The following is a 57,318-nucleotide window of genomic DNA, read 5'->3' as shown; positions in this document are numbered from 1 at the left end:
TCAGATTTCTTATGTATCTGATGATGCCTTTGACTTAAATTTGGACAAAATCTTTGATGAATACGATGATGTTTTCAAAGCTTTGGTGGAAAAATGACAGTCTATCTTACAGAAAGGCAAATCGAGAAAATCAATGCTTTAGCAATTCAACGTTATTCACCTAATGAAAAAATTCAGACGGTTAGTCCTTCTGCCTTAAATATGATTGTCAATTTACCAGAACAATTTGTTTTTGGCAAACCTCTTTATCCAACAATTTTTGATAAGGCAACGATACTATTTGTCCAATTGATCAAGAAGCATGTTTTTGCCAATGCTAAAAAACGAACTGCTTTCTTCGTTTTGGTGAAATTTCTGCAGTTGAATGGTTATCGTTTTTCTGTAACAGTTGAAGAAGCGGTCGATATGTGTGTAACTATCGCAGTAGAATCCTTAACAGATGAAAGGTTAGCTAGCTACACCAAATGGATATATGAACATTCATTTAGAACTAATGGCAAAACTTAAGCTTGGATGTTTAAATCCTATAAGAAAGAAATAGATAAACAGACAGTATTAGAATTCTGTAATGCAGAAAACTATTCTTTTGAATACGTCAAACATTCAACTTTACTAAATCATAACCACCCGTCAAACGGGTGGTTTGTACCAGGGCTATAAGCCCAAATTACCAGCCAGCGCCTAAAGACGCTGGCTTTCACGTTGTTCAAGACTCATTGCTCTTGACTCGTCACTTGCCTCTTAAAGAGGCCTTGGTACTACTTGCCACTATCCCTAAAAGGATCCTCATATTCTTTTACACTCAATTTATCTAGTGCTATATCATGCTTTTCCTGTTCTTGAATATATTTCTTAATTGTGGCTTCATTGAGTCCTACTGTACTCACATAATAACCTTCCGCCCAGAAATGCCGATTCCCAAACTTGTACTTGAGGTTGGCGTGTTTGTCAAACATCATAAGTGCACTTTTACCTTTTAAATAACCCATGAAACTCGAAACACTTATCCTTGGCGGAATACTTACTAACATATGTACATGATCTGGCATTAAGTGACCCTCGATAATTTCAACCCCTTTATAACTACACAAGCGATGAAATATTTCGCCTAAACTACTTCGATATTGATTATAAATGACTTTTCGTCTATACTTAGGGGTGAACACAATGTGATATTTACACATCCACTTTGTGTGTGATAAACTATGTGCCTTTTGTGCCATATTTTTCTTCTTTCGCTTTACAATTGGCTTGAACACCTTTATTGTATCGCGTTTGGAGTTTTTTTGGTATAACCTTCGAGGCGCACCCGCATAGCGGGTGGTTTTTTTGTCTCGCACCTAACGGAGCGAGACGGACTGAAAGTCACATAACAAGAAAAAGTAGCCCACTCTGGCTACTTTTTAAAATTCTTTATAAACATAAGGATTCTCAGGTTTGTCGACCTTGATGAAAGACTGGACTTCAATGGTTGGGAGAACCTGGTTGAGTTCCTTGTGATAGTGATTCCTAATCTTGCCTTTGACTCTCACCCAGGTGTTATTCTCATAATGATTGGTATTTCCTGTGGTTAAGAGGCCAAAAACCCCTGAATCAGCGATACAGTGCATGATACCAAAGCGAAAGACAAATTGACTATCGCTGTGACTGGGATCGTTGTAGACAAAGCCAATAAACTCGATTTCCTTGCCTTCAAATTCATTTGGATAATCATAGATAGCTTCCATGACCTCCAGGTAATTTTCATCATTTATAACTATACTAGATTGATCTAAGTATTTATCAGCACTCTTCCGAATAATATTTTCATGAGCTGTTTGTGAATAAAAGCGACTGGTATCCGGTTTGAGATACTGACTGCTAGTACCTTCACTTGCCTGGATTGCCTTGTCAGTTCCTTCAGACAAAGGGAAATAATATCCTTTTGCCGATACTGTTTGTGAATCCAGAGTAACTGTTGGAAAAGTGAATCCAACTAACAAAGGCAAACTTAAGAGGACAAAACTGGCAAGCTTGGCTGAAAAGCTGTGTAAGTGGCTATGTTCTTTCAAACGCTTGAAGCAAATATAGGCTTGAACGATGGCTAGTAGCAAAGATAAAACCATAGTGATATAGGCCAGATAAGAATAGTGGAGATTTAGATACTGATTGAGCTTACCTGATAGATGTAGATAAAGGGTTAAGAAAAAATAACTCATCAAAATAAGAAATCGTATCATAGAATCACCCCGACTAGATAAGAATAGACAAGAACAACAAGAGTTACAATTGTCATGAATTGCCAAATAAAGCGAGTTTTGAGATAGTTCTTCATCATGAGGAGGTTCTTGACATCAAGCATAGGGCCGATAACCAAAAAGGCAAGCACTGGAGCAAAGCCAAAACTAGAGAGAAGCGAAGAGCCGATAAAAGCATCGGCTTCACTACAAAGCGATAGTAAGAAAGATAAGACCATCAAGAGAATGATAGCAAGCAGTGGTGTTGCACTAATTGATGTCAGAATACGAGTTGGTACATAGACTTGAACTAGGCTTGCAAAAAGACAGCCAAAGACCAAGTAACGCCCCATATCAAAGAACTCATCAATAGCTTGGATAAAAACTTGAAGAAGTTTCTGACCTTTCGTTAAATGAGAAAAATCATGTTCATGACAAGCTAGTCTATTTTCTTTTTGTATAGGTTTTTCCCAGAAAAATCCAAGGAAAATACCCAATATCGTAGCAATGAGTATTGCCCCTAAAGCTCTTAGAAGAACCATTTGAATGGAATTACCAAAGGCTGAATAGGTCGAAAAGAGTACGATAGGATTGATGATAGGAGCAGTTACTAGAAAGGGAACAGCTGTATAGCTTGGAACCTTCTTCTCCAAGAAACGATTGATGATAGGGACGATTCCACACTCACAAGAGGGAAAGAGAAAACCAATGAAGGTACCAAAAAAGATTCTCCCCAAACGATTTTTAGGGAGAAATGTATATACCTTCTCAGGAGTGACATAGACTTCAATAGCACCAGAGATGATGCTACCAATTAAGACAAAGGGTAAAGCTTCAATGATAATTGATAGAAAAATGGCACCAGTTTGTAAAACACTTGAAGGCAGGTTTTGAAAGAGATCCATCTATTTTTTCTTTTCTGCTTTTGCTTTCTTTTCTTTGTCATCAGGAAATGTTACTTGTTTTAAATCAGGAAGTTTGGCAAACTCTTCGAACATTTTATCTAAGTCATCAGTTTTTGTAAATTTAACAGCCATAAGGCATACCTCGATTCTTTGTGTTACCTCTATTATACTATTATTTCTGGGAAATAGTTATATTTTATAAACAACTTCCTTTTTATCTTTATAAAGTTGAAATAAAGCAACAAATTAATGAAAACAAGCTTTCCTGCTTATGGTATAATAGTTTCATGGATAAAAAATATGAAAAAATTTCCCAAGATTTGGGTGTAACCTTAAAGCAAATTGATACTGTCTTATCTTTGACAGCTGAAGGAGCAACTATTCCCTTTATCGCTCGTTATCGGAAAGACATGACTGGAAGCTTGGATGAAGTAGCTATTAAAGCTATTATCGACCTTGATAAAAGCCTGACTGCTCTTAATGATCGTAAGGAAACAGTTTTGGCAAAAATCAAAGAGCAAGGCAAGTTAACCAAGGAATTGGAAGAAGCTATCATATCAGCTGAAAAATTAGCGGATGTTGAAGAACTTTATCTTCCCTATAAGGAAAAACGTCGCACCAAGGCAACGATTGCGCGTGAGGCGGGACTCTTTCCACTTGCTCGCTTAATCTTACAAAATGTATCTGACCTAGAAAAAGAAGCAGAAACATTTGTCTGTGAAGGTTTTGAGACTCCACAAGATGCTTTAGCGGGTGCAGTAGACATCTTGGTTGAAGCTCTATCTGAAGATGTCAACTTGCGTTCAATGACCTATCAAGAAGTCCTTAGACATTCTAAGATTACTTCACAAGTCAAGGACGAAAGTTTGGATGAAAAGCAAGTCTTTCAGATTTATTATGATTTCTCAGAAATAGTTGCCAATATGCAGGGCTACCGTACGCTTGCCCTTAATCGTGGTGAGAAGCTAGGTGTTTTGAAGATTGGATTTGAGCATGCAGTTGATCGTATCCAAGCCTTCTTTGCTGCTCGTTTCAAGGTTAAGAATGCTTATATAGAAGAAGTGATTCAACAATCTGTTAAGAAAAAAGTATTACCAGCTATTGAGCGCCGTATTCGTACTGAATTAACAGAAAAAGCAGAAGAAGGAGCTATCCAACTTTTCTCAGAAAACCTTCGTAATCTCCTTCTGGTCGCTCCTCTAAAAGGGCGCGTGGTTCTTGGATTTGACCCTGCCTTTCGTACAGGTGCTAAGCTTGCGGTTGTAGATGCGACTGGAAAGATGTTGACAACGCAAGTTATTTATCCAGTCAAACCAGCTTCAGCTCGTCAGATTGAGGAAGCCAAGCGTGATTTGGCAGCTTTGATTGGCCAATACGGTGTTGAAATTATTGCTATCGGAAATGGAACTGCTAGCCGTGAGAGTGAAGCTTTTGTTGCAGAAGTTCTCAAAGATTTTCCAGAAGTCAGCTATGTCATTGTCAGCGAAAGTGGTGCTTCTGTATACTCTGCCAGCGAACTTGCACGTCAAGAGTTTCCTGACTTAACCGTTGAAAAACGTTCAGCTATCTCAATCGCTCGTCGCTTGCAAGACCCCCTTGCTGAATTGGTTAAAATCGATCCCAAATCGATCGGTGTCGGTCAATATCAGCACGATGTTAGTCAAAAGAAACTGTCTGAAAGTCTAGACTTCGTTGTTGATACAGTAGTTAACCAAGTCGGTGTCAATGTCAATACAGCTAGTCCAGCCTTACTTTCGCACGTAGCTGGGCTTAACAAAACAATCTCTGAAAATATCGTGAAGTATCGTGAGGAAGAAGGTGAAATCACTTCACGCGCTCAAATCAAGAAGGTTCCTCGTCTAGGTGCTAAGGCCTTTGAGCAAGCTGCTGGCTTCCTCCGTATCCCTGAAAGTTCTAATATCCTTGACAATACAGGAGTTCACCCTGAAAACTATACTGCGGTCAAGGAACTCTTCAAACGCTTGGATATAAAAGACCTAAATGAAGAAGCGCAAGCAAAACTCAAATCTGTTTCAATCAAAGAAATGGCTCAAGAGCTAGAACTCGGTCAAGAAACACTTAAAGATATTATCGCTGACCTTCTCAAACCAGGTCGTGATTTCCGTGATTCTTTTGATGCTCCAGTCCTTCGCCAGGATGTCTTGGATATCAAAGACTTGAAAGTTGGCCAGAAGCTTGAGGGCGTTGTTCGTAACGTCGTTGACTTCGGTGCCTTTGTTGACATTGGTATTCACGAGGATGGCCTGATTCATATATCTCACATGAGCAAGAAATTCATCAAGCATCCGAGTCAAGTCGTTTCAGTTGGTGATTTGGTAACCGTTTGGGTGAAGAAAATCGATGCTGACCGCGAAAAAGTGAATCTGTCGCTTCTTGCACCAAATGAATCTAACTGATTACGTTAAACAGGTCTCTTTAGAGGATTTTGGAAAACCATTCAAACACCAAGCTCAGTGGAATACTCGTCTACGGTCGACAGGTGGACGATTTTTCCCAAAAGATGGTCATTTGGATTTTAATCCCAAGGTTTATCAAGAACTTGGTTTAGAGGTTTTTCGTAAAATTGTTCGTCATGAGCTCTGCCATTACCATCTTTACTTTGAAGGCAAGGGCTATCAGCATAAGGATTTGGCCTTTAAGCAACTTCTAAAAGAGGTAGACGGGCTCCGCTTTGTTCCTCCCTTGTCAAGTTCCAATAAAAAGCCAAACTTAGTCTATACTTGTCAGTCTTGTCACCAAAACTATCAAAGAAGGCGAAAAATCGATACCAAGCGCTATCGTTGTGCTCTTTGTCGTGGAAAGCTCCTCTTGTTAAATCGGCCTAAGGACTGATGTAGCAAATCTAGTTTAGTGCTATACTAAGATTAAGAAATCCGAAAGAGGAATAAATTATGAATACAAAATTTTATAAAATGAGAAGAAATCGTATGGTATCAGGTGTACTTGCAGGTCTATCTGATAAGTGGAATCTTGATGTAACCCTAGTTCGTTTCCTTTTTGCAATCTTTACAATCGCAAACTTTGGACTCGGGATTATTATCTACATTATCCTAGCTTCGATCCTACCAACAAAAGAAGATATCGAAGCTGAAATGTATGGAACAGGCCCACGCAAGATTAAAGAAGCCCAGCCTATCAATGATGACGAAGGTTGGTTTTGGTAAATCAAATTAACTGTCTATATTTTGATAGCAAAAAAAGATACCGAGCGGTATCTTTTTTAAATACTAAACAACTGGCCAAATAGGTAGGTAACCCCCATGGTCAGAAGGCCGATACAGAGGTTACGGATCATTGCTGTTTTTGTTGGGGCTTTCCCGAGTTTTGCACTGGTGTAACCTGTAATCAATAGAGAAATCGCAACGATAAAAACAGTAGCAGGGATTCGATAGTCGCTTGGGAAGATAGTTATTGAAAGCATTGGTGGCAGGCTACCAAGTACGAAGGCGATGAAGCTAGATGCAGCAGCATGCCAGGGATTGGTGAATTCCTCATACTCGATTCCGTACTTTTCCTCAACTAAGGCTTTGAGAGGGTTTTTGAGAAATGCCTTGTTGGTTAAGAGCTGGGCTGATGTTTCACACTCACCATTTTGAAGATAGGCTGCGTAGAGTGATTTTTTAGCAGCTTCCATATCTTTATCCAAAAGTAGTTGTTCGCGGGCTACAGCGGCTTCCTCCGTGTCTTTTTGAGTAGATACGGATACATACTCGCCACCAGCCATAGAAAAGGCACCAGCAAGAATTGCGGCTAATCCTGAGAGGAAGATAATCCAGATATTGTTAGTCGCACTGGCAACCCCAATAACAACTCCAGCGATAGAGATGATTCCATCATTAGCTCCCAGCACACCAGCGCGCAAGATATTTAAACGGCCAGCAAAGTTTGCATCAATTTCGTGTGTAATTTCTGACATAGTTTTCTCCTTTCTAAACATTATAAAGTATAGGAGAAGTGAATACAAACTTTTTAAACTATCTGAAAAAAGTTCTACAATTCTAATTTAAGACAAAGTAAATAGAAGCAGCCATAGCTATTTCTTATTCCAATATATAACAAAGTTGTATTTGTAACCTAGTGAAATAGGTGATACAATAAACCTAATGAAATCTTTGGAGGTCTGATTATGACTCGTGAATTTAAATTTGAAACTCTTCAATTGCATGCAGGACAAGTGGTAGATGCTACTACCAAGTCTCGTGCTGTACCAATTTACCAAACAACATCCTTTGTATTTGAAGATACACAAGAAGGTGCAGAACTGTTTGCACTTCAGAAGGCTGGTAATATCTATACTCGTATCACTAACCCAACAACTTCAGCCTTTGAAGAACGTATTGCTGCTCTTGAAGGTGGTGTAGGAGCCCTCGCCACAGCTTCTGGAATGGCGGCTCTTACTTATACTATTCTTGGACTTGCTCATGCAGGTGATCATGTTGTTGCAGCTTCAACTATCTACGGTGGTACTTTTAACCTCTTGAAAGAAACCCTTCCTCGCTATGGAATCACCACAACTTTTGTTGATATCGATAATCTAGAAGAGGTAGAAGCAGCGATTAAAGACAATACCAAACTTGTCTTGATTGAAACCTTGGGAAATCCAGTCATCAACATTCCTGATATTGAAAAAATAGCTGAAATTGCTCATAAACATCAGATTCCTTTGGTTGCAGACAATACCTTTGCAACACCTTATCTTATCAATGTCTTTTCTCATGGTGTTGACATTGCGGTTCACTCAGCAACTAAGTTTATCGGTGGACACGGTACAACTATTGGTGGTGTTATCGTTGATAGTGGGAAGTTTGACTGGGTAGCTTCAGGGAAATTCCCACAATTTGTCAATGAAGACCCAAGCTACCATAATTTAAGCTATACTCGAGATGTAGGTGCTGCAGCCTTCATCGTTGCTGCTCGCGTGCAATTGCTTCGCGATATGGGAGCTACCCTTTCACCATTTAACTCATTTTTGCTCTTGCAAGGTCTTGAAACACTTTCTCTACGTGTTGAACGCCACGTTCAAAATGCTGAAAAAATCGTTGATTTCCTTGTGAACCATCCAAAGGTTGAAAAAGTTAACTATCCAAAATTAGCTGATAGCCCTTACCATGCCTTGGCGGAGAAATATTTACCAAAAGGTGTTGGTTCAATCTTTACCTTCCATGTTAAAGGTGGAGAAGCAGAAGCACGTAAGGTGATTGACAACTTGGAAATCTTTTCAAACTTAGCCAATGTAGCAGATGCTAAATCATTAGTAGTTCATCCCGCAACTACAACACATGCTCAGTTGTCTGACTCAGACCTAGAAGGAGCAGGAGTAACTAAAAATCAAATTCGTCTTTCAATCGGTCTTGAAAATGTCGATGATTTGATTGAAGATTTGCGACTAGCTCTTGAAAAAATCTAAAAATAACTAGTTTTTATCGAATTATAAATCCTTCTCACGAATAATTAAGTGAGGAGGATTTTTATGTATAGTATTTCATTTCAAGAAGATTCACTCTTGCCAAGAGAACGGCTGGTGACTGAAGGAGTAGAGAGTTTGAGTAATCAGGAATTACTAGCTATTTTACTCAGAACAGGAACTCGTCAATCTACTGTTTTTGAAATTGCACAAAAAGTATTGAATCAATTAAGTTGCTTAACTGATTTGAAAAAAATGACCCTGCAAGAACTACAGACTTTATCAGGTATCGGTAGAGTAAAAGCTATTGAATTGCAAGCTATGATAGAGCTAGGAAGTCGTATTCATAAACAAGAAACCATTGAGGCAGAGAGCATTCTTAGTAGTCAAAGACTGGCTAAAAAGATGCAAGCTGAACTGGGAGATAAAAAACAAGAGCACCTGGTGGCGCTCTATCTTAATACTCAAAATCAAATCATTCATCAGCAAACCATTTTTATCGGTTCTGCTACTAGAAGTATTGCGGAACCACGGGAAATTCTCCACTATGCTTTGAAGCATATGGCAACATCTGTGATTCTGGTTCATAATCATCCATCTGGTGCTGTCATGCCGAGTAGAAATGATGATCATGTTACGAAACTTGTTAAAGAAGCCTGCGAATTAATGGGTTTGGTCTTATTGGACCATCTTATCGTCTCACATTCCGATTATTTTAGTTACCGTGAGAAGACGGATCTGATTTAAAAAACCTGTATATGATACAGGTTTTACAATTCATTGACGACATAGTCGAAAAGTGTTTTATCTTTGGGGCGATTTTCAAAAAGAAATTCCGGATGCCATTGAACACCGAGGTAAGGGAAACCATCAGTTGTTGTTACAGCCTCGATAATACCATCTTTAGGATCGTGTGCTACAACTTTTAGATTTGGAGCAAGGTCTTTAATACTCTGATGATGGAAAGAGTTGATATGAGAGATTTCTCCATAGATTTCTCGAAGAATAGTATCAGGCTCAGTTACTAAACGTTGAGTTGTATACTCAGCTGAAGTATCCTGCCAATGATCTTCAATATCTTGATAAAGAGTTCCTCCCATAGCCACATTAAAGAGCTGGGTGCCTCGACAAACAGAAAAAATGGGTTTATTCAGTTTGATAGCTTCTTTTATAAGAGCTAGCTCAAAAATATCTCTCTGAAGGTGGTAGTCATCGCTATCGATCATTTTAGGTTCACCGTAGAACTTTGGATCGACATTTTGTCCACCAGTTAGAATAAGTTTATCAATCAAGCCAATGTAGTAACTGGCCATTTCTTGATCACCAATTGGTAGGATAATGGGAATTCCCCCAGCTTCCTTGACTCCTTCAACAAAGCCCTTTGCAGCATAGCTCATCATTAGCTCATCATCAGGATGAGCTTTTTCGTTTCCTGTAATCCCAATAACTGGTTTTTTCATAAATGCTTACGCTTTCTAATCCTCTTTTCTCATGAAATAGAGGAGAGTTTGCAATTCACTAGTTAAATCCACATATTGAGCCACCACATCTTTTGGTAGTTGGAGATGAACGGGTGAAAAGCTTAAAATTCCTTTAATACCTGCTTCGACAAGGAGATTAGCTACTTCTTGTGATTTGACACTCGGAACAGTTAAGATTGCAGTTTTTACATCTGCATTTTTTATTTTATCCTTGATTTGGGAGATTCCATAAATTGGAATTCCATCGGGAGTTTTCGTCCCAACTTCAGGATGATCATCCAAATCAAAAGCCATAATAATTTTCATTTTGTTTCGTTCGTGGAAACGGTAGTGAAGGAGAGCGTGCCCCATATTACCAATACCCACCAACATAACATTTGTAATAGAATTATCATTTAGAAGATCAGCAAAAAACGTCATTAGTTTTTTGACATCGTAGCCAAATCCACGGCGACCGAGTTCACCAAAGTAGGAAAAATCTCGTCTAACCGTAGCAGAATCAATACCAATGGCCTCGGCAATTTGTTTTGAGTTGGCTCTTTCAATCTTTTCTGCATGAAATCTTTTAAAGATACGATAATAAAGAGAAAGTCTCTTTGCTGTTGCTTTTGGAATAGCAGACTGTTTTTCTTTCACAAAATCACAACCTTTCTAAATACTATTTTATAGAAAGATTGTGAAAAAATCAACAAAAACAAGAAAAAACTAAGAAAATCTTAGTTTATCTTTGTAAAATCATAGTGAGATAGAAAACGATAGAGATCTCCCAGAAGACCTTGATAGATTTCTTCTCCCTTATAGGTAAGAGAAGTAATGACGGTCGTATCTGGAAGAGTCACACATCCTGAAAGTGACAGCATGAGTGCTTCGTAATCTTCGTATTCTAAAAGGCGATCGACTTGATAGGCATCCTTATAGGTTAATCGAAACATAGTGACCCTCTATCTTTCACTTTTAGTGAAAACACCACGTTCAACAAGACTGTCCATCAAGAAGTAGAATTTCTCTTGGTGGATATGAGTTTCTTCTGACTTAAAGATATCAACCAAACGTAAACCAAATTTATCAGTGATGTTGATTTTTGCACCAGTTAAGTCTTTGTTGATGATAATCTTAAGTTGGAAACCTTCCCCACTATTAGGAACTTTTTCAAGAAGACGTGTTAGTTCATAGTTACCAACCTTTGTTTCAAAAAAAGTGTTATCTTTTAGAGTAAACTTTTTGACAGTTGGGCTAAGTGTGTAATCGTAACGGCAATTTTTGAGACTAATAGTTTTTTCGAATGCCATTGAGTTATCCTCCAATGATTTCTTTTAGAGTTTGTGCGAGGGTGATCATTTCTTGCTCTGTATTTTGAGGTGAAATGCTGACGCGAACGGATTCGTGTAAGCGAGGAGAGTCTTCTCCGTAGAAAGCCTGAAGAACATGACTAACCTGTACGACACCTGCAGTACAAGCAGAACCAGTTGAAATAGAAATCCCTTCAAGATCTAGACGAAGAAGTAGTAGATCATTACGTTGGCCTGGAAATCCAATATTAAGGACATATGGTAGCTGGTCTTTTCCTTGATTGAGGTAATAGTCTGTCTCAGCCATTTCATTTAAGAAGATGTCTTTTAAACATTGAACCTTTTCAAAGTTTTGTGCTTGGTTTTCAAGATCATCCTTTAGGGCTGCTACCATTCCTACAATGGCAGGAAGATTTTCTGTTCCTGCTCTTTTTTTCTGCTCTTGATCACCACCATGAAGATAGGAATCAAAATCTGTAGAGGCAGCATAGAGAAAACCAACTCCTTTTGGACCATAAAATTTGTGTGCAGAAGCACTGAGAAAATCAATTCCCAATTCTTCGGGAAGTATCTCTAATTTACCGACTGCCTGAACTGCATCGACATGATAGACGGCTGGATGATTTTTTAGAACTTCACCAATTTCAGCAATAGGTAATAGTGTACCGGTTTCATTGTTGGCAAACATAGTAGAAACAAGAATGGTATCTTCACGAAGTGCATTTTTGACTTGGTCTGCAGTGATTTCTTGATGTTCAGGCTGTAAAATAGTCACTTCAAAACCGAAATTTTCAACCAAGTATTTGATGGGTTCTAGAACAGCATGGTGCTCAATCGCAGTAGTGATAATGTGCTTTCCACGATTTTGATGGCGAAGGCAGTAGCCGATAATAGCAGTATTATTGCTTTCAGTACCACCAGTGGTAAAGAATATATGTTGTGGCTTTGTTCCTAGTAAACTTGCTAGTTCTTGACGAGCTTCTCGTAATAGTTTACCTGCTTGGCGCCCATGTCCATGAATACTAGAAGGGTTGCCATAAGTTTCTTGCATGACTTGAGTCATTGCTGAGATAGCTACTGAAGACATTGGAGTCGTTGCAGCATTATCCAAATAAATCAAAAACTCACCTAATTTCTATTTAAATAGTGGACTAACTGGTTTTCTTTCATGAATACGAACCATGGCATCACCAATTAATTCGCTTGCAGTAATGTATTTTACATTTTTTGGTTTTTTACTTTCTGTTACGACAGAATCTGTAACCAAGATTTCTTTGATATTAGCTGCATCAAGCAATTCTGCAGCGCTGTCAACGAAAAGTCCATGACTTGAAACTGCATAGATTTCAGTTGCACCATCGCGTTCTAGGATTTTAGCAGCTTCAGAGAAAGTACGACCTGTATTTAGAATATCATCAATCAAGATTGCTTTCTTGCCTTCAACCTCACCGATAATATATCCTTGGCTACGTTCAGAATCATCTTGAGCATAGTCGATGATAGCAATCGGTGCATCAAGGTACTCAGCAAGGCTACGAGCACGTTTTACACCTGAATTTTTAGGGCTAACAACAACCACATCTGAACCTGTCAAACCTTTATCACAATAATGTTTTGCAAAAAGAGGAATTGTGTAGAGGTTGTCAACAGGAATATCAAAGAAACCTTGAACCTGAACAGCGTGAAGATCAAGTGTCAATACACGACTAACTCCGGCTTTAACCAACATATTTGCAACAAGTTTAGCTGTAAGGGGTTCGCGAGAAGAAGCGATACGGTCTTGACGAGCATAACCAAAATAAGGCATGACAACATTGATTGTATTTGCACTAGCACGAACACAAGCATCAACCATAATCAAGAGTTCCATCAAGTGATTATTTACTGGATAACTAGTTGATTGGATGATATAAACATCGTATCCACGAACACTTTCCTCAATATTAACCTGGATTTCACCATCTGAAAATTGACGTGAAGATACTTTTCCAAGTGGAACACCTGCAGCATCTGCGATTCTTTGAGCAATTTCCTGGTTGGAAGATAGTGCGAAAAGTTTCATGTTTTTTGTATCTGACATCGATAAACCGTCCTCTTTAAACTAAGTGAATCGCTGTAGTGAAACACTTTTAGTGATAAATACTCTCTACAACAGATTCTAATTATTTTCATCCCTTTTATTTTATCAAAAAAAGAAGATTATTTCAGTATTTTTTCATATTTTCTATAAAACGAACCAATTTTGAAGGAGCTTTTTTGTAATGGATTTCATTGGCTTGTAAAAATTCTTGGAAATCAAGACTACCTTGGTTGCCATCTTCCACTTCTAATTCAAGCTCATAGTCAACAATATCAAAGTATTGGCTTTGATCAAGTGCCATGAGTCCGATCGGAGTTTGCTTTTCGTAGCGAACAGTAGTTAGGCAACCTAAAACTACCCAGCCATTGGTTGAAAGTCCACGGCTAGTCAATTCGTCAAGAATCATTCCTTGTGGAAGTTTACATTCTTTAAGACAATGGTTTGCTTCCTCAAGGCTGAGACCTTGATTATACTCCATATTTCCGACTTTTTGTGGGATTTTTATGGTCAATTCAGCGCTATTTTCAAAAGTACGAATGCGCATAGCAATTTTATGTTGGCGAAGGTAAAAATCAGGCGTGTCTAGGTAGTAATTTTTTTGTGTAATAGGTGTGACTCCTGAAAAGTGCTCCTGCAATCTTTGATATTCATCCTTGTTTAGAAGTGTTTTCATTTCAATTTCTAAATGTTTCATTTTTTTTACTTTTTCCTTATCTTTGAAAGCGATTGTATGGTATAATAAGCATTGTATTTATTGTATAAGATTTTTCCTAGAAAATCAAAAACTAGATAAATCGAAGTGTATAGAGAATTGGATGAAAAAGATATATGATTACAGAATGGGAAGAATTTTTAGATCCTTACATTCAGGCTGTCGGAGAGCTGAAGATAAAACTCCGAGGTATTCGAAAACAATACCGCAAACAAAATAAACATTCTCCAATTGAGTTTGTAACTGGTCGAGTCAAACCGATCGAAAGTATAAAAGAAAAAATGGCTCGTCGAGGGATTGGATACGATACGTTGGAACAGGACTTGCAAGATATTGCAGGTTTACGCGTCATGGTTCAATTTGTAGATGACGTGAGCGAGGTTGTTGCCATCCTTCGTAAGAGGCAAGACATGAGAGTGGTACAAGAACGTGACTACATCACTCATCGAAAGGCTTCAGGCTATCGTTCTTACCATTTGATTATTGAGTATACTGTGGACACGATCAAGGGGGCAAGAACGATTCTGGTGGAGATTCAGATTCGTACCTTGGCTATGAATTTTTGGGCTACCATCGAGCATTCTCTCAACTATAAATATCAAGGGGATTTTCCAGAAGAAATTAAGAAACGTCTGGAAATCACAGCAAGGATATCCCACCAATTGGATGAAGAAATGAGTAAAATTCGTGATGATATCCAGGAAGCACAGGCGCTCTTTGATCCATTGCATAGAAAGTTAAATGACGGGGTAGGTAATAGTGACGATACCGATGAAGAATACAGGTAAACGAATTGATCTAATCGCTAATCGCAAACCTCAAAGTCAAAGAGTCTTATATGAATTAAGAGATCGACTTAAAAAGAATAACTTTATATTAAATGATAAACATCCCGATATCGTGATTTCCATAGGTGGGGATGGGATGCTTTTGTCTGCTTTTCACAAGTATGAAGACCAGCTGGATAAGGTTCGCTTCGTTGGTGTTCACACAGGTCATTTAGGCTTCTATACGGATTACCGTGATTTTGAACTAGATCAACTGCTTACTAATCTACAGTTGGATACTGGGGCTCGTGTGTCTTACCCGCTGTTAAATGTAAAGATATTTTTGGAAAATGGAGAAGTGAAAATTTTCCGAGCTTTGAATGAGGCTAGCATTCGGAGAGCTGATAGGACTATGGTTGCCGATATTATCATTAACCAAGTGCCATTTGAACGTTTTAGAGGAGATGGCCTGACGGTATCGACGCCAACCGGGAGTACAGCCTATAACAAATCTCTTGGTGGAGCTGTTTTACATCCTACTATTGAGGCCCTACAATTGACAGAAATTGCGAGTCTTAACAATCGTGTCTACAGAACCTTAGGTTCTTCTATCATTGTGCCTAAGAAGGATAAGATAGAATTGATACCAACTCGTAATGACTATCATACGATTTCTGTTGACAATAGCATTTATTCTTACCGTAATATTGAAAGAATAGAATACCAAATAGACCACCACAAGATTCACTTTGTCGCAACACCAAGCCATACTAGTTTTTGGAATCGTGTCAAGGATGCCTTTATTGGTGAGGTGGATGAATGAGGTTTGAATTTATTGCTGACGAACATGTCAAGGTAAAGACCTTTTTAAAAAAACACGAAGTCTCGAAAGGTTTACTTGCCAAAATCAAGTTTCGAGGTGGAGATATTCGCGTAAACGGTCATCCACAAAATGCAACCTATCTCTTAGATATTGGGGATGTGGTTGTCATCGACATTCCTCCTGAGGAAGGTTTCGAGACACTGGAAGCCATTGATTATCCACTGGATATTCTGTTTGAAGATGATCATTTCTTGATTTTAAACAAACCCTTTGGTGTGGCCTCGATTCCTAGTGTCAATCATTCCAATACCATCGCTAACTTTATCAAGGGCTATTATGTGAATCAGAACTACGAAAATCAACAGGTTCACATTGTAACCAGACTAGATCGCGATACTTCGGGTCTCATGCTTTTTGCTAAACACGGGTATGCCCACGCTAGACTAGACAAGCAGTTGCAAAAGAAAGCCATTGAAAAGCGCTATTTTGCTCTGGTTAAAGGAGATGGGTTTCTGGAGCCTCAAGGTGAAATCATTGCACCGATTGCTCGAGATGAAGATTCCATAATCACTAGACGAGTGGCAAAAGGTGGTAAGTATGCCCATACTTCCTATCGTATAGTGGAGTCTTATGGCAATATTCATCTTGTTGATATTCAACTACATACAGGAAGGACCCACCAGATTCGTGTCCATTTCTCTCATATAGGTTTCCCTTTGCTTGGCGATGACCTATATGGTGGTAGTCTTAAACGTGGCATAGAGCGTCAAGCTCTACATTGCCATTACTTATCGTTTTATCATCCTTTTCTTGAAGAGCAGTTGGAGATGGAAAGTCCACTGCCGGATGATTTTAAGAATCTTATAACTCAGTTATCAAATAATAATTTATCTAAAAAGGAGTAAAAACTCATGGAAGTTTTTGAAAATTTAAAAGCCAACCTAGTTGGTAAAAATGCACGCATTGTCTTGCCAGAAGGTGAAGAACCACGTATTCTTCAAGCTACAAAACGCATCGTAAAAGAAACAGAAGTTATTCCTGTCCTACTTGGAAATCCTGATAAAATTAAAATCTATCTTGAAATCGAAGGAATCATGGATGGTTATGAAGTAATCGATCCTGCACATTACCCTCAATTTGAAGACATGGTAGCATCACTTGTAGAACGTCGTAAAGGAAAAATGACTGAAGAAGAAGCTCGCGAAATATTGGTTAAAGACGTGAACTATTTTGGTGTTATGTTAGTATACATGGGCTTGGTAGATGGAATGGTTTCAGGAGCTATTCACTCTACTGCGGCAACTGTTCGCCCAGCCCTTCAAATCATTAAAACACGTCCAAATGTTAGTCGTACTTCAGGTGCCTTCCTTATGGTTCGTGGCACTGAGCGTTACCTATTTGGTGACTGTGCCATCAATATCAATCCTGATGCTGAAGCATTGGCAGAGATTGCGATTAACTCTGCTATCACAGCTAAGATGTTTGGTATCGAACCAAAAATTGCGATGCTAAGCTACTCAACTAAAGGTTCTGGTTTTGGTGAAAGCGTAGATAAAGTTGTTGAAGCAACTAAGATTGCTCATGATCTTCGTCCTGACCTTGAAATTGATGGGGAATTGCAATTCGATGCTGCCTTCGTTCCAGAAACAGCTGCTCTTAAAGCACCAGGAAGTAAGGTTGCTGGACAAGCAAACGTCTTTATCTTCCCAGGTATTGAAGCAGGGAATATTGGTTACAAGATGGCAGAACGTCTCGGTGGCTTTGCAGCGGTTGGTCCAGTATTGCAAGGTTTGAACAAACCAGTTAATGACCTTTCTCGTGGATGTAATTCAGACGACGTCTTCAAACTTACTCTTATCACAGCAGCCCAAGCTGTACACCAATAAAATAAAAGATAGCTCCTTTTCTGTTAAAGGAGCTTTTCGTTGAATTTCAAATCTAAAGATGATAAAATGTATTTACAAATCATCTTTACAAAGAGGTATTAATCATGGCAAGTACTCAACCTGTTAATTTTAGAGCAGATTCGACTTTTTACCAACAAACGAAAGAAATCTTAGCTGATGAAAAGTTAACCCTATCAGATATTTTTAATGCTGCACTTCGTAAAATTGCGACAGGTGCAGTTGATCCTAAAGAGTTCGTATTTAGTGATTTACAAGAGACTCAATATCAGGTTGCTTTTGAAGACTTGAAAAAGGAAATCTTGATGGGTCATCAAGAAATTGAGCAAGGTAAACTAACGTCTTTGGCAGATGTAAGAAAGGAATTTGGACTTGACTAATCATAAGCGTTACCATCTTTCTCTTACGGATCAAGCTAAGAAAGACTTGAGAGAAATACATGATTATATTGTACTGAATTTTTACAGCCAGCAATCTGCCGATAGTAAACTAGACCTTATTCTAACGGCACTAGAAACTTTAGAAACCTTTCCAGAAGCATGTCCTTTGGTGTCGAGTCGAGGGTATGGTGAATTAACAGATGACGGAAAATGTTATCGATATATGCCAATTGAAAATTATTTAGCTTTTTATTATATCGACAAATATGAGGTTTATGTCTCCAGAATTTTAAATTCCAAGCAGAATTGGGCTAAGTTATTCAATAAGTAGAGGTAAAATTTTTTATTTTTTTTTGAATCATTTAGTCCCACTCTTTGTCCCCAAAAGAAAGGAAGTTTTTAAAATTGAAATACAAATTTCTATTATTCGACCTAGATCACACCTTACTCGATTTTGATGCTGCTGAGGATATAGCTCTGACGCAACTTTTAGAAGAAGAAGGAGTTGAGGATATCCAAACTTACAAAGATTATTATGTGCCTATGAACAAAGCCCTTTGGAAGGATTTGGAACAGAAAAAAATTACAAAGGCTGCGTTAATTAACACTCGTTTTGCAAAATTGTTTGCTCATTTTGGTATTGAAAAAGATGGGGCCTCCTTAGCAGAGCGCTACCAGTTTTTCCTATCGAAACAGGGGCAGACTTTCCCAGGTGTGGAAGATTTATTAAAAAATTTGATAAAACAAGGCTATGAGCTCTATGCTGCAACAAATGGAATTACCCTTATTCAGACAGGTCGTTTGGAACAATCTGGTATCGCACCATTTTTCAAGGAGATTTTCATTTCAGAACAGCTCCATACTCAAAAACCAGATGCTGCATTTTATGAGAAAATTGGAGCTCGAATCCCTAACTTTGATAAAAAATATGCCCTTATGATTGGTGACTCCTTATCAGCTGATATTCAGGGTGGCAATAATGCTGAGATTGATACTATCTGGTACAACCCTCATCATCTGGAAAATAAAACCCAAGCCCAGCCAACTTATGAAGTTCATTCTTACAAAGATTTGCTGGATTGCTTATATAAACTGTAAAAAGTGGTTTAGGTAGCCACTTTTTGCTATAATAGAGGCAGTATTAACGAAGGAGTCGGCTATGGAACACTCATCTTGGCATGCTTTGATTAAAGAGCAATTACCTGAGGGTTATTTTGGTAAAATCAATCACTTTATGGAGCAGGTTTATGCTCAAGGAACTGTATATCCTCCTAAAGAAAAGGTTTTTCAGGCTCTTATAACAACTCCTCTGGAAGAGGTTAAGGTGGTTATCCTTGGTCAAGATCCTTATCATGGACCAGGTCAGGCACAGGGCTTAAGTTTTTCGGTTCCAGATTCTATTTCAGCACCTCCTTCTTTGCAAAATATCTTGAAAGAACTTGCAGATGATATTGGAGTTAAGAATTCACATGATTTGACTACTTGGGCCGAGCAAGGGGTCTTGCTTCTCAATGCTTGCTTGACGGTTCCTGCTGGTCAAGCAAATGGTCATGCTGGGCAGATATGGGAACCTTTCACGGATGCAGTGATTAAGGTTGTCAATAATTTAGATAGACCAGTAGTTTTTGTTCTCTGGGGTGCTTATGCACGTAAGAAGAAGGTATTGGTAACTAATCCTCAACATCTGATTATTGAATCAGCTCACCCGAGTCCCCTTTCCGTTTACAGAGGATTTTGGGGGTCAAAACCATTTTCAAAAGCAAATACATTCTTAAAAGTAAGTGGACAAGAGCCAATTGATTGGCTTAGATAAGGAGAGAATATGCCTCAGTTAGCGACAATTTGCTACATTGATAACGGAAAAGAACTGCTCATGCTTCATCGCAATAAAAAGCCTAATGATGTCCATGAAGGGAAATGGATCGGTGTAGGTGGAAAGTTAGAACGGGGGGAAACTCCACAAGAATGTGCTGCTCGTGAAATTCTTGAAGAAACTGGTCTAAAAGCAAAACCAGTATTAAAAGGAGTTATCACCTTTCCAGAGTTTACACCAGACCTTGACTGGTACACCTATGTATTTAAAGTAACTGAGTTTGAAGGTGAGTTGATTGACTGTAATGAAGGAACCTTAGAATGGGTTCCTTACGATGAGGTTTTAAGTAAGCCGACCTGGGAAGGGGACCATACCTTTGTAGAGTGGCTTTTAGAAGATAAACCATTCTTTTCAGCTAAATTTGTCTATGATGGTGATAAATTATTGGATACCCAAGTGGATTTCTACGAATAAAGGAGTAAAGCGATGATAGTAATCAAAAACGGCCGTGTAATGGATCCTAAGTCTGGTTTGGATCAAGTCAGTGATATTTTAGTTGAAAATGGAAAAATCGTTAAAATCGCTCCTCGAATCGATGTTGAGGGAGTTCAAGTAATAGATGCTACTGGTCTTGTAGTTGCGCCTGGATTGGTGGATATCCATGTTCATTTCCGTGAACCTGGTCAAACTCATAAAGAAGACATTCATACAGGTGCGCTAGCGGCTGCTGCAGGTGGCTTTACGACAGTTGTCATGATGGCTAATACCAATCCAACCATTTCAGATGTTGAGACTTTGAAAGAAGTTCTTCAATCTGCGGCAAAAGAAAAGATCAACGTTAAATCTGTAGCAACGATTACCAAGAACTTTAATGGCAAAGATTTGACAGACTTTAAGGCGCTTTTAGAAGCTGGTGCTGTAGGTTTTTCTGATGATGGCATTCCGCTTGAAAGCAGTAAAGTGGTCAAGGAAGCCATGGAAGAGGCTAAAAAGTTAAACACCTTTATCAGTCTGCACGAAGAAGATCCTGGTTTAAATGGTACGCTTGGTTTTAACGAAAATATCGCTAAAGAACATTTCCATATCTGCGGTGCTACTGGGGTTGCAGAGTACGCTATGATTGCTCGTGATGTCATGATTGCCTATGCAACCAAGGCTCATGTTCATATCCAGCATTTGTCAAAAGAAGAAAGTGTCAAAGTTGTGGAGTTTGTTCAAAATATGGGAGCAAACGTAACTGCAGAAGTAGCACCCCAGCATTTTTCTAAGACTGAAGCGCTTCTCTTGACTAAGGGAAGTAACGCTAAGATGAATCCACCTCTTCGTCTGGAGTCTGACCGCCGTGCAGTTATCGAAGGACTCAAGTCAGGTGTCATTTCAGTAATTGCGACAGATCACGCGCCTCACCATGCTGATGAAAAGAATGTCGAAGATATTACCAAAGCTCCATCAGGTATGACAGGTTTAGAAACTTCTTTGTCACTCGGTTTAACTTACTTAGTCGAAGCTGGTGAGCTAACCCTGATGGAATTATTAGAAAAAATGACAGTAAACCCAGCCAAATTGTATAATTTTGAAGCAGGATATTTGGCTGAAAACGGCCCAGCTGATATTACAATTTTCGATGATAAAGCTGACCGAATCGTTGATACGCATTTTGCTTCTAAAGCAGCTAATTCACCATTCATTGGTGAACAATTAAAAGGGCAGGTTAAATACACTATCTGTAAGGGACAAATCGTTTATCAAGCAGATTAGGAGCTTGAGGATGAATTATTTTTGTAAACTTAGAAATCGTAAACGAAATGCTTGTCATGGAGTATATTGTCCAGCCGCTAACCGTGCTAAAATTCAGTATGAAACCAAGGAAAAAGCTGATCACGCCGTAGACTATGATAATGGTGGCTTGGTTAGAAGCTATTATTGCGCCTCATGTAATTGTTGGCACACGACATCAAAAGCTAGTAATCCACCCTTGAGCTTGAGAAAATACGGCTTAAAGCTTTTTGGCTTGGATGAAAAGGAGTAGAAAGAGTAGGTATGCATACAACAAAAACTATTAAAAACAAAATCATCTTATTTTTAAAAATTTTCTTTCCTATTCTAATTTATCAATTCGCTAATTTTTCCGCATCTTTTGTCGATACCACGATGACAGGCCAATATAATACACTGGATCTAGCGGGTGTTTCAATTGCAACTAGTTTGTGGAATCCTTTCTTTACCTTCCTGACAGGGATTGTCTCGGCCTTGGTCCCTATTATTGGTCACCATTTGGGACAAGGAAAAAAGAAAGAAGTTTCTTCGGATTTTTATCAATTTCTTTATTTGGCTTTAGCCTTATCTATCGTACTTTTTGGCTTGGTTTTCTTTTTAGCACCAATTGTCTTACAATTCATGGGGCTGGAAGTGGCTGTATCCAGTGTTGCCATACGTTATCTGTGGCTCCTAGCCATCGGTATTATTCCTCTCTTGCTTTTTAGTGTTATTCGATCGCTACTTGATACGCTAGGACTAACAAAGTTGTCTATGTATCTTATGCTTCTTTTACTTCCTTTAAATAGTGGATTTAACTATTTACTAATATATGGAGCTTTTGGTTTTCCTGAGTTAGGAGGTGCAGGAGCAGGTCTGGGAACTTCCCTCGCTTACTGGGCCTTGTTGCTGATTTCGACTTTGGTCTTAATAAAGCATAAAAAGCTTAAGGAATATCAACTCCAAAAACCTATGCCCCTACAAATCAAAAAAATCAAGGAAGCTATTTATCTTGGTCTACCAATTGGTGGGACGGTATTTGCTGAAGTAGCCATTTTTTCAGTTGTTGGTTTGATTATGGCGAAATTCTCATCACTTATTATTGCCAGTCATCAGTCAGCTATGAACTTTTCAAATCTGATGTATGCTTTTCCTATGAGTATTTCAACTGCCATGGCCATTGTGATTTCTTATGAGGTAGGAGCTAAACGGTTAGACGATGCTAAACAGTATATCCATATTGGTCGTTTAACAGCAATGGTGTTTGCGGTTTTAACACTTAGTTTTCTCTACATTTATCGTGAAAATGTAGCCAGACTATATGGTCAAGATTCAGAATTTATCCAACTGACAGCATCTTTTATGACCTATAGCTTGTTCTTCCAGTTAGCTGATACCTTTGCGGCACCTTTACAAGGTATTTTAAGAGGTTACAAGGATACGATTGTTCCTTTTTGTCTTGGTCTTCTCGGATACTGGGGTGTTGGGATTCCGCTTGGGTTATATCTTGATTATTCGACTAGTTTAGGTGCGTATTCCTATTGGATTGCTCTTATCATTAGTTTAATGGTAAGTGGAATTCTTTATCAGTGGCGTTTACAAGTTATTATGAAAAGATTCAAATAATTTGTTGAAAAACGATGAAAAAACAGCTTGTGAAATTTGTATTTTATATAAAGAAAAGTCTTGATTTTACTGACTTTTCTTTTTTTATATTGTGAAAAATTGCAAGCATATTTTTTGACACTAATTAACCTATAAAGTAAAATAGAATTATAAGAATTTAAACTTAGAAAGGCAAGATTATGTCAACTTTAGATAAAAATCTTTTGCTTGAGATGTTCCGTAAGATGGAAGAAATTCGTCGTATGGACTTAAAAATTGCTCAATTAGTAAAAAAAGGGAAAGTGCCCGGTATGACGCACTTTTCTGTTGGTGAGGAAGCTGCTAACGTTGGGGCTATGTTAGCTCTAAACGAAGATGATCTTATCACATCAAACCACCGTGGTCACGGACAAGCCATTGCTAAAGGAATCGACCTTAATGGTATGATGGCTGAAATCCTTGGTAAGTATACTGGAACTTGTAAAGGTAAAGGTGGATCGATGCACATCGCCGACCTTGATGCAGGTAACCTTGGTGCCAACGGTATTGTTGGTGGTGGTATGGGTATTGCAGTAGGTGCAGCCCTTACTCAACAAATGAAAAACACTGGTAAAATCGTTGTCTGCTTCTTTGGTGATGGAGCGACTAACGAAGGTGTCTTCCACGAAGCGGTAAATATGGCTTCAATCTGGAATCTCCCAGTTATTTTCTACTGTATCAATAATGGCTACGGAATCTCTGCAGATATTAAGAAAATGACTAATGTTCAACACATCCATGAACGTAGTGCCGCATACGGTATTCCTGGTATGTTTATCGAAGATGGTAACAATGTTATCGACGTTTATGAAGGGTTTAAAAAAGCTGTAGAGCATGTTCGCTCTGGTAAAGGTCCTGTCTTGATTGAAAGTGTAACCTACCGTTGGCTTGGTCACTCATCATCAGACCCTGGTAAATATCGTACACGCGAAGAAGTAGAAGAGTGGAAGCAAAAAGATCCTATCGAAAACCTTCGCAAGTACCTTGTTGAGAACAAGATTGCAAGTGCAGAGGAACTTGAAGAAATTCAAGCACAAGTTAAGGAAGCAGTGGAAGCATCTGTTAAATTTGCTGAAGAGAGTCCATTCCCTCCACTAGAATCAGCTTTCGAAGATATTTACGCAGACTAAGGAGAAGTAGAGAAAATATGGAAACTAAATTAATGTCTTTCCGCGATACCATTATCCTTGCAATGTCTGAGGAAATGCGTCGTGATGAAAATGTGCTTTTGATGGGTGAAGATGTCGGAGTTTTCGGTGGAGACTTCGGAACTTCAGTAGGTATGCTTGAAGAATTTGGTCCAGAACGTGTTCGTGACTGTCCGATTTCTGAAGCTGCTATTTCTGGTGCAGCTGCTGGTGCAGCTATGACTGGTCTTCGTCCAATCGTTGATATGACCTTCATGGACTTTTCTGTAATTGCCATGGATGCTATCGTTAACCAAGCAGCAAAAACTCGTTATATGTTTGGTGGTAAAGGTCAAGTCCCAATGACAATCCGCTGTGCAGCTGGTAACGGAGTAGGTTCTGCGGCTCAACACTCACAATCATTGGAAACATGGTTTACGCATATCCCAGGATTGAAAGTGGTAGCTCCAGGTACACCAGCTGATATGAAAGGGCTTCTTAAGTCTTCTATTCGTGATAACAACCCTGTTATCATTCTTGAATACAAGTCAGAATTTAACCAAAAAGGCGAAGTGCCTGTTGATCCTGACTACACCATTCCACTTGGTGTCGGAGAAATCAAACGCGAAGGAACTGATGTAACAGTAGTAACATATGGTAAAATGCTTCGTCGTGTTATGCAAGCAGCTGAAGAATTGGCTGAGGAAGGCATTTCAGTAGAAGTAGTAGACCCACGTACTTTGGTTCCACTTGATAAAGACATCATCATTAACTCAGTTAAGAAAACAGGAAAAGTAGTTCTTGTCAATGATGCTCACAAGACAAGTGGTTTTATCGGTGAAATCTCAGCTATTATCTCAGAATCAGAAGCATTTGATTATTTGGATGCACCAATCCGCCGTTGCGCAGGTGAAGATGTACCAATGCCTTATGCACAAAATCTTGAAAATGCAATGATTCCAACAGTTGAAAGCATCAAAGATGCAATCCGTAAAACTCATAACAAACAATAATACATAATATAAATTATGTAAACGAAACTTATTTGAGATAATTTTTGTATCCAAGTAAGTTGAAAAGTTGCGACAGGAGAGAGTCGGGTCGATATTAACCGACGAACGAATTAGTAAGTCTACTAGGTTGACCGCCTGATAGCGGCAACCGTAGTAACTTGAGATACGATTCGTATCCAAGTTACTTGTAGAGTTGAACTCGGGCTAAAGTCTGGGTGAAAAAGATAAACTTTCCTAGAAACTAAAGTTTCTTCGTCAAGTTTCCTATTTTCACTGAGACTTTTGACGCCCTTAGTATCATTGTAACTGAATCCGGACTGAGGACTGTGAAAAAAAGATAGATTTCCTTGTGTTCATCGAACACAGCGTCAATCTCCTATTTTTTCTTTGTTCTCTACGTCCTTGATATCTTAGATTAGAGCACGGGCTAAAGTCTGTGTGAAAAAGATAAACTTTCATAGAAACTAAAGTTTCTTCGTCAAGTTTTCTATTTTCACTTTGACTTTTAACGCCCTTTGCATCATAAATAGAATAGGAGAGGTCATGGCTGATGATAAGCTAAGAGCGACTCCTGCAGCTAGAAAATTAGCGGATGATTTAGGAATTAATCTCTACGATATTTCTGGCTCAGGCGCAAACGGTCGTGTCCACAAAGAAGACGTGGAAACATTTAAAGACACTAATGTGGTTCGCATTTCACCACTTGCAAAACGAATTGCCCTTGAACATAACATTGCATGGCAGGAAATCCAAGGAACTGGTCACCGTGGTAAGATTATGAAGAAGGATGTTTTAGCCTTCCTTCCTGAAAATATAGAAAACGATACGATTAAATCACCTGCTCAAATTGAGAAAGTGGAAGATGTCCCAGATAACGTAACTCCTTATGGAGAAATCGAACGCATTCCGATGACTCCTATGCGTAAGGTTATTGCTCAACGTATGGTTGAGTCATACTTGACTGCCCCAACCTTTACGCTTAACTACGATGTCGATATGTCTGAAATGCTTGCCCTTCGTAAGAAAGTTCTTGATCCGATTATGGAAGCAACAGGCAAGAAAATCACTGTTACAGACTTGCTTTCACTTGCGGTTGTCAAAACTCTTATGAAACATCCATATATCAACGCTTCATTAACTGAGGATGGCAAGACAATTATCACTCACAATTATGTCAACCTTGCGATGGCTGTTGGAATGGATAATGGTTTGATGACGCCAGTCGTTTATAATGCTGAAAAAATGAGCTTGTCTGAGTTGGTAGTTGCCTTCAAAGATGTTATCGGACGTACTTTGGATGGTAAACTAGCTCCTAGCGAGTTGCAAAATTCAACCTTCACCATCAGTAACTTGGGGATGTTTGGTGTTCAATCATTTGGTCCTATCATCAATCAACCAAACTCAGCAATTCTCGGGGTTAGCTCAACAGTTGAGAAACCAGTTGTAGTTAATGGTGAAATCGTGATTCGTCCAATTATGAGTCTTGGATTGACAATTGACCACCGTGTCGTAGATGGTATGGCTGGTGCTAAGTTTATGAAAGACTTGAAAGCTTTAATTGAAAACCCAATCTCAATGTTGGTTTAAAATATTTGTTTTAGAAATATAGATAGAGGAAGTAAGATATGGCCTTAGAAGTAATTATGCCAAAAGCCGGCGTGGATATGACAGAAGGACAAATCGTCCAATGGAATAAAAAAGTCGGAGAATTTGTAAAAGAAGGAGAAATCCTTTTGGAAATCATGACTGACAAAGTCAGCATGGAATTGGAAGCAGAAGAAGATGGTTATTTGATCGCTATCCTGAAAGGGGACGGTGAGACTGTTCCTGTTACTGAAGTTATCGGATATCTTGGTGAGGAAGGGGAAAACATCCCATCAGCTGGAGCAGCTGCACCAGAAGCTAGCCCAGCACCTGCAGCAAGTGCCTCAAACGATGATGGTAAGAGCGATGATGCTTATGATATCGTTGTTATTGGTGGTGGACCTGCTGGTTATGTTTCTGCCATTAAAGCAGCTCAATTAGGTGGTAAGGTTGCTCTTGTTGAGAAATCTGAACTTGGTGGAACTTGCTTAAACCGTGGATGTATCCCAACTAAGACTTACCTTCACAACGCCGAAATTATCGAGAATATTGGTCATGCAGCAAATCGTGGAATCGTAATTGAAAATCCTAACTTCACTGTTGATATGGAAAAACTTTTAGAAACTAAATCTAAAGTTGTTAATACTCTTGTTGGTGGTGTTGCAGGACTCCTTCGTAGCTATGGAGTTGATGTTCATAAGGGTATCGGTACTATTACTAAGGATAAGAACGTCTTAGTCAATGGTTCTGAATTGCTTGAAACTAAGAAAATCATCCTTGCTGGTGGTTCAAAAGTAAGCAAAATCAACGTTCCTGGTATGGAATCATCTCTTGTGATGACTAGTGATGACATCCTTGAAATGAACGAAGTACCAGAAAGCCTTGTGATCATTGGTGGTGGAGTTGTAGGTATCGAACTCGGGCAAGCCTTCATGACATTCGGCTCAAAAGTTACTGTTATCGAAATGATGGACCGTATTGTTCCAGCTATGGATGCCGAAGTATCTAAGAACCTTCGTTTAATCCTTGAGCGTAAAGGTATGACTATCTTGACGGGTACTAAACTTCAAGAAATCATTGAAGAAGATGGAAAACTCCGTATCAAGGTTGAAGGAAAAGAGGATGTCATCGCAAACAAAGCTCTTCTTTCAATCGGTCGTGTTCCTGATCTTGAAGGTATCGGTGAAGTCGAGTTTGAATTAGAACGTGGTCGTATCAAAGTCAACGAATACATGGAAACTTCTGTTCCAGGTATCTACGCACCAGGTGATATCAACGGTACTAAGATGTTGGCTCACGCTGCCTTCCGTATGGGTGAAGTTGCGGCTGAAAATGCGCTTAAAGGAAACCACGCTGTTGCTAAATTGAACTTGACTCCTGCAGCTATTTACACACTTCCAGAAGTAGCAGCAGTTGGTTTGACAGAAGAACAAGCTCGTGAGAAATATGATGTCCAAATCGGTAAATTCAACTTTGCTGCAAACGGACGTGCCATTGCATCAGATGCAGCTCAAGGATTTGTTAAGGTCATTGCAGACAAGAAATATGGTGAAATCCTTGGTGTTCACATCATTGGTCCTGCAGCTGCAGAGTTGATCAATGAAGCGTCAAGCATCATCGAAATGGAAATAACTGTTGAAGAAATGCTTAAGACAATCCACGGTCACCCAACATACTCTGAAGTTATGTACGAAGCATTTGCTGCTGTTCTAGGAATGGCCATCCATTCACCTAAGAAAAAATAAAAATAGATAGACTAGACTGGATTTTTTTCCAGTCTCTATCGTATTAGAAGGTATCTTATGAAATACATTATCAATCATTCAAACGAAACTGCTTTTAATATCGCTTTAGAAGAGTATGCTTTTAAACATCTCCTTGATGAAGATCAAATCTTTATTCTTTGGATAAACAAACCGTCTATCATTGTAGGTCGTCACCAAAATACCATTGAAGAAATTAATCGTGATTATGTTCGCGAAAACGGAATTGAAGTGGTGCGTCGTATCAGTGGTGGTGGAGCTGTTTACCATGATTTGAACAACCTTAACTATACCATCATTTCAAAAGAAGATGAAACTAAAGCCTTTGACTTCAAGAGTTTCTCAACTCCAGTAATTAATACTTTAGCTCAACTTGGTGTTAAGGCTGAATTTACAGGCCGTAACGACTTAGAAATCGATGGTAAGAAATTCTGCGGTAATGCCCAAGCTTATATCAATGGACGCATCATGCACCATGGTTGCCTTCTCTTTGATGTTGATTTGTCTGTCCTCGCTAATGCACTTAAGGTATCTAAAGATAAGTTCGAGTCTAAAGGAGTTAAATCAGTTCGCGCTCGTGTGACCAACATCGTCGATGAATTGCCAGAAAAAATTACCGTTGAAGAATTCCGTGATCTACTCTTGGAATACATGAAAAAAGAATATCCTGAGATGACAGAGTATGTATTCTCAGATGAAGAATTGGCTGAAATCAATCGAATCAAAGAAACTAAGTTTGGAACTTGGGACTGGAACTATGGGAAATCACCTGAATATAATGTCCGTCGTGGGACTAAATTCCCAAGCGGTAAGGTTGAAATCTTCGCTAACGTCATTGAATCAAAAATCCAAGACATCAAGATTTATGGTGACTTCTTCGGTATCGAAGACGTTGCAGCAGTAGAAGATGTCCTTCGTGGTGTTAAGTACGAACGCGAAGATGTTCTTAAAACCCTTCAAACCATTAACTTAGGCCGTTATTTCGCAGGAATTACTGCTGAAGAAATTGCTGAAGCCGTTGTTGAATAAAATCAAAAGAGATCCATGTAATATGGATTTCTTTTTGTTTAAACTTGATATTCACATTTGATGGGAGTATAATATAGTGAAAATTTAAATAAATGAGGCCTAACATCAATGATAAAAATTCCAATTGAAAATCTCGGACTATTTGAACAGTTAGATCGTACTGTGGTAGCATTTTTTAAAAACCAAGAATCTACAAATCCTTACGATTTGAATATTATAATCAATTGAAACAAGAACAAGACAAAAGAGCCTCGAAAAAAGTATTGCAACTTTGCAATACCTTTTTGAGATGCTTTTTGATATGAGCCCATGTTTTCTCAATAGGATTGTACTCAGGTGAGTAGGGAGGAAGTGGTAAAAGTTTATGCCCAAATTCTTCACATAAGAGCTCTAGCTTACCCATTCTATGGAATCTTGCATTATCCATAATAATAACTGATGGTGTGTTTAATGTTGGTAAGAGAAACTTCTGAAACCAAGCTTCAAAAAAGTCGCTCGTCATCGTCTCTTCGTAAGTCATTGGAGCGATTAACTCACCATTTGTTAGCCCTGCAACCAAAGAAATCCTCTGATATCTTCTTCCAGATATTTTACCTCTTATTAACTGACCTTTTAATGAGCGACCATATTCTCGATAAAAATAAGTATCGAATCCTGTTTCATCAATATAAACAGGTGCTAAGTGCTTTAAACTATTAAAATTTTTCAGAAATAAGGCTACTTTTTCTGGATCTTGTTCATAGTAGGTGTGATTCTTTTTTTTCGAGTGTACCCCATAGCTTTGAGAGCATAGTGGATAGTAGTTGGATGACAGCCAAATTCAGAAGCTATTTCAGTCAAATAAGCGTCTGGATTGTCAGTAAGATAGTTTTTAAGTCTCTCTCTATCAACCTTTCTTGGTTTTGTTCCTTTTACTTGATGGTTTAGCTCTCCTGTTTTCTCTTTTAGCTTTAACCAGCCATAAATGGTATTACGTGAGATTTGGAAAACGTGTGATGCTTCTGTTATACTACCTGTTCGCTCACAATAAGTGAGAACTTTTTTACGAAAATCTATTGAATATGCCATAAGAAGATTATACCACATTATGTACTGTTTTAGGTTCAATTGACTATAGTATCACACAAGAACACTTCGATAAGAAAAGACAAGAGTTAGAACCATTAGGTTTTCAAGCTGTCCAAATCCCGCTTGGAATGGCCTTAGACAATGTTATTCAGCAAGCACATTTTAAAGCCCTGATTATTGGTGATCTCGCTCCTGAGGAAATTATCGTTAGCAAAGAAGCATTAATGCCTATGAAAGACATTGTTGATAGTTTTTGTATTATGTATGCTTCAGCTAATAACCGCCTTGAAAATAGTAAAGCTTATGAATTAATGAAAGATAAAACGGTCTACTTTATTGGAAAACTTCTTACTGACATTCCTCAAAAATGTGATGAAATTGCTTATATGGGTATTGATCGTACAGCTAGTGACGGTACGCCATATGAAGCTGTTAAATGCTTTTTAACGAAAGAAAGTGCTGAGAAGTACAACGAAGAGAAAAGACCTGTCAGCCCTGCGAATCTGGCTTATCTAAAGTCATTTTTGGGAAAACCAGTTATAATTGAGCCACACAGAAATTATTGGATTGAATTTTTCTAGAATAATAAAAGGAGCGTTAGATAATCAAAAATCTATCGCTCCTTTTATAAATATTACATAAATTATATTATGTGCCGTCACAAACTATCCAAAGCATTTTTTTGCTCATCATTAACAATATGGGTATACAAGTCAGTAACTTGTGTGCTGGCATGTCCCAGCTGGTGGCTGACCAAAACCTGTGATTTGGTAGCATCATAGAGACGAGTCGCAAGTGTATGGCGTAGTTTGTGGGGGGTTACGCGGACTTTGAAGTCCTCTGAATACTTGGCGACCATTTTTTCAACACTAGAAGCATCAATACGGTTTGGAACCCCTCGATACAAGGTCAGAAAGAGAGCTGTATCAGTCTTTTCTGTCTTATAACGTTTGTCTCGAATAGCGAGATATTGCTCTAGATAAGGCTTAGCAAAGGCAGCTACATTAACTGAGTCCCGTTTTCCACCTTTTCGAGTAACATCAATCACCATCATCTTGAGATTAAGGTCTCGAAGATCCAGATTAACTGCCTCAGAGAGACGTACACCAGAAGCAAGAAGGAGTGCTATAATGGCTAAATCTCGCTCCTTATTCTTATTAAAAGAGGATAGGGCGCGATTTGAGAGAGTTTTGGGGTATTCCTCATCGATATAATTCAAAAACCCCTCTGTTTCATCGCCTAAAAAGAGCTTTTGCTTGATATTTTCGGCTCGAGCAGCCAAGGTTTCTTTCTTTTTCTTGGTTGCAACTTTCTTCATAACGTTACGGTAGAAATACGGTTCACCTTGGTCATTTTCAACCTCCTCAGTCAAATACTTATAAAGACTAGAAAGTGCCGAAAGGGTACGGTTAATGGTTGTTTGGGAAACCCCGTTTTTTGTCGAATTAGCATTGAGCAGAGGACGTTCACGTAAGTAAAGAATGAAGGATTCCATATCTTTCTTGGTCATGTTCTCCAGAACGTCTAAAGGTATATTGGATATGGTGTCAGCATTCGATATACCAGATTCCAAAACCCAGCTAAAAAATCGATCGTATTCCTTTAAGTATTCGTACAAGGTCGTAAAACTGTATGGAACAGCTAGTTTTGATTGGTAGTACTCCAGAACATACCAGGGCATAACTTGTTTAAGTTTATCGATACGTTCTAATAAGATCTCGCGTTTCATGTTTTTCTCCAAATCTTTCTATACTAGTAGTATAGCATAAGCAGATATATTTTTCAAGAAAATTATAGTTTTTCGGAAAGATGTTATAGGAGATATATAGGATTGTCTTAGTAAGCTATATAATGGAAAAATCGCTTAAAATTTGGTAAATCATTATTTCATTGAACTTATAGTTTTAAAATTTCTAATCTTCTTCAGTCTATTCGAATATAATATAAAAACTCGATCTCATCATCTAGAGACCGAGTTTTTGTTTTTATATTGTTTTCATCTATAAGAATCTGTCGATCAAATAAATCTGAAAAATCTTTTTCTTAAATCATTATCTGATACAACATAACATAAATTATGTAAATTAATACTTCTATAAAAGCAAATCTTTTACTTTTCCAATTTCACCTTTTGGAATCACGAGATGGATCATATCACCTAGATACATCCTTGTGGATCCATTAACTGTCTTACTTTTACCATTATGTACTTGGGTTGTGATAAGTACGTTATGTGGTAAATCGAGTTCATGTACCTGCTTACCAGCTATTTTGTCTGAAACCGGGATTTCTATTAGTGTAACTTCTCCATCATCAGTTGCTGATTCAGGTAACATTTTCTCCAGCATGGCTTCATAGACAGGGGCCCCTTTGAGCAGATCCATGACAATATAAGCAACTAGGGTCACCATACCTAAAGGCATGAGATTGCGGATGTCACCAACCATTTCCGTCACAAGAATCATAGCTGTCAAAGGTGCTTTTGAGATAGCCCCAAAATAACCACTCATTCCAAGAATTACAAATATGGGAAATTGCTGCTGGGTAACAAGTCCAAGATTGACACAAATAACGCCTACTAGGGCACCAAGTAAGGATCCTAAAGCTAAAATTGGCAAGAAAATACCACCTGGCAGTCCACTTCCGTAACTGATCATACTCCAGATAAAGCGAATGATAAAGTAAAGTAAGAGAATTTGGAAACTATAATCTTGTTCTGTTAAGGATAAGACAAGCTGATTGCCTCCACCAAGTATTTGAGGTAGAAATATTCCTACTGGAATGATAAGAAGAAAAGCTAGAATGGGATAATAGACTTTATTTAGATTAATTTTTTGACCAATCCAATCATATACTTTTCCGACATTCAGAACGGCTTTTTCATAGAGAAAACCTGAGAGTCCTAGAAAAATCCCCATCACCAGATAAATCCAATATTGGCTCAAGTTCATGAGAGGGATATTGTCCGGCATATCAAGTACAGGTGTTAAGCCAAAGATGAGAAGGGAAACAAAGTTTGCTACTAGACTAGCAGCCAAGGTAGAAACCCAGAAAAATCGTGAAAAATGATGGTAGACTTCTTCTACTACAAATAGGAGTCCTGCAATAGGTGCATTAAAAGCTGCAGCAAGTCCAGCAGCAGCTCCGCTAGCAATCAAAGAACGCTCCTCAACAGGGCTAGACTTGAGCCATTTAGCAATTCCTTTTCCTCCAGCGGCACCTAGCTGAATACTGGGACCTTCACGGCCTAACATGAGTCCGCTCGCAATGGCCAAGATACCTAGAATGTATTTCTTCCAGAGGACACTCCACCAGTTAAGAGACATGAGACCTTTTAACTCTGCCTCAACTTGAGGAATACCAGAACCTTTGATATCTTTTTCTGAGCGTGTTAATTTGGCACTAAGTAAGCAAATGAGGATATAAAACAATAAAATGATCAATAGATTCCGTATCAGATTCTCTTGGTCTTGATAAAATCCTTGAACGATATGAAAGCCTTTTTCGATCAAAAATCGAAATGATCCTACAATAAGTCCTACGACTAATCCAACAATAATACCTCGCCCTACTTGAGCTAAGATCGTACTGGACGCGAAGGCAAATTCTTTCTTGGAACTAAGTATTTCCTTCTGTTCCTCCATAATTCTCTCCTTTAATTATCTTTTACTAGTTTCTGAAACGATCGTTTTAATCGGTTCAAAACTGGTGCGATGAATGGATGTAACACCGTACTTTTTAATTCCTTCTAGATGCTTAGCAGTTCCATAGCCAGCATTTTGAGAAAAATCATAACCTGGAAATTCCTGATCATAGTTTGCCATGATTTTATCTCTGGTAACCTTAGCAATGATGGATGCAGCTGCAATAGATAGGGAATTCGCATCTCCTTTGATGATGGATGTCTGAGAAATCGGCAAATCCAACTTCATAGCATCAATCAAAAGGTGTTCTGGTTGAGGGTCAAGCTGAGAGATAGCTTCTTTCATAGCTAGTTTAGTTGCTTCATAGATATTGACTTGGTCAATGACATGATTATCCATAATCCCGATACCGATTGCTAAGGCATTCTCTTTGACAGCCTGAAAAATCTCCTCATGTTTTCTCTTAGGGATCTTTTTACTGTCATTCAAGCCTTTTATTTTACAATTTTTGGGCAGAATGACTGCTGCAGCAACAACAGGACCTGCTAAAGGTCCACGTCCAACTTCATCTACACCAGCAATGAAACTAATACCTTGAGCGTAAAGCTCTTTTTCATAGCTAAGCATAGTTTCTAAGCGGAGATTTTCATCAATGTCAGCTTGAATGGCTTTCTTACGCTTTTCAATTTCCTTTTGAACACCTGAGCGAGAATCTTTCTCAAATTCCTTAAAAAGGGGACTTTTAAGATCTGTTATCTTTGTTAATGCTTCTTTTATTTCTTTAATCGTTGCCATTGAGGTCTTCCAATGTATCTAATGTATAGTTGCCTAGTTTTCCATCACGAACTTCCTTGACGAAAAGGTTGTAAAAGCGATCATAATCATCACGGAAACCAAGGATACGAGTCATGTCCATGATAATTTCAGGAGCTTCGTCGTCCAGATTCATCTGTTTAAAACGTTCTTGAAGTTTTTCAGGATAATGCGATTTAAAGTAATTAAGACCGAAGATCGTCACTTCATCCATTGGAAGCAACTGATCTTTGATAGCTCCAGTAAGGGCAAGTTTAAGAGCGACCGTTTCATCTTCGAATTTTGGCCAAAGAATCCCTGGAGTATCCAAGATTTCAAGATCCTTATTTGTTTTGAGCCATTGTTGACCTTTTGTCACACCAGGCTTGTTACCAACTACAGCAATTTTCTTACCAGCCAAACGGTTCATCAGAGTCGATTTACCAGCGTTTGGAATACCGATTATCATGGTGCGTAAGGTTTCAATTTGAATACCACGTTCTCTTTGACGAGCAATCTTATCTGCCATGAGTTTCTTAGCAGCGTCTGTTACGACTTTAACTGTAATTTGCTCTTTAGAGTTGATAGCAAGTGTCTGAATGCCTTGTGATTCAAAGTGCTGACGCCATTCTTTTGTTAATACTGGGTCCGCTAGGTCTGCCTTGTTTAGAATCAATAGCCTTGGTTTGTCCCCGATGATTTTCGTCAGCATCGGATTTTGACTAGACAAGGGCAAACGTGCATCTACTAAAACTGTCACAAAATCAACAAATTTTAAATTTTCCTGGACCTGACGACGCGCCTTGGACATATGTCCAGGAAACCATTGAATAGTAGCCATTGAGTTTTTTTCCTTTCGTAGCAAGGGTTTAGAGCCCCTATTTTATTTTACTATTGTCTAAACACCAAGCGAACACCAAAACTACCATGCAATGGAAAAACCTCTGATTTGATTCTCACTTGATTTCACAATCTTTATATCAAACTGTGGGTGGTATTTAACAATATCTTTTTTGATTTTTAATAGTAAATTCGAAATAATATTTTTAGGTGAGTAACGTGGACTAAGATGTAACAAGTCTTTGAACTCATCGACACTTAATTCTACTTTATTGCTATTATCACTAGTTTCAATGAATTTTTCAATTATTCTGGAATATTTACAGGTATAACTTTTCAATTCTTCAAAATGGAAATTGTGATTTTGAAGAATTGATTTAAGGCTTTTACAGTATTTTCTTGTGAACGATTTATATTATGTGTATAGCCCATTGTTGTCTCAAAGTTAGCGTGCCCTACTCTAGTCATAATATCTTTCACTGCTATGTGCATCTCATTACTTTGAAGGTAACTAATATGCATATGCCTAAACGAATGGGGAGTAACATGTTTTACCCACTTAAAACCATAGTCACTTAAACAATTTGTCAATAATTTTCCTTCTATTCGTTTCAAAATTTGACGAAAAGTGCTTGATGTTATTGGAGAGCCGTATTCTGTTCTAAATACACTTTCAGAATGTGTAAAAGCAGGACAGGGATGTTTCTCCATATAAGCATCAAACTCTTTATTTCTCTGTATTGTCCTTTTAATAGCTTCGCTTGCAGCTTCAGGCAAAGCTACTTCTCTAATTGAATTGAGTGTTTTAGTTGTATCAAAGTGAAATTGTTCAACTTTTAAACAATGATATTGAAGTGCCTTATCAATATGCAAGATTCCTTTTTCAAAATCAATATCTGATGGTAAAAAAGCAGCTTCACTAATTCGAATACCTGTAAGCAACAATACTATAGCAAGATCATAATAGTTTGCATTTCTGCATTGGCTTAATACATCAAAAAATGCGTGTAATTCATGGATTTCTAGAAATTTAGAATCATGTCTTTCTTTTGCTTTACGCCTTTTCTCTAGTGAAATATCTAGTTTTACCGCAGTCATAGGAGAGAACTTAATGACATTATATAACACACCATGATTAAAAATCTTATTACAAGTACTTTTTATATGAGTCATTGTTGAAGGTGATGCATCATATATTTCTAAATATTTATTGAGACTTTTTTTCATCAGAAGTGGAGTAATCCTGTCTAATAAAAAATCATCTCCTATAATTTTCCCAAGACGCTTCATCACCAGTAGTTCTCTCTGAATTGTTTGTGGTTTAACAGAGACACACCAAGTCTGAAACCAGTTTTCTTTTAACTCTCCAAATGTTGTAATCAGTTCAGGGCTAAACTGACTTTCAAATGAAGTAGTTAGTCTATCTATCTTATCAAGAACCTCTCTTTCAGCTTGTTTCCTCGCCCTACTAGTATTCTTAGTATAACTTACAGTTACTGATTTCCACTTTCCTGTTAGTGGATCTTTGTACTTTTCAACCACTTGATATAAGGGTTGTCCTTTTGAATTTGTTTTAGTTACATAATACATAATTTAATTCCTCTTAACTCTTAAAAAGAAATAAATCATTGTTGTATAGAATAAATAACTACCCTATATTATACCATGACTTCCTTATTTTGTCCGCTTTTGCTTCCATCTTAAGAAACTTTCAAATCCTTCTAGATTAATGAAAACAAGTTTATGGGTTGGGTTAATTACATACATGGAAAATGTTCTGTTTTCTCGCATTTCTTTAATCCATCTGTTCAATGTATATTGATTTAAACCATCCCATCTTTTTAGAATTCCTTTCTTATCGGCCCATTCTGCAATGGAATTTTCGACAGATATATATTTTATATTCATGTCATCATCCTTCCTAAACAATATTTTTACCTCCATGGCATGACTGATGAAGTCATCATAAGAATTTCACTTGCTGCTCTTTTACGGTGGCAGCCTGAACGGTCAGAAGTATCATTGTATATCATTTGTATCATGGCATATAAAGTATCGCTCTATTTTATTGATGGTTTTAATATCGCTCTTATCATGGCGAGCCATTCAAAACTGCTCCACAAATGAGGAAAGTACCATTTTGGACTATTCAATTGTCAATGTGCTTTCTTAACCTACTACTTTTTGGAGTAATGGTCTTCTTTATTATCCACTCGACCTACAAGGTAGTCTAGACTCACCTTATAAAAATCTGCAAGTTTGATAAGGTCATTTATAGAGATTAGCCTGCTACCAGCTTCCATTTTAGAATAAGATGATCTTGTACAATTCAAAACGATTTTCGCAATATATTCTTGTGTCAAATCATCATCTTCACGTAAATCTCTAATCCTTTTCAACATTTGTTGTCTCCTAAAACAAGTATAATATAGTTATTTTCTTATTTTTAAATATGTGACAAATTGGCACATGAAACTATTCTATATATACTTTTTAGGAAACTGTTTACTCTAAATGTATCTCATTTTCCTCAATAGATTTCATATTTTGTTTTTTCTTATATTTCTTTATTGTTTTATTAAACATTTCAAATAAATTTATTGCTACTCTATGTTGTTCCTTCAGTTTTTCAATTCTTCCTTTATAGAAGTATAAATCCTTCTCTATTATATCTACTGAACTTTTACCTTGAATACTATTTTCTAAATTGCTAGAACCATTTGTCGTATCATTCAACAATACTTCTTCTAAATTAGTTAAATCATCAATTTTATTTTGGACTTGTTCAATCTTATTCTCTAGAAATGATATTTGGGCAATGAAATCATTTGTTATATCTTCAAAATTATTCGGACTATTTTCCGCAGATATAAGAAAATCTAATTGTTCTATTTTTTCTTTAATTTTGCTAAGAGGAATTCTTCTATATATATACTGCGGTTCATACTGAAGATTAAATTGCCTAATCAAAGTTTTACCTTTCATAAAGCGATTTTTTTCTGCTGAATCTTTATGGTATACATAGTAAGAACTAGTTTCTCTGAGAAATACTTTAACTTTTTCTTCTTCCATATTTATTTGAATATTTGGTACAAAAATAAGTCCTTCTTGTCGGATGCCAAACTGTACCTTAATGTACATTCCATCGTCTACTACTTCTTCTATTTGATTAAGATTCAACTCTACCTCAAACTCATGAACTGCATCCCTATTTCTCTTGAAATCTTGATAGGATTTCCATACCACCTCTTCTGTCGGCAACTCTTGTTCTTTAATTAGCTTTTCTTCATTGTAAAGTTCAACTAAATTTTTATTATCTAAGACAACAGTTTCATTTTTGTTATTAAAATAGTCTTGAAAATAACTAACACTATACCGATTCGTTTTTACCAATTCCTGCTCTGAAATCTTAATCTCATCAAATTCAAATTGAACATGTTTTTCTTTAGGAATTATTTTTAATCCAAAAAATTCTGCTCGTTGAATCAATTCATTCATATTCTTCATTTTCGGAAGTAAAAATTCTAAGATGTTTATGATTTCCCTTTGAACAAACTTTTTCTTAAAATATGTTTCATTATAAGGTTGTTTTCTATTCAATTTATTATCACGCACCACCTGTTTCATAGTTGAATCCGTCATAAAAAAGGTGGCATGCTTGCGTCTAAAATCAATTTTTAAATTTAAAGCTCTAGCTTTTTTCTTAAGATCTTCAAAATTTTTCGAGTTCTCGATTAGAAAATATACCCGTTGTTTTATTTCATATCTGTAATTTGTTTTGCGATAAACTTCATACTGACGATGCGAATAACGATTTTCTATAATTTTTGCCCCTGCAATTTTTGAAAGACGATCAGAAACCATTCGTAGATTACGTTCTGACTTATAATCCCATAGAAACTTTTTATCAGAATTCTGATCAATTGAATTTAGGATGATGTGATTGTGGATATGATCTTTATCCATATGAGTTGCTACGATAAAACGAAATCTACCTCCTGTCAACTCTTTAACTGTCTCATAACCAATCTGATTGATTTGTTCGGGAGTAAGATGGTCATCTGGAGAAAAGGACTGAATGATGTGATGAGAATGAATTTTTCGTTGATTTACTTCTTGCCTATCATGACGAAATTCGTAAAGACTATCATTACTTAAAAAATTATCATTGTACATCTTCACTAGTTCTTCATAACTAGGAAAATCTAAATAATTTCTCATTCCAAAATCTGAAACTAGTGTTAGGTTTTTTGTTTTACTTGGATTCAAAATATATTTGATTAGTTTACTACGATAATTTTTTCCATGAATCGCAAAGTGTTTAGTGATGACCATAAAATTTCCTCAATTTTTCAGATTGAATAAGAAAATCTTTCTCCACTTCTACTATTAACTCTTCTATACCTTTTCTCAACTCATTTAATTCAACTTCCGTTATTAAATTAGAATAATTTATGCTCCTAGCTATTTGATTAATATTATTTCCTATTCGTTTTAATTCAAAAATCAAATCTTGATAACTATTTGTATCAATGGTGATAAAATTCATACCAGGATCTAGTAGAGTTCGTCTAGCATATTCTGAGAATGATAAGCAGTTACTTTTTGAGATATTTTCATTCAATTTGACTAATTCTAGGTCAGATAAAAAGACCTTTTTTAAATTTGTTCTATATCGGTGCTCCACTCTACTACCTCATGTATTTGTTACGAAAATCTTCACTAAGAGGACCTGTTTTTTCTACCTCTTTAATTAATTCCTGAATACAAGTTAACAAAATAGAAACATGTTCGTGAGTAACCTGATGATTTGTTTTAGCAATTATGAATACTTCATGAACATCACGGCTAATTTGTTCCAACTTTTGTTTTTTCCAAAGGTTGAACCATTTTTCCATCTGTTTTTGTCCATCAGATAATAGTAAGCTTTTACGGAGAAAATCAGAAAAATTATCCTCTCCTTTCTCTCTCATTAAATCTAGTATTTGTTTTTCTTCCGTTTCTGTTAAGCGAAATTGTTTCCGAATACTACGTATATCTCTTTTCATATGATTTATCCTCTCTCATAGATACTTGTACTGACAATGTAAGCTTACAGACACTGTCAGTACGTTTTACAAAATAGATTCAACATTTTTGTAAGGCTTTGCGAGCTCAGATATTGTGTCCACAATATCCCAAAAATCATATCGCCTGCCATTTCAAACCTCACGGTTCAAAAAACAAACGATATGAAAATGTGGTGACACGCCCCCAAACCCCCAAGATAAATCTAAATTAAAAAAAGTATAACAAATACTTTTTGATAAAATTATCACAGAAAAAAGAGCCCTGTCGGACTCTTACAAACTAAAACAATGTCTCTGATATTCATACTGTCTAATGCCACTACTGTCTTTGTTCATCTTGATAGAAAAAACAAAATAATGGTCACGACCGTCTAAAGATTTGCTTTTGTTAAGTTTAAAATAATGTTTTTGAGACATAGCCATTGTGCGTAAAATGTCATCAGTGATAAATGTTAATGGTATATCTAGAGCAGAATACTTATAAAAATCTGATTCAAACCGTAAATAGGAATCAGAAAAATAATCTAGCTGCAATTTATCGTCATATAATTCTTTACGATTCATGTAATTCCTTCCCTTCTATCTGGATATCGAGTATATCTGCCCATTTTAATCGAAGAAAACCAGTGTCTGATTTAATAGATATAAACTCTTTTCCAATCTCTTTAACAATACCCGAGACTACTTTTCTTTGATTAGAAAACTTAAAAACAAAAGTTGCAGGGAATACATTCGTATAAAGTTGACGAACAAATAGAACTTTCTCCTCCATTGATTGGGAAATGGAGATATCTTCTTTATTTTTTTCTTCCCAAAGAAAACTTGAATGTTCTGACAAAAAGAATCCCATCCACTTTGCCATCCCACGATCTTGATACTCTCTTGCAGACATAAAAGGTAAATAAGAACGATTCATCATTTTAGTCCATCTAATCCTCCAGCTGAATGACCACCAATGAGTTTGCTTCTAGCAATGGTTCTAGAAGCTTGATCCAGGGCATTTCCTTTTAATAGTGAAATGAACCCAAATTCTGTTCGAATAGCATCGATTGCGGACTGGAGCCTTTCTTCTTTTTCTATTTTTTCAATATCATCAAATAATGAAATCAATCCAAAGGATTCATCCACTAAACCAGAATAGTTAACCGCAACATTCCTGATAGCTCCTGAAGTATATTTAGTGTGAAATAACTTTAAAACGTAGTTTGTCAGTAGTGCTGTTTGATTGGTTGGTTCAATTTTCATTTGAGTATTGATAGAACGCTTTTGTTCCACTTTAGAGTAGCCTAAATGTATAGAAACTACTGTTGCTTTTTTACCAGCTCTTCTCAATCTAACTGCAACTTGTTCTGCCATCTCACGAAGTATAATTTCAATGTCTCTTTGTTTAATATAATCTCTTGGTAAAACTTGAGAGTTCCCTATCCCTTTTGACTTTGGCTTATAAGGTTTATGAACATTACTTTCATCAATCCCATTGGCGTGGAACCATAACTCTAGACCCATGATACCAAGCTCTTTTTTAATCAAGTCAGGATTAGCCTGAGCCAATTCTTTAATCGAAAAGATACCTAAATTATGTAATCTATTCTCCATGCGATTTCCAATTCCCCAGAAATCTGTCATTTTAGGAATAGTCCATACTTTCTTTTCGACATCCTCATAGGACCAATTGGCTCTCATTGTCGGAGTCTTTTTCGCTTCATTATCTAGTGCTAACTTAGCTAATAAGGGATTGGAATTAGACATGCCTACAGTTGAATAGATTCCAGTTTTTCTCCAAATCTTTTTTTGAATAGCAGCCGAAATAATATCTAATTTATCTTTCCTACTAATACTTTTATCTGGTACAAAATAATTTAATGAACTTGTTAAATCAATAAATCCTTCATCAATTGAGTAGGGATAAATATCATCTGGTGCTGCAAAATCTTGAAAGATTTTTTGAATCTCCATGTTGACAGCAATGTAAGTATCCATTCTCGGAGGAACAATCACGGTTGATTTTGCCCATTCCTCTATATAGCGGACATAGTCTATCGTTGTCGGTAAACCTTGCTTCTTAGCATTATAATAAGAGAATTTGCGAGTCTTTACATCAAATGGTAAATCATAGGAACGTCCAACGTTCGACTTTCCAAAGACCTTTTTAAACATAGGAGAGGAAGCAAGGATTAAACCCGCAGAATTATCTGCACGACTCATAACACAAAGCGAAGTCTTAAGTGGGTGTAATCCTCTATCTACACATTCTACACTTGCGTAAAAAGATTTCATATCAATAAAGGCAATGTCACTTTTAGGTTCGAGACTATAATCAAACCAAATCATACTCAGTCCTCTAAAGGCATAAAGTTCCCAACTATTTTCCCTATAATGCGAGGATTCTCATCATAAGGCGCAAACTTATCTGAATAGTTCCGATTGAGTGAAACTAAACGAAGCCCATTTTCTTCACGATACACTTTCTTAATGTATGTTTGACCATCCCAATCTATGGCATAGATAGCCCCGTCATAATCAAATCCCGTTTGCTTAATAAGGGCTACAGAACCATCTTCATATGTCGGTTCCATTGAATTTCCAAACACCCATGATGCAAAGTCATAATCAAATTGATGATTAAAATAAACTGTATCGTAATTACCATCATCAAAATAAGCTGTTCCTGTACCAGCTGATAATTTTTCGTAAACTTTATAAGCAAAACGCTCAGGAATTTCTACAACCTTCGCATTCTGTTTGTTCAACAGTTCTGTAGCATAATGAAGTGTTGCTTCTTGATTCCTTTCCGTTAGTTTGAGATAGGTTTCTACTATTTCATACTCTGATTCAAAATATCGAGGGTCTACATTCAAAATCTCACTCAATCTGCTTAGATTATTTTGATTCGGTTTTGTTTTACCTGATTCCCAATTAAAGTACGAAGCTCTACTAATTCCCAAACTGGATGCAAGTTGAGATTGAGATAATCCTTGACTTTCTCTTTTTTCTTTTAATTTAGTAGGTGAAAACATTTGTTCTCCTTTTGTAAGTTTATTAACTAACAAAAGGATACCATAGCTTATTGAAAAAATCAAGAGTTTAATAACCCCCAAGATTTAAAATAATCATAAACTGTGCTTAATTTGTACTTATATTGCTAGGAAACCATCACTTAAGAAAGTTATAACTTTTGAAAAAGATAAAGAACAAGCAAAAATAGAAAATAAAAAAAGGATCGTTATTTTTTAAATGACGATCCAATAGACTATATTTTAAAACTCATGACCTAACAACCATTTCGATTAGTTAAATCTATCAATCTTTCTTCTCCTGATTTAAGCATCTCTTTCTCCACTTGATTCCATTCTCCAAATAGTAAATCATGAAGAACGGTTGCTGCTGAAGTTGTATTTTCTTTTGAATCATATACACAGCTTCTATCTCGTTGATAAATTTGAATTCTTTCAAAGATAGCTAGTTCTTCCAATTGCCGTGTATTATCAACTAGATGATTTACAATGAAATCATGATGTTCTTTTGGAGTTGCGCGTGCTTGATTTGGATTGATAGCGTACAGTTCTTCATATCGGATAAGGGTGCTCAGATAGGACAGTTTAGGCTTTGTCGCAATCAAAGCTAATTGTACTTCATAGCCCTTATTTTTCAAGAGTTGTGCTGTTTTCTTTGGAACATCAACTGTTCGTAAAGTTCCCTCTATCAAAAGATTGTATCCCAAAGTACTCAATTTTGTTACTAAAGACTCTACCATTTTGCCTGCAAAATCTTTGGTGTATTCTACACTGTCTTTGCCATATTCTTGCTGCAGTTCTAAATAGTGTGGATGCTGAGAACGAAAACTATCGCCATCTACGATAACAATATTTCCTTGAAATTCTTTCTGTTTAATACGATGAATTGTAGTCTTACCGGCACCACTTTGCCCTCCAAGCAAAATCGCTATAGGTTGTTTACTGGACTTTTTTCCTCTTGTCAGAGAACGAAGATTCCGTGCTAGAGCATGTTTGAATTCACTATCAGTATAATCTTGGATTTCCATTAGGCTACCATCCGTTTTTCAGATATCTCTAACATGCGTTCAATTCCATCCAAATAGCCACTATATCTCTCTATTTCATCAAAAGTTTCTACCAAATAGATATTCGTATGAATCAAGTCAGATAGATCATCACTCATTAAAATCCAAGGATTAGATTCATCATCAACGCTAATTCCCTGACTATCTTGATAACGATAGAGTCGAGATAATAGATTAGCACCTCTTTCTTTCACAATTTCAATTTTTAAAGTCAATTCATAATCTTCAACAGGATTGAGCATTTTATCTTCTCCTACAATATCGACATAAGATACATTAAACTTCTGACAAATGATGTCTATTAATTCGGTAGAGACTGAACTCGTTCCATTTTCATACCGGCTCAAGCTATTTCGAGAAATTCCTACAATTCGGGCAAAGTCGTCTTGTGTTAAGTCATGTGTTTTACGTAAGGATTTTATGTTCTTTCCAATCATGGCAAACTCCTTTTATTTTTATACCACCATTATATCATTTAGAAAAAGTAAATGCACCATTTTTGGTGCATTATTGGCTGTTTTTCCTAAATCTCTCTAAATTCTTTTCCAATTGTTCCTTATGAAGTTGATTCTTAGCTTCCTTTAATGTGTCGTCCAAAGTTTCTTCTCTATAAGTTGCTTCTGTTTTTAGTTGTTCTGATCCTTGATCTGGAGTGAAAATGATATCTAACAGTCGGTCTATTTTTTCAAGATCTTGGACAGACATATCAGATAGTCGATGAATTAGCTTCTTAAATACATCACTATTGTCTTGGTTTTTCTTAAAAAGTTTTGTAAACATCTATAACCTCTAAAAAAAAGCAGCCTATCAGGACTGCTTAGTGTAATTCGGAAATCGCATCATAAATTGACTGCAATTTCTTATTGTCTTTATTCTTTGTGTCAATCAACGTATGTAGCTCTTCAATTTTCTTTTGACTACTTTGAATATCGCTATTGTTATCCGCAATCAGTCTTTTAAGATGTTGCTGATAACTTGTAGTGATATCTGTCTCTTTTCCTGTTCTAACCTCTGTAACTTTGGGTTTAGAACTAGAATTTGATTCCGTCACAGGTGCTTGTTTGCGCTTTTGAAAAGCTGCTTCATAATTTACATCATTACCTCCTTGATGATTTCCAAATAAGGCCGCAATTTTATCTGGATCTTCTTGATTTTCTGATTTACTTTCTAATGGTTGATTAAAATTCCAATCTTTTGTCATTCACTCATTTCATCCTTTCTAAATTCAGAATCATCGAATTGTCTTTCTTTACCAAAGGCATGGTCAAGAGCTTCTTCAAAACTCATGTGACTAATGCTTTGACGCCTTTTGAACGTCGCAAACATCGCTGTCTCCAGTTGCTCTTTGTAAGCAGCGAGTTTTTCTGTCTCTCTTGCTACCTTACTTTCTTGCCTAGTGACCTTTTCTTCTAAGCGTTCAATAATGGTCATATACGATCCTCCTTCATTCTAATATTAGCTAAAACATCTTGATTTTGTTATCACAATTCTAAACATTGAGAGGATTGTCTTACTGGTTGATTCCCCAATGTCTCTTTTGCAGTCTCAATCATCAATTGTAAATCTGATTTCTTTTCTCGAAGAATATCGTTCCAGTCTCGTTTTTCTTTCCCATATTCATTATCAGGTAAATTCAGTAAAACAGGAAATCCTGATTGAGATAACTTATCAGAAAAATCTTTACCTGCATCATCACAATCTACTGCCAGTGTCAATAAGTCAGGATGATTATCAAAATAGCTGGTTGTATCACGAATTGTATTGATTAAAGGCAGTAACTTTGAAGGTATTACTGTATCTAAAAATTCCAATTTCTGATTTTCTTCAGCTATCAGTCGTAAAGTTTGATAAGCAACAACAGACCTTTTTAATCCCTCCATAGATACCAAACGAACATCAGATAGATTTTGTTGATGTAGCTCGTAATAGCTCATCAAGTCGATAAACGATTCACAAAAGACCAGTCTATTTGGTTTACCAATGTCAAAGGATATTCCAACATGTCCATGGCTTCCTTTTAGAATCGTTTTTAACCTCTCTCTAGGAAGAGAGTGATTCTTATATATCCCTTGGAGACTTGCTGCCTGCAGTATGTGACGATGATCAAAGCTTTTAAAAACAATAACAGGTTCAACTGTTTCATTTGTTTTCCAGCTAGCTTGTGCTATCAAACCTTGTTGAATCATCCTTTGTACGATTTCTTCTGCGATTCCTCTACATTCTGTTAAATAATATCTGGCCAGACTACAGTTAGAATCTTCTATTCTCTTTAAAGGATAATAAAATGGTCTCTCTCTTTTTGCTTGAACAGCTTCTTTTTGAAAAGGTTCTTCAGAAAGAAAGGCTAGAGCTTCTTTAAAGGAAATTCCCTGAACAAGTCGAACAAAATCAATGACATCACCTTGAATATCTCTTGAAAACCATTTAAAAGTATTGGTAGTTGAAAAAATCCGAAATGAATCGTGTTCAGGATGTTCATAGACACTGCTCGAAACTTGTTTAAAGGAGATACCTAAACGATTGGCTACATCAAGAATTGAAATTTGCTTACATTCTTCTATTTCCATGCAATATCATCATTTTGTCGTAGTATTTGGCAGTGATGGAACAGATGAGGATTCTTCCAAAGTTTTGGGAGTGGCCTTATCCAAATCATCTAACCCAGATTTCCAAACCTGTACTTGGTTGACCAATAACTTACCAGGTAGTTTAGAATAGGATAACTTAACTGTTCTTGTTTCTGTCTGATTAGTCTTTGATTGGTTGGCATTCTTTAAATCAGATACATAGGTTACATTATAAGAGACCATGGCAATAGCTTGATTCGTAGTCTGATTGACAAAGATATCTGCTTTTTCAAAATGATAATCCAAAATATAATCTTTATAAACTTGGTTCATGGCATCATTTTGACTTGACAATTCTTGAGAATAAGCCGATTCAGTCATATAAGGTTGAATACGTGTATTATTTTCTCCGAGCTTTTCTTTCGTATAGTACTGAGTCAAAAATTCTTTTACAGTATCCGATGACAAAATGCTGGCTTTATCTTCTGCTTGTTTGTCCTCTACAAGTTTAGCTGCAGCCAATTCGATTTCTTTGCGACTTTGTTTAGCAGTAGAATGTTGACCAGCAGTATATCCCATCATGAGAATAAAGCTAGTTGCGGCTACTGCTCCAACACTAATTAAGGCTTTAGTTTTGACTTTATTTAACATCTTAGACCTTCTTTCTATAAAAACTAGGTCAAGAATAACAAAAAGAACTTGTAAGTTTTATCACATAATGAGTTAAACATATCTATTAAAATTTTAACATCTATATCCTCTCATACACATTATATACCTTACTACAACCTTCTTCATAAAACCATGGTTTAACTCCCCATCCTTTCTAAGCTACCTAGCGATAGTCTAACTCTAAACTAGATCGTTAAAACACCTCAGATATACAACATCATCATACCTAATGCGTTGATCTTCTTCCACTTTCATCTGATTCACCAAGTTCCATTGTAATAACCTTTACACCAGTTACTTTCCCACTCTCATCACGCAATACTTCTTTAATATTCTCTAAGAAATGGAATGTAACACCTTCATTGTGTGCATCTTTGATTTGTAGTGTAGCTTCTAGTATATTGTTCATATGGTCATCATTCTTTTGTTTTAGGTTTCAGCGCTTTTAATATAATGGATGTTGGCCTTTTTGTATACACTAAAATAGGGTTGGTGGAAAATTTCCATCAACCCTAAAAATTATAGAACCCATAAATGGAATCATAGACATGCTACCTTCATAGGCAACACAGGCATAAATAGAAATTAGAAGAGCTAAAAATACTTTGATAATTTTTGCAAAACTTTGGTTAATCTTTAATTTTTCAACTGGGAAAGTCCAAGTGTTTAGAGCCAACACACCGACTGCCAGAGTATAGAAAATGTTGTTGTAAATAACTAGACTTTCTTGCTGAAGGAGAAGGTTTAACCCAAAATTTCCAGCAAACATGATTCCAGCCCACAGGAAGAGTCGAGCATTATATTTGAACCGATTCCTTGTATGAAGGAATCCTTCCACAGCCATAAAGGCAAAGAAAGGACCTACAGCACGTGTTAACACATGGAAAATATCTTGCCACAATGGTGGAAGTAGACCAGGAATAAGGTATAAATGATCAAAAACCATGAGAATCATAAAAAATGTTTTAAGTTGAAAAGCATTAAACTTTTTCATACATCACCTTTTTATCTTTTTTTAAAAATTATATCAGAAATATTACTGCTATATCTTACAGTTAACTTACATTTAAAATGGTAATCTTACAATTTTGTAAGACTAATATTTTTTATCTGATTGAGGCTTTTTTCTCATCAAACTGAATCCTAAAGAAGAGCTTGAAAGAAATCTCCCAAGCTCTTAGTAATTCCTCTCATCCAAAGACTAGGTTCACTTGAGCAAATCTAATTCTCACTGTCGTTCCTTTTCCGACCTCAGACTCGATACGAATCTGGTGACCTAGTTCTTCAGAAATTTTCTTAGATAGAGGCCAAGTCCAGATGACTGCTGGGTTAGGCGGCCATTATATCCTGAGAAACCCCGTTCAAAAACTCGGAGGACATCACTGTTTTTCATTCCGATTCCCGTATCCTTGATACAGAGATCTTGAAGACACTGGATATTATGTCTTTAATTAGTTGAATCTCCTACATGAACAAAACTATAAAGTTTACACCTATAACCCTTTGTTAATCAAGTAGTTTGCCAAATCATTATCAATTCATTAGACCAAAACTGATAAGAAAGATGCTAGTATCACCGCTTATAAACTTCTTTCTGACACAATCCATGAGCAATTTCAATCTGTTTTATCTTCTCAAAAACAAGTTACCTTTTGACTAACAAAAAGTGATGAAAATAATGAAATTGACACAAGATTACATTTAGTTTGTCTTACCATTTATTTTTGAACCTCATATCCTTAAAAGTATCAAAAGGGAATATTTTTGTTTCAATCTATTTTAGTACAAATTAAAACATTTATCAGTTTTCAATAGCAGAGTGATTTAAAAAGACAAGCACCAAAACTGATGTTTGTCTTTATGATCTTCTTTGAAAAAGCTGTTTCTCTTTATTTAAGATAATTTTCTGATCCTTTATGAGCTTTTTCGATTGCTTTCTTGCTCCCATTTAGTCTTGACTTTTTCAAACTGTTTGTTTGTCACAGTGTTTTTTAAGATTTCGGAAGTTTGGCTTGAACTTTCTGAAATTTGCTCAAACGTTAATATCCCCTCTTCCACTTGTATCCTGCCCAGCATGCTAAAGCAAGTAAAACTAAATTAAAGATGATAAAGAAAGTCGTAAAACCAAATAATCCATTTTGAGCTAAATCTGCCGTGTAAAGTTCAGTTTCTGTAAAGAGAAGATAAATTCCATAGCCCTCCACGAAAATAAGAAAACTGACAAAACCAATCAGGAAAAGTCCACTGGCAATAAGAAAGAGCCGCCATAAAAGAATGAGTATTCCTCCTACTGCTAAAAAAATTACTGGGATAAGGAGTAAATCATTCATGACTTTCTCCTTTCTAGACAATAAATTGACGATAATGAGTGGCAAGAGAGGAATCAAACTCTTCTAATTTTTGAACTAAGTCCAAATACTCCTCCTTTTCATGTTCTTCAAAGTCCACACTTCGATGATTCTGAAGAGAGATTTCCAATTGACTAGTGAGTTCTCGTTTAGAAAAACTGTAATCCCCCGTCACTTCCTCATAATGTTCCTTTAGCTCCTTGTAGGCTTGGTATTCTTCAGGCGTTTGAAATCCCTGTACCAAAGCCTCTTCTAATTGATAATAGGTATCTTCCATCATAATTATTACCTCGTTTCTTTCTATCTTTATTTTACCGCGCTTTTCTTTTCTTGTCCGCTATTTGTATCTATTTTTTAATCTAATTCAAAAGAAAGTTGTTCTTGCTTTTCTTTTCCTTTTTCGTGGAATTGTCTTAAGGCCTGATCAATAATATCTAAATCCGTTTCTGTTTCAATCAATGGTGCGAGTACATCGTATTCGGCCTTTTTTGTTTGATAATCCTCTTCCTTTGGAAAATTTTTCTCAATTTCTACCTTAGCAGTAGTCCATTTATCCTTTAATTCATCCAATAAGTTCTGAGTTTTCACTTGGTCCTCTTTAATGTGATCAATCGTATGCTGAAGCCTTTGAATGGTCCCTAAAGGAGAATACAAATCTAAACTGACAGAATATTGATTTTCTCCTACAATCTTAACAGAGAAGGTTTCAGGAAGAGGTTGATTTATTGGAAGACTAAGCATTTTAATGTCAAATCCTCGATAGCTTGCTAGGGTACGAAATTCTTTGCTGTCAGCTTGATTATGACGGATAAGACGGTGTAGGGATTCCCCTGCTTCAGCTCGTTGATCAAAAGCTTGTTTACCTACCCTCATAGAAAATGCCTGGTCTTTCGACATTTCAGACTGTTGAATGTCGCCTTCATACTTGCTTAATCGTTTCTCAAGAATGGGCATATTTTCTTCACAGTAGGAGATTGTATGACGATAGTGATCCTTGCTGCGTTGAAAGGCGCGTCTTTGATTTTCTAATAGAGTTAGATCATTCTCTAGTTCCATCTTATATTTGAGATAAGGATTACCTGTTGCTAGTGCCTTAAAATCAGAAGCTGTCATGGTCTGCTCATCAATATCTTCTGCAGCACGAATCGGCTCCTTAGAAGTCATAATCTGCTTAATATAACGGAGTTTGTTCTCCTGAGTTGCCCATAGATAATTATCAAATGAACCTTTGGTAATGTAGTGGTAAATATCCACTTCCTTGTTTTCATTTCCCTGTCGGATAATACGTCCATTGCGTTGCTGAATGTCACTTGGTCTCCATGGCACATCCAGGTGATGAACTGCTTTCATCTTGCTCTGAACATTTAAACCTGTTCCTCCTTTTTCAGTTGAGGCAAGGAGAATCCGCACCTCTCCTGCATTGACCTTTCGAGACAAGCTATTCTTCTTTTCATCACTATTGGCATCATGTACAAAGGCAATTTCCTTACTAGGGATTCCTCTATCAACTAATAAAGCCTTTATTTCAGAATAAACATCAAAGCCATTATCCTTTTTCTTAGGTGTGCCAATATCTGAGAAAATCATCTGAGTAGCCTTATTTCCCATTCCCTCACGATAAATTCTTTCAACATTATCCACTACCTGAAGCAGTTTATGATTATCTGCTAGACTATAGCTAGAGTCCAATAAACGCATATCAATAGCTAGTTTCCGTGCCTCACCTGTTATCTTTAACATGTTATCCTGACTCGGATCAACTGTTCCACATTTGACCATATCTGACCTCATAACTAATTCTTCTAAATAGAGTTTCTGGTTTTCAGTTAACTCACTCTCAATAGGGATAATATGAGCTTCTGGAACAGGTAAATCCAACATATCTTGTGTTTGAATGTCTGCTGTTTCTTTATAGATTTTCATCAACTCAGGTAGATTGACAAACTTTTTAAATCGTTTCTTAGGCTGGTACTTATCCCCTGTAGGAGCTAATTCCATAGAGTTTTGAATTTCTCCAAAAGCACCTACCCAAGAGTCAAAATAATCAACTTGATAGCGTTTTAAGATATCTGGTTGAATATAGTTCATCATAGTATATAACTCACTAATAGAATTGGAAACAGGTGTTCCTGTCGCAAAAACAATATTCTTAAAATCATGTTCTTCCTGAATCTGTCGAACCTTCATTTCCATATCCACGTTCTTCTTAGAGGTTGTATTGGTAATCCCTGCTACATTTCCAAGTCCAGTAATTGGACGAATATTTTTAAAGTGATGTGCTTCATCCACAAAGAGAAAATCAATTCCTAAGTTTTCAAAATCAATAAAACTATCACGATTAAAGCGTTGCAGTTCTTCCAATTGTTTCTCTAGACCACTTATTGATTGCTCTGCTTCTTTAACAGTATACTTATTTTCAGAATGTGTTTTAATCTCTCGTAGTTCATTGAGTTTATCCTCGATATAATTCATCTGTCTTTCCTTACTGACAGGGATTTTTTCAAATTGAGAATCCCCAATGACAATGGCATCGTAATCTCCTGTAATAATACGCGACACAAATTGTTTTCTTCTCGACTTCACAAAATCTTTCTTAGTGGTCACAAAGACCTTTTTAGTAGGGAAAAATTTCATGATTTCTTGGCCAAATTGAGCAGACAAACTAGAGGGCACCACATACAAGGGCTTATGAACCATGCCCAACTCCTTTAATTTAAACCCAGCACCAAGCATGGTCAAGGTCTTTCCTGAACCTACCTCATGAGCTAACAAGGCTCTTTTTTCTTCTACGATTCTTTGAATGGCATTCTCTTGGTGAGGACGAAGACTGATGTTTTGTGCCAAGCCATCAATGACTAGATGGCTACCGTCATACTCTCGACTAACCGTTCGATTATAAAGACGATTATAGCTTTCCTCAATGACTTGCTGGACTTCTGGATACCGTGAGACAAATTCTTGAAAGAGCTCTTGTAAATGCTGCTCTTTTGCTCTTAGAACAGAGGTTTTTTCCAAATCTGTGATGGTCTTTTTCTTTTCTCCTTCCGTAACAGTCATGGTAATCGTCGGTTGGTTCGAATTAAGTAAATTCTCAAAAATCTTTCTTCCTGTATCATAACGTGACCCACTAACTCCAAGACTACTGTCTTTGGCACTTGGATAGCGATAAGCAAATGATGTCTTTAAATGAACCTGGCCATCGACAGGATTCACTTCAATGACTTGTTCAACATCAGGCGAAGACAATTCAAATTCACGATTGGTAAAACATTCAAAGGCAAATTTACCATAAACGGATTGAGGAATCCAACGTGACCCTATTTTAAACTCAATATCTGCCAGATGAATCCGTGGAGGGCGAACAGACTCTAACAAATCTAAAGCATGGGACCAGTCACATTCTTGGTTGTTTTCCTCCACTAATAGTTGAACTACTTCTATCTTGTTGAGAATGTCTCCTGATAAAAACTGGTTCTTAGAAAGATATTTTCTTTCTCCTCTTAAATAGCTTTCTGGATCCATTAAAACCTGATCACCTAACTCATCTAAAATAGCAGCTTGGCTATGTTCGGGATAAATTGATACCATATAGTCTAAATCAACCCCTCTACCATCCGATAAACTAGAGTTTAAGGCATCTAGAGCCGTTGATACTCTTGCAATCACTCTCTCCGGCCTAACCAATGCTTTCTCAAAGGCTAAAGATTTTTTATATTTTACTTTCTGATCTTTAGAATCAATGTATTCATCTTCTAAACTTGCAAGCAAAGAATACTTATCGTCACTATCAAATAAGTTCCGATTGACTGAGGCATTCAAGTATCCAAATTGACTTACAAAGCGGTCATAGTCACGATTGAGTTTACTAAGTAATACCTGAAAATCTGTCCGACTATAATCTTGATGACGTTGAATTTCAATTAAGGATTGATAGGTCTCTCTCAAATCAACCATTCCCTTAATGCGACTAATATCCTTATCCGATAAGGGACTTTCATAAAAGACAGTTTTTTTGAACAGTCCCTTATATTTCCCCCTTTTACTCGCTTCTTCTGACTTGTAAACATCTAGTGCTTCCTCATCAGTCAAATGAAGTTGCACGAATCGGTCTATTTTATGTTCAGACAAAGAACTGTCCCAAGCTTTAAACTCTCCCTTCTCGTCTACATAATAACTAATTTCGTCTACTTTTGAACTTTTCCGAATGCCATGTGTATCTCGGTAATAAATTTGATTTCCCTCATATCCAAAAGAATAGAGCGCTAAGTTCTCACGAATACGACTTGGGATAGAATGATCCACTTTTTCTTGGATAAAAACAGGTTCTTTCAAAGAATTGTCAATTGGTTTAGGTGCCTCCACATTCTCTAATGCTTCCATGATGTCAGTAGTGAATGTTTCTGATTCCCCCTTAACATTGAGAGTTCCTCCATTAAAATTGCGTACCTCATATTCACCCAAAACTTGTGTATTGTATTTCCCATCAAAATAAGGATTGATCCAGACACGCTTATCCTCCTCAAAGGGAATAGAGCCACTAAAGACAAGCTCCTCCTCATGAAGATTCTTTGCTTGATCCTTTTGAAAGAAGAGGAGGTCTGTGGTCACTCGAGTACCTGCAATCTTTTTAAAAGCCGTATCCGGCAAACGAACTCCCCCTAAAAAATGAGTGCTCGATTTAATCTCTTGTAAGACATTATCCGTCCGCTTATCCATTGTGCCAATAGATGAGATAATCGAAACTTGTCCTCCGTCTCTTACTAAATCAAGTGAGTGTTTGACAAAGTAGTCATGAATCATATAAGGTCTATCATAATTTTTATCTGCAATGCGAAAATTTCCAAATGGTACATTCGTTAAGACTAAATCAAAACTATTATTTTGATAGGGAACTTCTTCAAATCCTCGCACTTCAATATGAGTATTGGGATGAAGTTGTTTTGCGATTGCGCCTGTCACACTGTCTAATTCAACTCCATAGAGTTCTGATTTCTCTCGTATACTTCTAGGCATCGCCGCAAAGAAGTTCCCAGTCCCCATAGAAGGATCTAAAATTCTTCCTCCCTCAAAACCATCATCCAGTAATTTTTGCCAAATCTGGCGAATAATCATCGGGTCTGTATAATAGGCTGTGAGAGAACTTTGTTTCATGGTAGAGTATTCTGATTTACTTACTAAGCTCTTAAGAGTTAAACGTTCTGCCTCATACTTTGGATTGAGTTCATCAAAAAATTCATTGGCAAGACCACCCCATCCAACATACTTGGCTAGTAGTTCTTGTTCTTCTGGACTTGCTTGTCGTCCCTCTTTTTCTAATCTTTTAACAAGTTCAATTGCGGCGATATTCGTTTCAATCTTTTCTCGATTTGTCTTAGGATAAAAGTCCTCTAAATCATCTGGAAAAACAAAATCTTGAACAGGGACATCCGTCTCTTTTATACCCGAAATTAAAGGTTTTGTTTCCTTGTCCTTATCCTTTTCATTTTCATTTTCTTCTTCCAGGTAGGAAAACAAATCTATTTCCTGACTTTTACTTGATGAATCAATCTCAATCTCTGAATCTTCTTTTTCAAGTTCTACGAGAGACAATACTTGTTCAATCTCTTCCAAAGTGTTCAAGTATAAGATAGGATTCTCTTCAAATAACTGGTTGGAATCATTGAATAACTCTAGGCGAACTAAGTCATTTAACTGTGCATTTTCAATCGAAACCAACTGAAATACTTGTCCTTTATAACTTACTTGTGAACCGATTGGATATTCCCTCAAAGCTTCTTCTACAATTTTATCTACTTTAGATAGGGAATGAACTTCCACATTTTCTTCTACCTGGTCAATATTATCTAAAGGTAAGACCGCTTCCTCTACTTGCTTAGATTTTTCGCTTCTAGCCTTTACATCATCAAAATGAGTAATAATCTTCAGCTTTTGTGTCAGTGGTAGTTGTTGGTAGTTTCCTTCATGATGGACAAGATCCGTAACGGTATCTAAAGTAGCCATCAATTCTGAACCCAAATAGGCTAGAACATCTCCCTCTTTTTCTTCAAAATGAATCTCAAGAACCTCTTTTTCTAGTTCTTTGGAATCAACCATTAGAAGAAATTCCTCTATATCTCTACTAATGCGGTCAGATAGATTATTCGCAACCCGATAAACATTGACTAAATTGACCTCCTGATTCTGATGACATACAAGCTCACTTAATGGTGTTAGCTTTTCTTTTTCAGATTGGATGTAAAATCGAGTGGAAAGGTTATAGGTTGCGACTTCCAGAACTAAGTTTTTCTCAAAATTACTTAATTGAGATAATTTACCTAGACCCGCTTGCCCAAAATTTCTTGTGTAACTTTCTAAATCTTGGTCATTATTTTCAGAACTGGCCTCTAGGAAAGAAACAATATCTTGATGAAACGAATAGACATGAGGTATCTCTTCTATCTTACCCTCTTCAGCCAAAAAACTCTCTACCAAGTCCTGCCATTTCTCATCAAAATGTTGCGCTTGATATCGAAGAAATAGGTCCATTT

61 protein-coding genes and 4 pseudogenes (2 of these 65 running past the window's edge) are annotated in these 57,318 nt (G+C 36.9%); 25 read left to right on the top strand and 40 right to left on the bottom strand.

All coding sequences use genetic code 11. The annotated features are described in order from the left end of the window. Together O3658_RS00625 and O3658_RS00620 are read left to right on the top strand one after the other, a co-directional pair. A protein-coding gene (locus O3658_RS00625) for an AbrB family transcriptional regulator (RefSeq protein ID WP_000260607.1) crosses the window boundary here: on the top strand, nt 1-97 show its 3' end. Its footprint begins 140 nt before the window's first position; 97 of the gene's 237 nt are visible here — the last part of the coding sequence; the start codon falls outside the window, past its left edge; the stop codon is at nt 95-97. Beyond that, nucleotides 94-507 carry a type II toxin-antitoxin system death-on-curing family toxin gene (locus tag O3658_RS00620; protein WP_371558908.1) on the top strand — a complete coding sequence of 138 codons (414 nt, stop codon included), beginning with the start codon at nt 94-96 and terminating at the stop codon, nt 505-507. The genes O3658_RS00625 and O3658_RS00620 overlap by 4 nt, the downstream gene beginning before the upstream one ends. 251 nt (nt 508-758) lie before the next feature. Here the strand turns inward: O3658_RS00620 and tnpA are convergent, their stop codons facing one another. From tnpA to O3658_RS00600, 4 genes are all read right to left on the bottom strand, one after another. Next, nucleotides 759-1,223, bottom strand: a complete 465-nt coding sequence (tnpA, locus tag O3658_RS00615) for an IS200/IS605 family transposase (RefSeq protein ID WP_000057440.1) — start codon at nt 1,221-1,223, stop codon at nt 759-761. A 180-nt stretch (nt 1,224-1,403) separates the two neighbouring features. Then, entirely contained in the window at nt 1,404-2,219 is an 816-nt protein-coding gene (locus O3658_RS00610) for a TIGR03943 family protein (RefSeq protein WP_371558907.1), read from the bottom strand. Continuing rightward, nucleotides 2,216-3,121, bottom strand: coding sequence for a permease (locus O3658_RS00605; protein WP_371558906.1), 906 nt, complete (start codon nt 3,119-3,121; stop codon nt 2,216-2,218). The genes O3658_RS00610 and O3658_RS00605 overlap by 4 nt, the downstream gene beginning before the upstream one ends. After that, a complete protein-coding gene (locus tag O3658_RS00600; protein WP_371558905.1) occupies nt 3,122-3,253 on the bottom strand; it encodes an SPJ_0845 family protein in 132 nt (43 codons plus the stop codon). 155 nt (nt 3,254-3,408) lie between these two features. Here O3658_RS00600 and O3658_RS00595 point away from each other — a divergent pair, with 155 nt between their 5' ends. From O3658_RS00595 to O3658_RS00585, 3 genes are read left to right on the top strand one after another with little or no spacing between them, the layout of a single operon-like run. Then, nucleotides 3,409-5,538: a Tex family protein gene (locus tag O3658_RS00595; protein ID WP_371558904.1), complete on the top strand. Its 2,130-nt coding sequence runs from the start codon at nt 3,409-3,411 to the stop codon at nt 5,536-5,538. Then, nucleotides 5,525-5,974 (top strand): SprT family protein, encoded by a 450-nt coding sequence (locus tag O3658_RS00590; RefSeq protein ID WP_371558903.1) that lies wholly within the window; start codon nt 5,525-5,527, stop codon nt 5,972-5,974. The genes O3658_RS00595 and O3658_RS00590 overlap by 14 nt, the downstream gene beginning before the upstream one ends. A 59-nt stretch (nt 5,975-6,033) precedes the next feature. After that, on the top strand, nt 6,034-6,306 hold the full coding sequence (locus O3658_RS00585; RefSeq protein WP_045762960.1) for a PspC domain-containing protein: 273 nt from the start codon (nt 6,034-6,036) through the stop codon (nt 6,304-6,306). 56 nt (nt 6,307-6,362) lie between these two features. Here the strand turns inward: O3658_RS00585 and O3658_RS00580 are convergent, their stop codons facing one another. Continuing rightward, on the bottom strand, nt 6,363-7,058 hold the full coding sequence (locus O3658_RS00580) for a VIT family protein (protein WP_315639152.1): 696 nt from the start codon (nt 7,056-7,058) through the stop codon (nt 6,363-6,365). A gap of 210 nt (nt 7,059-7,268) precedes the next feature. On the opposite strand from O3658_RS00580, the gene O3658_RS00575 reads away from it, so the two are divergent. Together O3658_RS00575 and radC are read left to right on the top strand one after the other, a co-directional pair. Beyond that, entirely contained in the window at nt 7,269-8,549 is a 1,281-nt protein-coding gene (locus O3658_RS00575) for an O-acetylhomoserine aminocarboxypropyltransferase/cysteine synthase family protein (protein ID WP_371558902.1), read from the top strand. A 63-nt stretch (nt 8,550-8,612) separates the two neighbouring features. Then, complete coding sequence (radC, locus tag O3658_RS00570) at nt 8,613-9,293, top strand: DNA repair protein RadC (protein ID WP_371558901.1); 681 nt, start codon at nt 8,613-8,615, stop codon at nt 9,291-9,293. A gap of 23 nt (nt 9,294-9,316) precedes the next feature. On the opposite strand, the gene O3658_RS00565 is transcribed toward radC, so the two are convergent. The 7 genes from O3658_RS00565 to O3658_RS00535 form a co-directional block, all read right to left on the bottom strand. Beyond that, a complete protein-coding gene (locus O3658_RS00565) occupies nt 9,317-10,006 on the bottom strand; it encodes a gamma-glutamyl-gamma-aminobutyrate hydrolase family protein (protein WP_371558900.1) in 690 nt (229 codons plus the stop codon). A 15-nt stretch (nt 10,007-10,021) separates the two neighbouring features. After that, nucleotides 10,022-10,663, bottom strand: a complete 642-nt coding sequence (locus tag O3658_RS00560) for a redox-sensing transcriptional repressor Rex (RefSeq protein ID WP_000660647.1) — start codon at nt 10,661-10,663, stop codon at nt 10,022-10,024. Nucleotides 10,664-10,743: 80 nt separating this feature from the next. After that, entirely contained in the window at nt 10,744-10,959 is a 216-nt protein-coding gene (locus tag O3658_RS00555) for a DUF4649 family protein (RefSeq protein ID WP_371558899.1), read from the bottom strand. 9 nt (nt 10,960-10,968) lie between these two features. Next, nucleotides 10,969-11,316 carry a DUF1831 domain-containing protein gene (locus O3658_RS00550; RefSeq protein ID WP_045762949.1) on the bottom strand — a complete coding sequence of 116 codons (348 nt, stop codon included), beginning with the start codon at nt 11,314-11,316 and terminating at the stop codon, nt 10,969-10,971. A gap of 4 nt (nt 11,317-11,320) precedes the next feature. Further along, entirely contained in the window at nt 11,321-12,436 is a 1,116-nt protein-coding gene (locus O3658_RS00545) for a cysteine desulfurase family protein (protein WP_371558898.1), read from the bottom strand. Nucleotides 12,437-12,451: 15 nt separating this feature from the next. Continuing rightward, nucleotides 12,452-13,396, bottom strand: a complete 945-nt coding sequence (locus O3658_RS00540) for a ribose-phosphate diphosphokinase (protein ID WP_371558897.1) — start codon at nt 13,394-13,396, stop codon at nt 12,452-12,454. Between the two features lie 124 nt (nt 13,397-13,520). After that, complete coding sequence (locus O3658_RS00535; RefSeq protein WP_371558896.1) at nt 13,521-14,090, bottom strand: CYTH domain-containing protein; 570 nt, start codon at nt 14,088-14,090, stop codon at nt 13,521-13,523. Between the two features lie 134 nt (nt 14,091-14,224). Between O3658_RS00535 and O3658_RS00530 the strand changes: the two genes are divergently transcribed. The 17 genes from O3658_RS00530 to O3658_RS00450 all read left to right on the top strand — a co-directional run bounded on the left by O3658_RS00530 (nt 14,225) and on the right by O3658_RS00450 (nt 29,710). Next, a complete protein-coding gene (locus O3658_RS00530) occupies nt 14,225-14,896 on the top strand; it encodes a GTP pyrophosphokinase family protein (RefSeq protein WP_049529686.1) in 672 nt (223 codons plus the stop codon). Continuing rightward, nucleotides 14,880-15,698, top strand: coding sequence for an NAD kinase (locus O3658_RS00525; protein ID WP_025171265.1), 819 nt, complete (start codon nt 14,880-14,882; stop codon nt 15,696-15,698). The genes O3658_RS00530 and O3658_RS00525 overlap by 17 nt, the downstream gene beginning before the upstream one ends. Beyond that, nucleotides 15,695-16,603 carry an RluA family pseudouridine synthase gene (locus tag O3658_RS00520; RefSeq protein ID WP_371558895.1) on the top strand — a complete coding sequence of 303 codons (909 nt, stop codon included), beginning with the start codon at nt 15,695-15,697 and terminating at the stop codon, nt 16,601-16,603. The genes O3658_RS00525 and O3658_RS00520 overlap by 4 nt, the downstream gene beginning before the upstream one ends. A gap of 6 nt (nt 16,604-16,609) precedes the next feature. After that, on the top strand, nt 16,610-17,584 hold the full coding sequence (pta, locus tag O3658_RS00515) for a phosphate acetyltransferase (RefSeq protein WP_049509200.1): 975 nt from the start codon (nt 16,610-16,612) through the stop codon (nt 17,582-17,584). Between the two features lie 104 nt (nt 17,585-17,688). Further along, the gene (locus O3658_RS00510) at nt 17,689-17,982 is read left to right on the top strand and encodes a hypothetical protein (RefSeq protein WP_049509199.1); all 294 of its coding nucleotides are present in this window, start codon (nt 17,689-17,691) and stop codon (nt 17,980-17,982) included. Continuing rightward, nucleotides 17,975-18,313 carry a type II toxin-antitoxin system RelE/ParE family toxin gene (locus tag O3658_RS00505; RefSeq protein ID WP_371558894.1) on the top strand — a complete coding sequence of 113 codons (339 nt, stop codon included), beginning with the start codon at nt 17,975-17,977 and terminating at the stop codon, nt 18,311-18,313. Before O3658_RS00510 ends, O3658_RS00505 begins: the two co-directional genes overlap by 8 nt. A gap of 74 nt (nt 18,314-18,387) precedes the next feature. Continuing rightward, complete coding sequence (locus O3658_RS00500) at nt 18,388-19,080, top strand: YjjG family noncanonical pyrimidine nucleotidase (protein WP_371558893.1); 693 nt, start codon at nt 18,388-18,390, stop codon at nt 19,078-19,080. Nucleotides 19,081-19,141: 61 nt separating this feature from the next. After that, nucleotides 19,142-19,795, top strand: a complete 654-nt coding sequence (locus O3658_RS00495) for a uracil-DNA glycosylase (protein ID WP_371558892.1) — start codon at nt 19,142-19,144, stop codon at nt 19,793-19,795. A gap of 9 nt (nt 19,796-19,804) precedes the next feature. Further along, nucleotides 19,805-20,269 (top strand): 8-oxo-dGTP diphosphatase, encoded by a 465-nt coding sequence (locus O3658_RS00490; protein WP_001135775.1) that lies wholly within the window; start codon nt 19,805-19,807, stop codon nt 20,267-20,269. A gap of 12 nt (nt 20,270-20,281) precedes the next feature. Next, a complete protein-coding gene (locus O3658_RS00485) occupies nt 20,282-21,553 on the top strand; it encodes a dihydroorotase (RefSeq protein WP_371558891.1) in 1,272 nt (423 codons plus the stop codon). Between the two features lie 10 nt (nt 21,554-21,563). Continuing rightward, a complete protein-coding gene (locus tag O3658_RS00480) occupies nt 21,564-21,824 on the top strand; it encodes a hypothetical protein (protein WP_371558890.1) in 261 nt (86 codons plus the stop codon). An 11-nt stretch (nt 21,825-21,835) separates the two neighbouring features. Continuing rightward, nucleotides 21,836-23,176 carry an MATE family efflux transporter gene (locus O3658_RS00475; protein WP_371558889.1) on the top strand — a complete coding sequence of 447 codons (1,341 nt, stop codon included), beginning with the start codon at nt 21,836-21,838 and terminating at the stop codon, nt 23,174-23,176. Nucleotides 23,177-23,355: 179 nt separating this feature from the next. After that, nucleotides 23,356-24,324, top strand: a complete 969-nt coding sequence (locus O3658_RS00470) for a thiamine pyrophosphate-dependent dehydrogenase E1 component subunit alpha (protein WP_371558888.1) — start codon at nt 23,356-23,358, stop codon at nt 24,322-24,324. Nucleotides 24,325-24,341: 17 nt separating this feature from the next. After that, nucleotides 24,342-25,334, top strand: coding sequence for an alpha-ketoacid dehydrogenase subunit beta (locus O3658_RS00465; RefSeq protein WP_049503338.1), 993 nt, complete (start codon nt 24,342-24,344; stop codon nt 25,332-25,334). A gap of 543 nt (nt 25,335-25,877) precedes the next feature. Beyond that, nucleotides 25,878-26,921, top strand: coding sequence for a dihydrolipoamide acetyltransferase (locus tag O3658_RS00460; RefSeq protein ID WP_371558887.1), 1,044 nt, complete (start codon nt 25,878-25,880; stop codon nt 26,919-26,921). Between the two features lie 38 nt (nt 26,922-26,959). Then, entirely contained in the window at nt 26,960-28,663 is a 1,704-nt protein-coding gene (gene lpdA, locus O3658_RS00455) for a dihydrolipoyl dehydrogenase (protein ID WP_371558886.1), read from the top strand. Nucleotides 28,664-28,720: 57 nt separating this feature from the next. Beyond that, complete coding sequence (locus O3658_RS00450) at nt 28,721-29,710, top strand: lipoate--protein ligase (RefSeq protein WP_371558885.1); 990 nt, start codon at nt 28,721-28,723, stop codon at nt 29,708-29,710. Nucleotides 29,711-29,930: 220 nt separating this feature from the next. Here O3658_RS00450 and O3658_RS00445 read toward each other — a convergent pair. After that, nucleotides 29,931-30,778 (bottom strand): IS630 family transposase gene (locus O3658_RS00445; RefSeq protein ID WP_371558884.1). Its coding sequence is split into 2 segments (ribosomal slippage): nt 29,931-30,460 and nt 30,460-30,778, totalling 849 coding nucleotides; the frame shifts between segments, so codons are not numbered across the junction. A 38-nt stretch (nt 30,779-30,816) separates the two neighbouring features. Here O3658_RS00445 and O3658_RS00440 point away from each other — a divergent pair. Continuing rightward, a pseudogene (locus O3658_RS00440) lies at nt 30,817-31,359 on the top strand (hypothetical protein); the annotation flags it as partial. Between the two features lie 77 nt (nt 31,360-31,436). Here O3658_RS00440 and xerS read toward each other — a convergent pair. The 27 genes and pseudogenes from xerS to O3658_RS00305 all read right to left on the bottom strand — a co-directional run. Beyond that, a complete protein-coding gene (gene xerS / locus O3658_RS00435; protein ID WP_371558883.1) occupies nt 31,437-32,507 on the bottom strand; it encodes a tyrosine recombinase XerS in 1,071 nt (356 codons plus the stop codon). Between the two features lie 364 nt (nt 32,508-32,871). Further along, complete coding sequence (locus O3658_RS00430) at nt 32,872-34,422, bottom strand: chloride channel protein (protein WP_371558882.1); 1,551 nt, start codon at nt 34,420-34,422, stop codon at nt 32,872-32,874. Nucleotides 34,423-34,437: 15 nt separating this feature from the next. After that, nucleotides 34,438-35,217, bottom strand: a complete 780-nt coding sequence (locus tag O3658_RS00425; RefSeq protein WP_371558881.1) for a ribonuclease HII — start codon at nt 35,215-35,217, stop codon at nt 34,438-34,440. Further along, the gene (gene ylqF / locus O3658_RS00420) at nt 35,204-36,055 is read right to left on the bottom strand and encodes a ribosome biogenesis GTPase YlqF (RefSeq protein ID WP_371558880.1); all 852 of its coding nucleotides are present in this window, start codon (nt 36,053-36,055) and stop codon (nt 35,204-35,206) included. Before ylqF ends, O3658_RS00425 begins: the two co-directional genes overlap by 14 nt. Before the next feature lie 81 nt (nt 36,056-36,136). Beyond that, nucleotides 36,137-37,644: pseudogene (locus O3658_RS00415) on the bottom strand (tyrosine-type recombinase/integrase). An 84-nt stretch (nt 37,645-37,728) separates the two neighbouring features. Further along, nucleotides 37,729-37,962: a hypothetical protein gene (locus O3658_RS00410; RefSeq protein WP_001022845.1), complete on the bottom strand. Its 234-nt coding sequence runs from the start codon at nt 37,960-37,962 to the stop codon at nt 37,729-37,731. 269 nt (nt 37,963-38,231) lie between these two features. Beyond that, nucleotides 38,232-38,456, bottom strand: a complete 225-nt coding sequence (locus tag O3658_RS00405) for a helix-turn-helix domain-containing protein (RefSeq protein ID WP_000919629.1) — start codon at nt 38,454-38,456, stop codon at nt 38,232-38,234. 103 nt (nt 38,457-38,559) lie between these two features. After that, on the bottom strand, nt 38,560-40,389 hold the full coding sequence (locus O3658_RS00400) for an SAG1250 family conjugative relaxase (RefSeq protein WP_371558879.1): 1,830 nt from the start codon (nt 40,387-40,389) through the stop codon (nt 38,560-38,562). Beyond that, nucleotides 40,376-40,741 carry a MobC family plasmid mobilization relaxosome protein gene (locus O3658_RS00395; protein ID WP_000401235.1) on the bottom strand — a complete coding sequence of 122 codons (366 nt, stop codon included), beginning with the start codon at nt 40,739-40,741 and terminating at the stop codon, nt 40,376-40,378. Before O3658_RS00395 ends, O3658_RS00400 begins: the two co-directional genes overlap by 14 nt. A gap of 4 nt (nt 40,742-40,745) precedes the next feature. Continuing rightward, nucleotides 40,746-41,102 carry an SAG1252 family conjugative relaxosome accessory protein gene (locus O3658_RS00390; RefSeq protein ID WP_000817506.1) on the bottom strand — a complete coding sequence of 119 codons (357 nt, stop codon included), beginning with the start codon at nt 41,100-41,102 and terminating at the stop codon, nt 40,746-40,748. A 294-nt stretch (nt 41,103-41,396) separates the two neighbouring features. Further along, nucleotides 41,397-41,687: a DUF5960 family protein gene (locus O3658_RS00385; RefSeq protein ID WP_001080186.1), complete on the bottom strand. Its 291-nt coding sequence runs from the start codon at nt 41,685-41,687 to the stop codon at nt 41,397-41,399. Further along, nucleotides 41,677-42,042 carry a hypothetical protein gene (locus O3658_RS00380; protein ID WP_265502675.1) on the bottom strand — a complete coding sequence of 122 codons (366 nt, stop codon included), beginning with the start codon at nt 42,040-42,042 and terminating at the stop codon, nt 41,677-41,679. Before O3658_RS00380 ends, O3658_RS00385 begins: the two co-directional genes overlap by 11 nt. Next, nucleotides 42,039-43,454 carry a Y-family DNA polymerase gene (locus tag O3658_RS00375; protein WP_371558878.1) on the bottom strand — a complete coding sequence of 472 codons (1,416 nt, stop codon included), beginning with the start codon at nt 43,452-43,454 and terminating at the stop codon, nt 42,039-42,041. Before O3658_RS00375 ends, O3658_RS00380 begins: the two co-directional genes overlap by 4 nt. A 2-nt stretch (nt 43,455-43,456) precedes the next feature. Further along, entirely contained in the window at nt 43,457-44,140 is a 684-nt protein-coding gene (locus O3658_RS00370) for a LexA family transcriptional regulator (protein ID WP_247934198.1), read from the bottom strand. A 254-nt stretch (nt 44,141-44,394) separates the two neighbouring features. After that, nucleotides 44,395-45,165 (bottom strand): type II toxin-antitoxin system toxin PezT, encoded by a 771-nt coding sequence (gene pezT, locus O3658_RS00365; RefSeq protein ID WP_371558877.1) that lies wholly within the window; start codon nt 45,163-45,165, stop codon nt 44,395-44,397. Then, nucleotides 45,165-45,641 carry a type II toxin-antitoxin system antitoxin PezA gene (pezA, locus tag O3658_RS00360; RefSeq protein WP_261029171.1) on the bottom strand — a complete coding sequence of 159 codons (477 nt, stop codon included), beginning with the start codon at nt 45,639-45,641 and terminating at the stop codon, nt 45,165-45,167. The genes pezT and pezA overlap by 1 nt, the downstream gene beginning before the upstream one ends. A 70-nt stretch (nt 45,642-45,711) precedes the next feature. Continuing rightward, nucleotides 45,712-45,984 (bottom strand): hypothetical protein, encoded by a 273-nt coding sequence (locus O3658_RS00355; protein ID WP_037612719.1) that lies wholly within the window; start codon nt 45,982-45,984, stop codon nt 45,712-45,714. A gap of 37 nt (nt 45,985-46,021) precedes the next feature. Next, on the bottom strand, nt 46,022-46,405 hold the full coding sequence (locus O3658_RS00350; protein ID WP_002933294.1) for a DUF5945 family protein: 384 nt from the start codon (nt 46,403-46,405) through the stop codon (nt 46,022-46,024). After that, the gene (locus O3658_RS00345; RefSeq protein WP_000152419.1) at nt 46,402-46,635 is read right to left on the bottom strand and encodes a DUF5965 family protein; all 234 of its coding nucleotides are present in this window, start codon (nt 46,633-46,635) and stop codon (nt 46,402-46,404) included. The genes O3658_RS00350 and O3658_RS00345 overlap by 4 nt, the downstream gene beginning before the upstream one ends. A 50-nt stretch (nt 46,636-46,685) precedes the next feature. After that, nucleotides 46,686-47,771, bottom strand: coding sequence for a DNA primase (locus O3658_RS00340; protein ID WP_371558876.1), 1,086 nt, complete (start codon nt 47,769-47,771; stop codon nt 46,686-46,688). Between the two features lie 9 nt (nt 47,772-47,780). Next, the gene (locus tag O3658_RS00335; RefSeq protein WP_000933083.1) at nt 47,781-48,422 is read right to left on the bottom strand and encodes a hypothetical protein; all 642 of its coding nucleotides are present in this window, start codon (nt 48,420-48,422) and stop codon (nt 47,781-47,783) included. Nucleotides 48,423-48,669: 247 nt separating this feature from the next. Continuing rightward, on the bottom strand, nt 48,670-48,852 hold the full coding sequence (locus O3658_RS00330; RefSeq protein WP_240149465.1) for a glutamate synthase: 183 nt from the start codon (nt 48,850-48,852) through the stop codon (nt 48,670-48,672). A gap of 120 nt (nt 48,853-48,972) precedes the next feature. Continuing rightward, a pseudogene (locus tag O3658_RS00325) lies at nt 48,973-49,437 on the bottom strand (TraX family protein); the annotation flags it as partial. 196 nt (nt 49,438-49,633) lie between these two features. Continuing rightward, nucleotides 49,634-49,869, bottom strand: a pseudogene (locus tag O3658_RS00320) (ATP-binding protein); the annotation flags it as partial. A gap of 613 nt (nt 49,870-50,482) precedes the next feature. Then, nucleotides 50,483-50,773, bottom strand: coding sequence for a DUF5966 family protein (locus tag O3658_RS00315; RefSeq protein ID WP_176139593.1), 291 nt, complete (start codon nt 50,771-50,773; stop codon nt 50,483-50,485). 13 nt (nt 50,774-50,786) lie between these two features. Further along, entirely contained in the window at nt 50,787-51,071 is a 285-nt protein-coding gene (locus O3658_RS00310; protein WP_054421519.1) for a DUF5962 family protein, read from the bottom strand. Nucleotides 51,072-51,145: 74 nt separating this feature from the next. Next, on the bottom strand, nt 51,146-57,318 hold the 3' portion of the coding sequence (locus O3658_RS00305; RefSeq protein WP_371558875.1) for a DEAD/DEAH box helicase family protein. It continues 58 nt past the right edge of the window; only the last 6,173 of its 6,231 coding nucleotides appear in the window; its start codon lies off the right edge, out of view — the gene reads right to left on this strand; the stop codon is at nt 51,146-51,148.

The organism is Streptococcus sp. 27098_8_69 (genome assembly GCF_041432445.1).
Classification (GTDB): Bacteria; Bacillota; Bacilli; order Lactobacillales; family Streptococcaceae; genus Streptococcus.
Note: the sequence above shows the minus strand (reverse complement) of the source record. Positions and strands in the feature narration are given on the sequence as shown.

What these genes read in the sequence shown, in the direction of transcription:
- xerS (WP_371558883.1), bottom strand. Translation starts at nt 32,507, where the DNA reads ATGAAACGCGAGATCTTATTAGAACGTATCGATAAACTTAAACAAGTT.
- O3658_RS00605 (WP_371558906.1), bottom strand. Translation starts at nt 3,121, where the DNA reads ATGGATCTCTTTCAAAACCTGCCTTCAAGTGTTTTACAAACTGGTGCC.
- O3658_RS00380 (WP_265502675.1), bottom strand. Translation starts at nt 42,042, where the DNA reads ATGATGAATCGTTCTTATTTACCTTTTATGTCTGCAAGAGAGTATCAA.
- O3658_RS00340 (WP_371558876.1), bottom strand. Translation starts at nt 47,771, where the DNA reads ATGGAAATAGAAGAATGTAAGCAAATTTCAATTCTTGATGTAGCCAAT.
- O3658_RS00335 (WP_000933083.1), bottom strand. Translation starts at nt 48,422, where the DNA reads ATGTTAAATAAAGTCAAAACTAAAGCCTTAATTAGTGTTGGAGCAGTA.
- pezA (WP_261029171.1), bottom strand. Translation starts at nt 45,641, where the DNA reads ATGATTGGAAAGAACATAAAATCCTTACGTAAAACACATGACTTAACA.
- O3658_RS00555 (WP_371558899.1), bottom strand. Translation starts at nt 10,959, where the DNA reads ATGTTTCGATTAACCTATAAGGATGCCTATCAAGTCGATCGCCTTTTA.
- O3658_RS00590 (WP_371558903.1), top strand. Translation starts at nt 5,525, where the DNA reads ATGAATCTAACTGATTACGTTAAACAGGTCTCTTTAGAGGATTTTGGA.
- O3658_RS00610 (WP_371558907.1), bottom strand. Translation starts at nt 2,219, where the DNA reads ATGATACGATTTCTTATTTTGATGAGTTATTTTTTCTTAACCCTTTAT.
- O3658_RS00480 (WP_371558890.1), top strand. Translation starts at nt 21,564, where the DNA reads ATGAATTATTTTTGTAAACTTAGAAATCGTAAACGAAATGCTTGTCAT.
- O3658_RS00460 (WP_371558887.1), top strand. Translation starts at nt 25,878, where the DNA reads ATGGCTGATGATAAGCTAAGAGCGACTCCTGCAGCTAGAAAATTAGCG.
- O3658_RS00595 (WP_371558904.1), top strand. Translation starts at nt 3,409, where the DNA reads ATGGATAAAAAATATGAAAAAATTTCCCAAGATTTGGGTGTAACCTTA.
- O3658_RS00495 (WP_371558892.1), top strand. Translation starts at nt 19,142, where the DNA reads ATGGAACACTCATCTTGGCATGCTTTGATTAAAGAGCAATTACCTGAG.
- O3658_RS00535 (WP_371558896.1), bottom strand. Translation starts at nt 14,090, where the DNA reads ATGAAACATTTAGAAATTGAAATGAAAACACTTCTAAACAAGGATGAA.
- radC (WP_371558901.1), top strand. Translation starts at nt 8,613, where the DNA reads ATGTATAGTATTTCATTTCAAGAAGATTCACTCTTGCCAAGAGAACGG.
- O3658_RS00465 (WP_049503338.1), top strand. Translation starts at nt 24,342, where the DNA reads ATGGAAACTAAATTAATGTCTTTCCGCGATACCATTATCCTTGCAATG.
- pezT (WP_371558877.1), bottom strand. Translation starts at nt 45,165, where the DNA reads ATGGAAATCCAAGATTATACTGATAGTGAATTCAAACATGCTCTAGCA.
- ylqF (WP_371558880.1), bottom strand. Translation starts at nt 36,055, where the DNA reads ATGGCTACTATTCAATGGTTTCCTGGACATATGTCCAAGGCGCGTCGT.
- O3658_RS00525 (WP_025171265.1), top strand. Translation starts at nt 14,880, where the DNA reads ATGAAGAATACAGGTAAACGAATTGATCTAATCGCTAATCGCAAACCT.
- O3658_RS00315 (WP_176139593.1), bottom strand. Translation starts at nt 50,773, where the DNA reads ATGAATGATTTACTCCTTATCCCAGTAATTTTTTTAGCAGTAGGAGGA.
- O3658_RS00510 (WP_049509199.1), top strand. Translation starts at nt 17,689, where the DNA reads ATGGCAAGTACTCAACCTGTTAATTTTAGAGCAGATTCGACTTTTTAC.
- O3658_RS00620 (WP_371558908.1), top strand. Translation starts at nt 94, where the DNA reads ATGACAGTCTATCTTACAGAAAGGCAAATCGAGAAAATCAATGCTTTA.
- O3658_RS00575 (WP_371558902.1), top strand. Translation starts at nt 7,269, where the DNA reads ATGACTCGTGAATTTAAATTTGAAACTCTTCAATTGCATGCAGGACAA.
- tnpA (WP_000057440.1), bottom strand. Translation starts at nt 1,223, where the DNA reads ATGGCACAAAAGGCACATAGTTTATCACACACAAAGTGGATGTGTAAA.
- O3658_RS00450 (WP_371558885.1), top strand. Translation starts at nt 28,721, where the DNA reads ATGAAATACATTATCAATCATTCAAACGAAACTGCTTTTAATATCGCT.
- lpdA (WP_371558886.1), top strand. Translation starts at nt 26,960, where the DNA reads ATGGCCTTAGAAGTAATTATGCCAAAAGCCGGCGTGGATATGACAGAA.
- O3658_RS00475 (WP_371558889.1), top strand. Translation starts at nt 21,836, where the DNA reads ATGCATACAACAAAAACTATTAAAAACAAAATCATCTTATTTTTAAAA.
- O3658_RS00565 (WP_371558900.1), bottom strand. Translation starts at nt 10,006, where the DNA reads ATGAAAAAACCAGTTATTGGGATTACAGGAAACGAAAAAGCTCATCCT.
- O3658_RS00550 (WP_045762949.1), bottom strand. Translation starts at nt 11,316, where the DNA reads ATGGCATTCGAAAAAACTATTAGTCTCAAAAATTGCCGTTACGATTAC.
- O3658_RS00370 (WP_247934198.1), bottom strand. Translation starts at nt 44,140, where the DNA reads ATGTTTTCACCTACTAAATTAAAAGAAAAAAGAGAAAGTCAAGGATTA.
- O3658_RS00425 (WP_371558881.1), bottom strand. Translation starts at nt 35,217, where the DNA reads ATGGCAACGATTAAAGAAATAAAAGAAGCATTAACAAAGATAACAGAT.
- O3658_RS00400 (WP_371558879.1), bottom strand. Translation starts at nt 40,389, where the DNA reads ATGGTCATCACTAAACACTTTGCGATTCATGGAAAAAATTATCGTAGT.
- O3658_RS00600 (WP_371558905.1), bottom strand. Translation starts at nt 3,253, where the DNA reads ATGGCTGTTAAATTTACAAAAACTGATGACTTAGATAAAATGTTCGAA.
- O3658_RS00540 (WP_371558897.1), bottom strand. Translation starts at nt 13,396, where the DNA reads ATGTCAGATACAAAAAACATGAAACTTTTCGCACTATCTTCCAACCAG.
- O3658_RS00410 (WP_001022845.1), bottom strand. Translation starts at nt 37,962, where the DNA reads ATGAATATAAAATATATATCTGTCGAAAATTCCATTGCAGAATGGGCC.
- O3658_RS00485 (WP_371558891.1), top strand. Translation starts at nt 20,282, where the DNA reads ATGATAGTAATCAAAAACGGCCGTGTAATGGATCCTAAGTCTGGTTTG.
- pta (WP_049509200.1), top strand. Translation starts at nt 16,610, where the DNA reads ATGGAAGTTTTTGAAAATTTAAAAGCCAACCTAGTTGGTAAAAATGCA.
- O3658_RS00375 (WP_371558878.1), bottom strand. Translation starts at nt 43,454, where the DNA reads ATGATTTGGTTTGATTATAGTCTCGAACCTAAAAGTGACATTGCCTTT.
- O3658_RS00345 (WP_000152419.1), bottom strand. Translation starts at nt 46,635, where the DNA reads ATGACCATTATTGAACGCTTAGAAGAAAAGGTCACTAGGCAAGAAAGT.
- O3658_RS00350 (WP_002933294.1), bottom strand. Translation starts at nt 46,405, where the DNA reads ATGACAAAAGATTGGAATTTTAATCAACCATTAGAAAGTAAATCAGAA.
- O3658_RS00530 (WP_049529686.1), top strand. Translation starts at nt 14,225, where the DNA reads ATGATTACAGAATGGGAAGAATTTTTAGATCCTTACATTCAGGCTGTC.
- O3658_RS00385 (WP_001080186.1), bottom strand. Translation starts at nt 41,687, where the DNA reads ATGAATCGTAAAGAATTATATGACGATAAATTGCAGCTAGATTATTTT.
- O3658_RS00430 (WP_371558882.1), bottom strand. Translation starts at nt 34,422, where the DNA reads ATGGAGGAACAGAAGGAAATACTTAGTTCCAAGAAAGAATTTGCCTTC.
- O3658_RS00310 (WP_054421519.1), bottom strand. Translation starts at nt 51,071, where the DNA reads ATGATGGAAGATACCTATTATCAATTAGAAGAGGCTTTGGTACAGGGA.
- O3658_RS00520 (WP_371558895.1), top strand. Translation starts at nt 15,695, where the DNA reads ATGAGGTTTGAATTTATTGCTGACGAACATGTCAAGGTAAAGACCTTT.
- O3658_RS00580 (WP_315639152.1), bottom strand. Translation starts at nt 7,058, where the DNA reads ATGTCAGAAATTACACACGAAATTGATGCAAACTTTGCTGGCCGTTTA.
- O3658_RS00355 (WP_037612719.1), bottom strand. Translation starts at nt 45,984, where the DNA reads ATGTTTACAAAACTTTTTAAGAAAAACCAAGACAATAGTGATGTATTT.
- O3658_RS00390 (WP_000817506.1), bottom strand. Translation starts at nt 41,102, where the DNA reads ATGAAAAGAGATATACGTAGTATTCGGAAACAATTTCGCTTAACAGAA.
- O3658_RS00330 (WP_240149465.1), bottom strand. Translation starts at nt 48,852, where the DNA reads ATGAACAATATACTAGAAGCTACACTACAAATCAAAGATGCACACAAT.
- O3658_RS00585 (WP_045762960.1), top strand. Translation starts at nt 6,034, where the DNA reads ATGAATACAAAATTTTATAAAATGAGAAGAAATCGTATGGTATCAGGT.
- O3658_RS00490 (WP_001135775.1), top strand. Translation starts at nt 19,805, where the DNA reads ATGCCTCAGTTAGCGACAATTTGCTACATTGATAACGGAAAAGAACTG.
- O3658_RS00470 (WP_371558888.1), top strand. Translation starts at nt 23,356, where the DNA reads ATGTCAACTTTAGATAAAAATCTTTTGCTTGAGATGTTCCGTAAGATG.
- O3658_RS00405 (WP_000919629.1), bottom strand. Translation starts at nt 38,456, where the DNA reads ATGTTGAAAAGGATTAGAGATTTACGTGAAGATGATGATTTGACACAA.